Source organism: Vicinamibacterales bacterium (assembly GCA_041659285.1).
Classification (GTDB): domain Bacteria; phylum Acidobacteriota; class Vicinamibacteria; order Vicinamibacterales; family UBA2999; genus 12-FULL-67-14b.
The window spans coordinates 346,029-401,872 of the sequence record JBAZYO010000006.1 but is presented as its reverse complement, the minus strand read 5'-3'; the positions used below and the strand labels follow the sequence as shown (position 1 = coordinate 401,872).

The following is a 55,844-nucleotide window of genomic DNA, read 5'->3' as shown; positions in this document are numbered from 1 at the left end:
ACGTGAAGGGGCCAAGTTTGTTTGTCGCCGCCGCGAAGAAGACCCAAGACCCAAGACCTAAGACCTAAGACCTAAGACCTAAGACAACAGAGGAGCAGAGTGATGACAACCGCAGTGAACGCAACGCACGCTTTCGACCTGGCCAAGCAGGTCGGCCGTGAACCCTTCAAGGTCCGGGATCTGGGCCTGGCCGAATTCGGCCGCAACGAGATTCGCCTGGCCGAGCACGAGATGCCGGGGCTGATGGCCCTGCGCTCGCGCTATGCCGGCAAGACGCCGCTGGCCCGCGCCAGGATCATGGGCTCGCTGCACATGACCGTGCAGACCGCCGTGCTGATCGAGACGCTGACCGCCCTCGGCGCCGACGTGCGCTGGGTGAGCTGCAACATCTTCTCGACTCAGGACAGCGCCGCCGCCGCGATCGCGGTGGGCCGTCCCGAATCCGGCGGCACGACCGCCAACCCGCGCGGCACGCCGGTGTTCGCGTGGAAGGGCGAGACGCTCGCCGAATACTGGTGGTGCACGGTCGAGGCCCTGATGTGGCCCGACGGCAGCGGCCCGACGATGATCCTGGACGACGGCGGCGACGCGACGCTGTTCGTGCACAAGGCCCTGGAATACGAGACGGCCGGCAAGGTGCCGGCGTTCAACCCGGACCAGGATCCCGAAGAGTGGGGCGTCATTCTCGAGACGCTCAGCAAGGAACTCAAGGCCAAGCCCGGCGCGTGGTCGAAGATCGCCCTCGGCATCAAGGGCGTCAGCGAAGAGACCACCACCGGCGTGCACCGTCTCTACGAGATGACCGCCGCCAACACGCTGCTGTTCCCGGCGATCAACGTCAACGATTCGGCCACCAAGAGCAAGTTCGACAATCTCTACGGCTGCCGCCACTCGCTGATCGACGGCCTCAACCGCGCCAGCGACGTGATGTTGTCGGCGAAGGTTGCCGTGGTGTTCGGCTACGGCGACGTCGGCAAGGGCTGCGCCCAGGCGCTCAAGGGCCAGGGCTGCCGCGTGATCGTCACCGAGATCGACCCGATCTGCGCGCTGCAGGCGGCGATGGAAGGCTACCAGGTCACCACCATCGACGACGTGATCGAGACCGCCGACATCTTCATCACGGCGACGGGCAACAAGAACATCCTGACCGTTGACCTGATGAAGCGGATGAAGGACAAGGCCATCGTCGGCAACATCGGCCACTTCGACAACGAGATCGACATGGCCGGCCTCGCCAAGGGCGGCGCCAGGCGCGTGCAGATCAAGCCGCAGTACGACGAGTGGATCTTCCCGGCCGAAGGCAAGCGCCCCGAGCACAGCATCCTGGTGCTGGCGGAAGGCCGCCTGCTGAACCTCGGGTGCGCCACCGGCCACCCCTCGTTCGTGATGTCGTCATCGTTCACGAACCAGGTGCTCGCGCAGATCGACCTGCACTTCAGCGCCAACGGCCAGCCGACCCTGTCGGGCACCACTTACGACGCCAATCGCGTCTACATCCTGCCGAAGAAGCTGGACGAAGAAGTGGCGCGCCTGCACCTCGGCAAGCTCGGCGTGAAGCTGACGACGCTCTCCAAGGAGCAGGCCGACTACATCGGCGTGCCGGTGGAAGGCCCCTACAAGTCGGCGCACTACCGCTACTAGTTATTTCGAAATAAAGGTCAGGCCGGGGGGACGTCCCATAAGATTGGGACGTCCACCTCATGCGTAAGATCGTGCCTGTCCTGGCCTGCTGCGCCCTGCTCGCGGCGTGCGGTGGTTCGACGACCACCGGCCCCTCGAAAACTCCGACGTTGTCACGGACGCGGTTTCTCGCGTTTGGCGACAGCTTGACATCGGGCGAGGTCACGGTTCCGGTCGGCGTCGTTCCCGAGTGGCCGGGTGTCGGCGGCGCCGGCCAGCCGAGTACCAGGATGATCCTGGTGCCGGCGGCCTCCTACCCGACACAGTTGCTGTCGATGCTGCAGGCGCGCTACGCGCCGCAGGCCGCGGCGGTCGCGATGACCAACGCCGGCAAGCCCAACGAAACCGCACAACTGGGCCTGGTCCGGTTGCCGACGGTGTTGGCGGAGAGCCAGCCTGAGGTCTTGCTGCTGATGGAAGGGGTCAACGGGCTGTTCATCGCCGGCCCGGACCTGTCGGCCGATTTCGTGCGGGACATGGTGCAGTTGGCGAAAAGCCGGGCGCGGGTCTTCGTCGCGTCGATGTTGCCGACCATCCCGGGCCGACGGAATTCGCAGGTGGTGTTCGAGCTGGAAAAGCTCAACAGCAACCTGCGATCCATGGCGGCGGACGAGGGCGTGGTATTCATCGACCTTTACAGCCCGATGCTCCCTGAAGCCGCGACACTGATTGGGATCGACGGCCTGCATCCGACCGAAGCCGGATACAGGCGCATGGCCGACATCTTCTTCGCTTCAATCCAGGCGAACCTGGAAGTGAAGTAGCTACTTCAGCGAGACCTTCTGCACGCGCCAGTTGGCGCGCTCGCCGATCAGCAATTCCGACTCGTTGCGGCAGTCGATGGAGTTGGCGAGACCGAACTCCTTCGGCAGCTTGCCGGCGGTGCCGAACTTGCCGACCACCTTGCCATCGAGGGCCACCTTGTAGATCGCCGCATCTTCCATGCCGTCGGTGTCGCCGGCGTGCGAGATGTAGAGATGCTGTGTGGCGCCGCGCGTGATGCACATCGCGATCGGCGTGCCGACATTGCCGAACTCCGACTTGAACGTGCCGTCCGCGTCGAACACCTGGATGCGCTTGTTGCCGAGGTCGGCGGCGTAGACGTTGCCCTGCGCGTCAATCGCCAGCGCCTTGACGCCGGCGAACTGGCCGGGTTCCTTGCCGGTCGAGCCCCAGTGCTTGATGAAGCGGCCCTCTTTATCGAACTTGGCAATGCGGTTGTTGTTGCCGACGCCGTCAGCCACGTAGATGTTACCGGCGCGATCCCAGGCCACGTCGGTCGGACGGCTGAAGCTCGAACCGGGAGTGCCGGAACCCGGCGCGCGCGCGGCCTGGCCGCCGAAGCCGCCGCCTGGGCCCGCCCCGGGAGGAGGCCCACCCGGCCCCGCGCCCGGCGCGCCCGCGCCTGGTCCGCCGCCTCCGGGACCGCCACCGCCAGGACCACCGCCGCCAGGCTGATTCGGCCGCACGCCAATGGTCTCGGGCTTTCGGCCGAGCACCAGCGCGATGCGCCCATCAGTGTCGAACTTGACCACCTGGCTGGCACCCTCGTCGATCGTCCAGACGTTGTCCTGGGGATCGATGCGCAGGCCGATGGCGGCATTGAAGCCGTAGACGTCCTGGCCGAACTCGCGCACGAACTTGCCGGCCGGGTCGAACTGGAGCAGCCGCGAGCCGCCGTGATAGAAGGTGCGGTTATCCCCAAGTGTCGCGTAGGGATGCCCGGTGCGCGTATAGACGTAGATCGAGCCCTTCGAATTGGCGCCAACGCCACTGACCTCGCCGACATACAGGTCGGCCGGCGTCTTGAGCAGGTCGGTGGTGGTGAACGAAAGCTCGGGCACGCCGGCCTGCGCGATGAGCGAACCGCCCAGGGCGAGGATCGCGGCGGCCACGGTGGCGGTAAGTATGCGTGACATGCGGGCCTCCCGGAGCCTCTGCGTAATCTGTGTCATCTGTAGCCCCTACTGCTGACTCGTGGTCTTGATGGCTTGCGGCTTGAGCAGGATCTTCTGCGATCGCCAGTTGTTGATCTCGGCGGTGAAGATGACGTCGGGGTCGCGGCAGTCCATCTGGTGGATGGTGGCGAACTCGCCGGCGGCTTTTCCGGCCCGGCCGAACTTGCCGATGATGGTGCCGTCGAGCTCCATCTTGTAGACCTCGCCGGTGAACTCGGCGCCGGCGGCCGGCGCGCTGTCTTGCCACGAGTTGGAGACGTAGAGGTACTGCTTGCCCGGGTTCTTGGGGCCGGGGCCGCCCGATACGCACACCGCCCACGGATTGCCGACGTTGGGGTAGTTGGCCTTCCAGTTCAGGTCGTTGTCGAGCACCTGCACGCGGGCGTTGCCGCGGTCGCCGACGTAGACGTTGCCCTGGAAGTCGGTGGCGATCGAGTGCGGGGTGTTGAACTCGAGATTGCCTCGGCCCTGCTTGCCGACGGCCTTCACGAAGCGCCCGTTCTTGTCGTATTTCACGACGCGGGCATCGAAGTAGCCGTCCGACACGAAGATGTTGCCCTGCTGATCGAAGGCGACGTCGGTCTCGCGGCCGAAGCGGTACTTCTCGTTGCGGCCGTGGAAGCGGCCGCCGCCCGGCATGTTCGTGAGGCTGGCGACCGGGTCTTCACGACGGCCAATGGTCATCAGCACCTTGCCCTCGGGGCTGAACTTGATCAGCATGTCGGTGCCTTCGTCGACGGCCCAGATGTTGTCCTGGGCGTCAACGCGCACGGAATGCGCGAACGCGAAGCCGTAGTTGCCGCGGCCGATCTCGCGCACGAACACGCCTTGCGGGTTGTACTCGAACAACCGGGTCTCGTTGGCCCGGTGATAGATGAAGATGTTGCCCTTCGAGTTGGTGGCAATCCCCATGTTCTCGCCGGTATAGATCCCCGGCGGGTTCTTGAAGAAGTTCGGGACCGCCTCGTGCGGTATCACCGCCACGTTGGTGGCCGTTGCGCGGGTCTGGGCCGCGAGCGCGCCGCCGCCCAAAATCAGGGCAGCGATCAAGGCGTAGGTCAATCGGGTCTGCATGGAATCCTCCGGCTGGGGGAGTTTAGCGCAAGTACGCGGTGCCGCGCTTATACTCTGCCGATGCGAAACGCAGGCGGATTTGTACTGTTGTTCAGTCTTGCCCTGGGAGCGCAGTCCCCGGGCCTGGTTGCCCAATCAGTCGAGTGTTCGGTGGCCGCGATTCAAGCGAAGGCGCCGCCCGGCACCACCATCACCGCGGCGGCGATCGTGCCGGCGGACGGCAAGCGCCCGCAATACTGCCGCGTCGACGGCCACGTCGCCTCGCCGGGCAACGAGGTCAACTTCCGCCTTGGGTTGCCCGACGGCTGGAACGGCAAGTTCTTGTTCCAGGGCGTCGGCGGCCTCGGCGGCACCATCGCCAACCTCGATGGCAGCCTCGCGCGCGGTTACGCCGCCGCCTCCACCGATACCGGCCACGTCTCCAGCGATCCCACGTGGGGCTCGAATCGCGCCAAGGAGATCGACTACGGCTACCGCGGCACGCACGTGACCGCGGTGGCGGGCAAGGCGATTGCCGCGGCGTTCTACGCCAGGCCCGTGCGCCACGCCTATTTCAACGGCTGCTCGAACGGCGGCCGCCAGGCGATGATGGAAGTGCAGCGCTATCCCGGGGACTTCGACGGCGTGATCGGCGGGCATCCCGCCACCGGCACACCTATGCAGGTGGGCCGCGCGATCGTCTATCAGCACATGCTGGCGTCGCCGGACAACCTGCTGACCGCCGAGAAGGTCGAACTCGTCGATCGCGCCACGCTCGCGGCGTGCGACAAGTCCGACGGCCTCGTTGACGGTCTGGTCACGGATCCGCGCGCCTGTTCGTTCAACGTCGACACGCTCGCTTGCAGGGGCGCCGACACTCCGGATTGCCTGACCGCGGGCCAGGTGACGACCGTGAAGCTGATCTACGCCGGCGCGAAGACCGCCGACGGCAAGACCTACGCGTATGGCTTTCCGCCGGGACACGAAGGCGGCGCCACCGGCTGGCGCGCCTGGATTGCGGGTCAGGTGGCGCCGGTCAAGCAGGGTGACGGCTCGCTGGCCTATGAGGGAACGCGCCTGCCGTCAGGCTTCGGCCTGATGGAGCCGAACTTCCGCTTCCTCGCGCTCGACGCCGACGATCCGTCGTTCAGTTGGAAGGTCCTCGACCTCGACCGGGATCTGCCGCGCCTGAAGACGATGACCGAGATCCTGAGCCCGCTGGATCCGGACCTGCGGCCGTTCAAGAAGCTGGGCGGAAAACTGATCATGTACCACGGCTGGTCCGACCCCGGCATCAGCGCCGCGGGCACGGTCGCCTACTACGAACAGATGGTGCAGAAGGTCGGCGGACAGAAGGACGCCGACAGCTTCGCGCGTCTCTTCATGGTGCCCGGCATGCATCACTGCGGCGGCGGCCCCGGGCCCAACTCCTTCGACATGCTGCCGGCGCTGGAAGCGTGGGTGGAGCAGGGCGTGGCCCCGGCCAGCGTCACGGCGTCGCGCGTGGTGGACGGCCAGACGGAGCGGACCCGCCCGCTCTGTCCGCACCCGCAGGTGGCGCGCTACAGTGGGAAGGGCAGCGTGGACGACGCGGCGAGCTTCCGGTGCGAGTCGAAGCCATGATCGCGAAGGAACTCCATTTCCGCGAACGGCCGCTGCCGCCGAAACCTGAGGGGGTCGCGTGGCGCGACTACCTCATCCTGCTGCTCCATATCGCCGCCGAGCTCGAGCAGTCGTTGATGGTCCAGTACTTGTACGCCGCCTATTCGCTCGGCGGCAAACACGCCGCCGAGCAGGAGCGCAAGGTTCACGAGTGGCGCGACGCCATCCTGACCGTTGCCAAGGAAGAGATGGGGCATCTGCTGACCGTGCAGAATTGCCTCTGCCTGCTCGGTGGCCCGATCAGCTTCGAACGCGAAGACTATCCGTGGGACACGCCCTACTATCCCTTCGAATTCTGCCTCGAACCGCTCACCCTCAGGTCGCTGGCCAAGTATGTCTTCGCCGAGATGCCGGCGACGTTCACCGAGGACGACAAGCTGGAGTACGGCGCCGCGAAGGCGGCGAGGAAGTTGCTGGGCCCCAGGGCCAGGACTCCCGTCGGCGAGATCTACGACAAGATCATCGAGATCATCAGCGATCCCTCGAAGATCCCGGATGCGGACTTCAACGCGGAGACCTACGGCATCCAGGCGTCGTTCGACGATTGGGGACGGGGCTACCGGCCGGGGCCGTTCGCGCCTCACGTCGTGCCCACCGACGCGCCGCCGCCGAACCAGCGCAAGACCCGCCTGATCATCGCGCAGATGGCCAGCCGCACGGAGGCGATCGCCGCGCTCACCGACGTGGCCGGACAGGGTGAAGCGCCGCACCTGAAAGCTCAAGTGAAGGCCGAGCCGTCGCACTTCGCCAGGTTCGCCAGGATCTTCCGCGAACTGGAGGCGATCCAGGAGACCCAGAAGGACTGGTCGCCCTCTCGCCGCGTGCCGGTCAATCCGGTGGTCGCCAATTCCGCGGACGTGAACAAGGAGTCGACGGCCATCACCGCTGAACCCTCACGGACGTGGGCGGCCCTGTTCAACATCCGCTATCGCATGTTGCTGACCTATCTCACGCACACGTTCCAACTGCGCCGCGACAACCTCGACGGCCCGGACGACCGCCGCGCCGCCGTCATGTCGAAGGTGTTCGGTGAGATGTACAACCTCAAGGCCATCGCCGGCATCCTGGTGAGGCTGCCGCTGGTCAGCGCCGGCGATCCGCGCCGGGCGGGCCCGACCTTCCAGACACCGTTCACGCTCGTGCTGCCGTCGTCCGAAGCAGACGTCTGGCGGCTGCAACGGGATCTCGTTCGCGGTTCCCAGGACCTGGTCGCCACCTTGATGGACCCCAAACAGAAGAACCATCACGTGGTGCCCGCCGACGGACCGCAGTACCTCGCCGCGTTACGTGACCTCGACCTGCAGTCCATGGCCTTCATCGACCAGGTCCTGATCGGGCTGCGCCCGGCCGCGCAGAGGACACGCAAATGAGCATTCGTGAACTACGCATCCTCCCGCCGCTCGCCTTTGGCCGGCTCGGCTCGGCGCCGGAGCCGCTCGACAACTTCACGATCCTCGAGAACGACAACCATCCACTCGACTTCCGGCGCATCGTCCCGCAAGAGACGCTGAGGGTTGATCCCAAGACCGGTGCGATCTCAGGCAGCCAGACGCCGGCGGCGATCGCGTTCAAAGACGGCGAGCGCATTCGGCCGGTGGCGCCGTTCCTGGAGGTGTTCGCCCGTGTCGATCGCTCCAGGACGTGGCAGCCGCTGACGGCCGGCCTGCTGGCAAAGCACGGGCACCGCGTCCGGGACGTCTCTTGGCAGGTCACCGTCGCCAATCGCAAGGTCGAACGACGCACCGCCGACCCCAACGATGCCGTCGAGGCCACGACCGGCTGGTTCTCGAGTCACGCCCCGCAACCGCTCGAGGGCCACTGCGCCAACTTCGTCTCGAAGAGGCGCCACATCGATTTCGGCAGCGTGCGGTTCATCAAGCCGACCAGGCAATATCCGGAAATCCGCTTTCGCTTCTCGCCGGCGAAGGGTCTCATCTACGGTCCCAATCTCAGTGAGGCCGAGCTCGCGGAACTGCGGGACGCCCATCCTGAAATCTACCAGGTGCCGAAGGTGCGCCGGATCTACAACCACAAGAAGGGCGGGTGGTACCAGTTCGAGCCGCCCGCGGGCATCGACGACAACTTGCCCGGCTACGCCGGCAAGTTCGTGAGCGAAACGCTGCCGCCGTCGCTCTACGCGATCATTCCGCCCGCGCCTTGCTGGCTGAACAACAACGTCGCCATTTCCCGCGGCTATTTCGATGACGCGTGTGACGGCATCGTCGAAGTCAGGCTCATGGGCAAGAAGGGCGCCAAGCCCCTCGCGGCGGCGGCGCGCATCACCGCCGGCCCGCCGATGCTGGTGCCCGATTCCCTGTTCGTACGTCATCTCGGCGACGAGCTCGACCAGGTGATTTTTGGACCGAAGATCGAGGGCGAGTCGTACGAGGAGACGCGGGCGCGGGCCGAAGACATCATCCGTCGCGCCTTCGAGACGGTGCGCTTCTTGAACGTCGCCGTGATGAACGGCAACCCGGTCGATGCGCGCGATCCACTCGACATCGACACCATGCCTGCCGAGGAGGCGTTCGATGTGCTGCGCCCCATGCGGCCGGTGTTCAGCGCCCAGACCGCCGACACCCTCGCCATCATGCGCCTGCACCAGCAGGTGTTCGCGGCGCTGCGGGCCGGGGCGGCGCCGTGGTTCCCGGCGCTGCTGCGACAGCCGGATCAGGTGGCCGACTTCACGGATCACGGCCGCCGCAAGATGCCGGCGCTCATGTGCGGCGCCGACGGCAACTACCTGGCGCTGACGCACCGGCAGATCAACACGATCTTCCGCGCCGCCGGTCAGCCGGTCGACCTCGATGCGGCGCCGGGGCATGAGGTCCAAGCCGACCCGCCCAAGGCGGCGCTGACGGCCCGCAACCTGTCGGCGCAGCGGCACCGGGACGTCAACTTTGTCGCCCGCGGCAACCCGGTGAGCACGCGGCCGGTGAGTTCGGTCGCCAACTGCACGCCGGGTCTGGAGGTTGACTTCCGTGCCGTCTGGCGGCGGGTGTTCGAAGGCATCGTGCTGCGCGAATACGACAACCTCGTCGTTGAGGTCACCAACCCGTCGCTCGAACATCTCCGGGGCCGCCGGCTCCTGCGCATCTCGTACGAGGGCGCGAAGCCGTTCTTGACGATGGCGATCGCGATCGGTCCGTCGCCGGCCGACACGGTGAACCAGTCGGTGGTCTATGCGACCGACGCCAACCCTGCGGGCCTGGCGCCGCTCGAATGGTCCAATGCGCTCGCCAGGATGCTGCACGCGCGGGTCGGCCAGACGGTCACGTGCGACTTCACGAAGACGCCGGCGTGGTACGGGCAGGTGCCGTGGAGCGACAAGACCGACAACGACGGGAACCTTCCGTACGTCACCCACGAACTCAAGGTCCGGGAGTTCTTCGAAGCCGATACCGCGGTGATCTCGCGCGTGCTCGCCGAAGCGGGCGAGCTGACCCAGGGCCTCTGCTCGCCATGGCAGAACGACTATCGCGAATGTTCGTGTTACTACTGGGCGGCGGCCCGTCCTGACTTCATCAACGTCGTCCCCACCTCGGCGGGCGTGAGTGCCGGCGACAACTGGCTCCAGAAGGAACGCACGGGCGACTACGTTCCTGACGACTACGTGGATTCACGAATGGTGCTCTACGACGACCTGTTCACCGATTGGGAGAAGTGGCTCCGCTTCGCCGTTGGCGGCAACGACGACAACGGACGGGGCGGCCGGTGAGCCGCGCCGAGGCGCGCCGCTACATGACGGCGTCGGCGCCCCGGTCACGCGAGGTCCATCTGATTGAGACCGCTCTCGGCGGCCACGTCTTCGTCGCCGATGGCAGCCGCCTGTTCGACGCGGCGCCTGAGTTGTTCGGCCAGTTCGACGAGGCGATGGCCGCCGGACGCGTCGGCGAGTTGCTCGACGGCGCCGGCCTCGGCGGCACGCCCTACATTGACGACGTGCCGCTCAGCGCGCCGCCCGTCCACGCGCTGTCGCTCGCCATCGCGCAAAAGTGCAATCTCGGATGCAGCTATTGCTACGCGCAACAGGGCGAGTTCGGCGGCGCCGCCAAGAACATGGCCGCGGAACGGGCCAACCAGGCCGTGGACCTGCTGGTGAACGGCGCGGCTCCAGGCGCGCGCCTCAACCTCGCCTACCTCGGCGGCGAGCCACTGGTGAATCGGCCGGTGCTCCAGGCGACGACGCGACGTGCGGCAGCGCTCGCCGAAGAACGCGGCGTGACGTTGAACTTCTCGATCACGACGAACGGCACGCTGCTCACGGAGGGCGACGCGGCGTTCTTCGAGGAGTTTGGCTTCGCGGTGACCATCAGTCTCGATGGTCCGCGCGAGGCTCACGATGCGCAACGTCCATACCAGGGCGGCAAGGGCAGCTTCGACCGGATCATGGAGAACCTGAAGCCGCTGTTCGCCCGCCAGCGGAGCATGCAGGTGTCCGCACGGGTCACGGTCACGCCGGCTAACCTGACGCTGCGCCGCACGCTCGATCAGTTCGTGGCCGCCGGATTTCACAGCGTCGGCTTTTCGCCGATGCTCAGCGCGCCAACGGGACAGGGCGAGATGCAGGCCGATGATCTCGAGATCATGCTCGGCGAGATGATCGACTGCGGCCGGGAATTCGAGCGACGCTCCGTCGCCGGCGCTCGCTACCCGTTCGCCAACATGGTGAACGCGATGCGGGAGATTCAGAAGGGCACGCATCGACCCTATCCCTGCGGCGCCGGCGCCGGTTACCTCGGGGTGTCCGCCGACGGCGGCCTCGCCGCGTGTCATCGCTTCGTCGGTGATGCCGAAGGCGCCATGGGCTCCCTCGATCGCGGGATCGACGAAGCACGCCGGTCCACGTGGCTGGCGGAGCGCCATGTCCACACCCAGGAACCCTGTCGCGACTGCTGGGCGCGCTACCTGTGCGGCGGCGGCTGCCACCATGAGGTGATTCGTCGCGGCCGGCCGGCGTGCGACTACATCCGCGGCTGGCTTCACTATTGCCTCGAAGCGTATTTGCGGCTGTCGCCTTCCGGACTCGGCCAGGATCGGCGCACTCCCGCCGAGGTCGCCTAGGAGCCATGGCGCTTCTGCCCGTTGACGCGTGCGTGATTGGCGCCGGGCCGGCCGGGTGCGTGATGGCCGCGCGCCTGGCGCAGCTCGGCTTCGCGGTGTGCATTGTGGAACGGGCCTCGTTTCCGCGACCCCACCTCGGCGAGTCACTCAGCCCTGGCGTGTTGACCTTGCTCGAGGCCATCGGCGCACGGCGCGGCGTCGAATCCTCCGGGGTCACGCGCGTGCGCACGGTGTTGTCCAACTGGGAGGGGAGCTTCACCGAGCGCGTGGATCCGCGCGAGCAGGGCCTGCTGGTCGATCGCGGCCGATTCGATGCGGTGCTGCTCGAGCGCGCGCGCACACTGGGCGCAATGGTGCTGCAGCCGGCCGTGGTGCGCGAGCGCGCGCACCGTGACGACGGCTGGCACCTCGTCGTCGATGCGGGCGGGACGTCGCGCCGCCTGCGCGCGCGCTTTGTCATCGACGCCACCGGCCGCGCCGCCTGGCTTCCGGGCCGACGGCGTCGGACCGGCCCGCGCACGGTGGCGCTTCATGCCTACTGGGCGGGCGGGCGCCTGCCCACGCAGCCGCGCATTGAAGCCGGCGCGGACGCGTGGTACTGGGGGGTGCCGCTGCCTGACGGCGTTTACAACACGCTGGTGTTCGTTGACGGCGCGAGCCTGCGCGGCCGTTTCGCCTCGTCGCGTGAAGCGCGCTTTCGTGAGCTGATCGGCCGTTCCCGCTTGATGGACGGCTGCGGGCGTCCCCGCCTTGCCGGTCCGGTGCTCGCCGCGGATGCCACGCCGTACCTCGACGAAGTGAGCGTGACGCGCACGCAGATCAAGGTCGGCGACTCGGCGCTGGCCATCGACCCGCTCTCATCGAGCGGCGTCCAGAAGGCGATCCAGACGGCACTGTCGGGCGCGATCGTCGTCAACACGCTGCTGCGCAAGCCGGAGTGCAGTGACGCGGCTATTCGGTTTTATGGCGACAGCCTGGCGCAGGCGTCGGACCGCCATCGCGCATGGGCCACCGGCCACTACGCGACGGTGTCGGCGCGCGAGACCGGCAGCTTCTGGAGCGCGCGCTCCGCGCCCCTGGCGCCGCTCGCGACGCCCGTCGCACCCGCGCCGCCGGAAGAGATCGGCTCGCAGATCACCTCCAATGCGAGAGTGCAGCTGTCGGCCGATGCGGAACTGGTTGAGGTCCCGCGGCTCGGCGCGGAGTTTGTCGGACTCGGTCCGGCGCTTCGCCACCCGGCCCTTGAAACGCCCGTGGCCTACCTCGGTGGCTGGGAACTGGCGCCGCTGGTGCGTGAAGTGCGCACGGGCATGACGCCGCTCCAGGTCGTGCACTCCTGGTCGCCTCGCGTCCCATTCGAATCGGGCGTCGCCATCGCCGGGTGGATGCTCGGTCGTGGAATCCTGGTGCCATCACCTGAATCCCTGCGAGTGGAGCGGCCATGAGGATTGTGGCCCTGAGCGACCAGCACGGACATTTGCCGGAGATTCCGCCCTGCGATCTCCTGATCGTGGCCGGCGACGTTTGTCCTGACCGCATTGGGACGTCGTTCGCGGGTGACCACCCCGAACGGCAGAAGGCCTGGTTTGACGAGCATGCCCGGTCATGGCTGGCCACGGCCCCGGCGAGGCACAAGATCCTGACGTGGGGGAATCACGACTGGTGTGGGCAGGCGTGTCGCTTCGACGCCGACTCGCCGGCCGCGGCATCCACCACCGGGCTGCAGATTGTCGTGGACGAAGGCACCCTGGTGCCGGCGGCCGGAACGGCCGGGCGCTCGATCTCCGTCTGGGCGACGCCCTGGTCGCGCGAGTTCGACCGCTGGGCGTTCATGAAGTCCCCGCGCGAGTTGGCCGAGGTCTATGCCGCGATCCCGGCTCGCATCGACATCCTGGTGTCGCACCAGCCGCCCTATGGCCATGGTGACCGCTACGACCATCCCGGGTCCGGCGCCGTCGAACACCTTGGCAGCCAGGAGTTCCTGGACGCCATCGGCCGGATCAGGCCGCGGCTGGTCGTCTGCGGCCACCTGCACGGGGGCCACGGTCGTTTCGAGTACGACGGCATACCCATCTGGAACGTCAGCGTCGTCAACGACGACTACCAGCTGGTGCGGCCGCCGACGATCATCGATGTGGCGGACTGGTGATGGTGGAGAGCATGTCGGACGCAACCGGAGGCGGCGTTGCCTGATCCTGAAGCCCACCCGCTGACTTGGGAGCTGTTTCGCAAGTGCCGGCCGCTGGGGGCAGTGTCGGCATTCGCCATGCAGGAGGTATTTGCGGCGGCGGATGAGCGGACGTTCCAGCCGGGTGACGTAATGATCAAGCAGGGCGACCCTCCCGACGGCCTGCTGATCATGCTCGAGGGAACGGCTCATGCGCAGCTTTCTCGCCACGATGGCGACCACTGGCTGGGGAGCTTCAAGAGCGGCGATCTCGCCGGCGAGATGGCGCTGGTCACGCGCGAAGCGCGCAGCGCGAACGTGATCGCCGATTCACCGGTTCGCGCCCTGCTCGTCCCCACGGCAGAATTCGACCGGCTGGCGGTCCGTCATCTCGAGCTTGGCCTGGTGCTCACCAACCTCGTGGCCGATCGACTGGGACGGAGCATGCACGACGGCTTCGGCGACAAGAGAATTGAGGGGTTCCGGATTCTCCGGTGCATCGGCCGGGGCGGCATGTCGGTTGTCTACCAGGCGCAGGAGCAGTCCACCGGCGAGATTGTCGCGCTCAAGATGATGAGCTACCGGCTGATCTACGACGCCGCCGCGCTCGCGCGCTTTCACCAGGAGTCGGAACTTCACCAGAGCCTGGATCACGACAACATCGCGCGCCTCAAGCGGCTGTTTCCGGCCTACCGCACCTATTTCCTGGTGATGGAATTGTGCGAGGGCATGGATCTGCGCCGCCTCGTGTGGCTGCGGGGCCGTCTGCCGGAGGCGCAGGTCCGGGCGATCCTGGGCCAGCTTGCGTCCGCACTCGAGTACGTCCACGAACGTGGGCTCGTGCATCGGGATCTGAAACCCGCCAACGTGATGATCACCCGCGACGGTCGCGTCAAGCTCACCGACTTCGGGCTGGCGATGCCGGTCGTGCCGCTCGACGGTGGCGAGACCAGGGCGGTGGACGACTCGGTCATGGGCACGCCCGCGTTCATGGCGCCGGAACAGCTGGCGCGCGGCCCGCTCGATCGGCGGACCGATGTCTATGCGCTCGGATGCCTTGCGTATGAACTGCTCTCCGGATCGGCGCTCTTCGTCGCGACCGATCTGTTTGGACTGGTGCAGGAAAAGGCGGCGTTGCAGCTGCCGCCCGCGGCGTCGATCGGGGAGGGGGTCAGTGAGGAGCTGTACGAATTCCTGCGGGCGGCCGTGCGCGTGAATCCGAACGATCGGCCGTCTTCGACCGCGGCGCTCGTCAAGTGGGCGGCGCCGTGCGAGCCGCCACCAGTGGAAACCGTCGGCGAGCCGCCGAGCGACGATACGACCGTGTAACGTCGCCCGCGCGGCCGCCGCAGGCTGCCTACGGACGCGAAGGTGAGTTGTTGTTCCAGATGTCGCGATAGACCAACCACCCGCCGTTCTTCTGCCGCTTGTAGATCAGAATCCCTTTGACCGTGTACCGCAGGGTGGGACCCCCGGCGCGAGGGATGTCGACCGCCGAGTCGATGCCCTGGTCGAAGCCGTAGTCGCCGCCCACCCACATCGCCGTCGACTTCTTGACCCAGTGTGTCTTGGTCGTCTTGAAGTAGTCGGCCACCCATTTGCGGACCGGCCCACGACCGGTCACCAGGGGACCGTCCGGCTGCATGACCGCGATGCCCTTGTCGTACATGGCCATGACGCGATCGGTGTTGTTGGAATTGATCGCGTCGACGTAGCCCTTGTGCGCCTTGACGAGGCCCGGGTCCCACTTCGTCTTCGATCGCCGTGACGTTGGTTTCTTGCCGGTAGTCTTCTTGCTCATGCTTCAAGGCTCCTTGGAGGGGAAGGGGGCGTGCTGCGCGGGGTCATTCTCGTGCGAACGCGAGCGGCGGTCAACCGGCGGCCTCACACCGCCGATCTCAGGCGGACAGATCGTCCAGCAGCGCTTTGGCGTCGATCAAGTCCTTGGTGTCGAAACCTTCGGTGAACCAGTTGTAGACCGGCGCCAGCAGTTCGCGCGCGTCGTCACGACGGCCGCGGTGCGCGAACAGCTCCGCCAGGGTCGTGGTGCTGCGCAATTCCCAGGACCTGGCCTGCTGCCGGCGCGCGCACTCGATGGCCGCCCGCAACTGCGTCTCCGCTTCATCGTCGCGGCCCTGGCGCATCAGCATCCATCCCTTGAGGCGCAGGATCTCCGCCAGCCAGACGCGTTCCTGCCAGGCGGGCCGTTCGATCTGCGCGATGCATTCGTCGATCAGGTTCAGGGCCGCGTCCATGTCGCCCTGAAGAGCCAGCGCCTGCGCCAGCGCGGACTTCAGGTAGGGCGTGCGGACGTGCCCGCCGACGCGCGTCCAGCTCTCGATCCCCGCGCGCAACAAGGCGATGGCATCCTGTGGCCGGCCGTTCTGCAGCTGTGCCAGGCCTTCGGCCTGTGGTGCCGAGACCTGGTAGATGAAGGCGAGGCCCTGCTCGCGCGCCAGGCGGTCAACCTCGGTGAGCCGCTCGAGCAGGCGTTCCGGCTCGCGCCGGTAGGCGAAGGTGTAGGCGCCAAAGGTCAGTGCCCACACGAGGTTGAAGGCATGCCCGACGGACTGCGCCTGCGCCTGGCTTTGGCCGGCCATCCGGATCGCCCGGTCCGGGTAGCCCAGCATCCAGATCCACTGGCACGCATAGACCTCGATGAAGGTTCGCAGGTCGTGTCCGGTGAGTTGAATCCAGCGGTCGGCGTGCCGAGGATCGTAGGCGGCGAGGCCGCGCTCGGCGTGCTCGTTGGCCTCCACGAGTTGACCGAGGAGGAAATGCGTGATGGCGGCGGCGGCCTGTCCGAAGATCCGGACTTCACCGGACTCGCGGGTTTCCGCGAGCAGGCGCTGCGCCCACGGCAGGGATTCCTCGATGCGGCCCTGCGTGATGGTGTTGGTCCAGATCCACCAGAGGCCGAGCAGGAGGCTCTGCGTATTGCCCTGGCTTTCGGCCAGGCGGAGGATTGCCGCTGTATTGGCGTGAATCTCGGCGGCGGCCCAGCCGCGCAGTCCGGCCCACGCCGCGTTGAGCTGCTCACGGATCGTCAGCTCCAGCCGGTCGCGTTCGGCAGAGGGCGGCAGCTGATCGATCAGCCCCAGCCCTTTCTGGAAATGCGCAATCGCTTCCGGCAAGGCCACGCGCGCGATGGCGAGCTCGCCGGCGCGGCGCCAGAGCGGGATGGCCGCGGCCAGATCGCCCGCCTGGGTGTAGTGATGCGCCAGCCACTCGGGCTCGTGCGACACCCGATCCGCGAACTCGGTCTTGATCACGTGCGCCAGCATGGCGTGCAGGTGGTTGCGCCGGCTCTTGAGCAGCGAGTCGTAGGCGGCGTCCTGCATCAGGGCATGCTTGAAGGTGTAGCTGGCATTGGGCGGGTCGCCACGGCGGGTGACCAGCCCGGCGTCAACGAGCCGGTCGAGGCCGGCCGCGAGATGCTCGCCGCTCAGCGTCGAAACGTGGGCGAGCAGTTCGTACGGGAACTCGCGCCCGATGCACGCCCCGATTTGCGCGATCTCCTTGACCGGGGCGAGGCGGTCCAGTCGTGCCGCCAGCGAATCGCGCAGGGAGGTCGGGATGGCCAGCGTGCCGAGCGGAGCCTGCAGCGTGTACTGGTCGCCGGCTTCGCGGAGCAGTCCCGATTCGATCACCGACTTGGTCAACTCTTCGACGAACAGCGGCACCCCGTCGGTATGGGACAGGATCTCGGCGAGCACTTCCGGCGGCAGCGGCCGGCCGGCCGTCACCGTGTCCACCAACTGCGCGACTTGGAGGCGCCCGAGGCGGTTGAGCGTGAGGCTGGTCACGCCGCGGTGGCCCGCCCATGGCGGCGAATGCTCAGGCCGGTGAGTGGACACCAACAGTACAGGGAGTTCCTGCAGCTTCGGCAGCAGCACATCGAGCAACTCCTGGCTGCTGGGGTCCACCCAATGCACATCTTCGAACAGCATCAGCACCGGGCATTGGCGGGCTCGCGCCTCGACCTGGCCGGCCAGCGCCTCGAGCGTCTTCTCTTTTTGTTTCTGCGGCGAGAGCTTCAGCGACGGATAGCGGTCGGTGGGCAGTGAGAGCACGGCCGCGACCAGCGGCGCCGCGCCGGCAACCTGCGCCGCGCTGCCCACGAGCGCGGCTTCCATCTTGTCCAGTTTCTGATCGGGAGTGTCATCGCGGGAAAACCCCGCCAGGAACTCGAACTGCTCGATGAAGGGGTAGAGCGCGGAGTTGAGGTGATAGGGCGAGCACTGGTAGCGGAGCACCGCGTGAGGCTCGGCAATGCCGTCGCGCAGCGCCTGGGTCAGACGCGACTTGCCGATGCCGGGCTCGCCGCCGATCAAGACGACCTGTCCGTCGCCGTCGCGGGCCTGCTGCCAGCGGCGCCGCAGCAGCGTGATCTCTTCGTCGCGGCCGACCAGCGGCGTCAGTTGCATCCCGCCGTGCGCCGCCTCGAAGCGCCCCTTCGTGCGGTGCACCGCGTCCACGCGCCACGCCGGCACGGGCTCCGCGATCCCCTTGAGTGGTCGCGCGCCCAAATCCGTGAGTGCGAAGGCGTCACCGATCAGGCGTCGCGTGGCGGGCGCGATCACCACCTCGTGAGAGGCCGCCAGGCCCTGGAGGCGCGCCGCCAGGTTGGGGGTTTCTCCGACCGCCAGCGTCGCCTCGGTGTGGTTCCCGCGCGACGCGTCGCCCACCACGACGGGCCCGGTGGCCAGGCCGATCCGAACCGCGAGCGGCTGCGCCGCGGGAATGTCGCGGACGGCCTGCACCATTTCCAGGGCGGCGCGCACGCCGCGCTCGGGGTCGTCCTCGTGCGCGCGGGGCCAGCCGAAATAGATCATCAGCCCGTCGCCCAGGTACTGAGCGACGTGCCCGTCATAGCGGTGGGCCACGTCGCCGCAGGCCTGGCGATAGGTCTGCATCAGCTCGCGCAATTCCTCGGCGTCCATGCGCTCGGCCAGGGACGTGGAGCCGACCAGGTCGCAGAACATCACGGTGAGCTGGCGGCGCTCGGCACCCGGGGAGGCGGCGGGGGTGTCGGGCCGGGCGTCAGCGGATCCGGGGATCGTCTGAAGCGTCGCCGTCAGCGCCTGGATCGCCACCATCAGCCGGCGTCGCGGACCGGTGGGAAGAGCGAGCCGGTCGATGTCCGATTCGGTCAGATGCGGCAGGACCTCGAGCGTGATCTCGTGTTCGGCGAAGAGCGGGGCGTATTTCTCGAGGCCCGCCTGCTTCAGCCAGTCCGCGATGCCAGTCACTGCTGCTCCTTGCCCCGCTGCATTGATCGCCGCGCCGAAGTCTACTGCACGGGCCTCAACGGATTCGCTGGAAATGTGGTTGTGCTACTGTCTGGGCGCGCCCGACCGTCAGTCGTGCCGTCATCCGTTCGCTGAAGGAGACCCCCGTGAGCGCGCAGCACCAGTTTCTACTGCACGAGAGCCAGCTGCCGAAGGCCTGGTACAACATCACCGCCGACATGCCCGTGCCGCCCGAGCCGGTGCTGCACCCGGCCACCATGGAGCCGGTCACGCCGGACTTCTTGAGCGTGCTGCTGCCGATGAGCCTGATCCTGCAGGAGGTCAGCGCCGAGCGCTACATCGACATCCCCGAGCCGGTTCGCGAGATCTACAAGCTGTGGCGGCCCACCCCGCTGCTGCGTGCGGTGCGCCTGGAGCAGATGCTCGATACCCCGGCGCACATCTATTACAAGTACGAGGGCGTCTCGCCGGTGGGTTCGCACAAGCCCAACACCGCCGTGCCGCAGGCGTTCTACAACAAGGAAGCCGGCACCAAGGCGATCACGACCGAGACCGGCGCCGGACAGTGGGGCGCGGCCATGGCCATGGCGTGCAGCTTCTTCGACCTGGACCTGGAAGTGTTCATGGTGAAGATCAGCCATGCGCAGAAACCCTACCGCCGCATCATCATGGAGAACTTTGATGCGCAGGTCTATGCCAGCCCCAGCGACCGCACCCATGCCGGCCGCGCGGCGCGCGAGCAGGATCCCGATCACCCGGGCTCGCTCGGCCTGGCGATTTCGGAGGCCATGGAAACCGCCGCCACCAGCGGCGGCGCCAAGAAGTATGCGCTGGGCTCGGTGCTGGGCCACGTGCTCATGCACCAGACCGTGATCGGCCAGGAAGCCCTGCTGCAGATGGAGATGGCCGGCGAGTATCCCGACTTCGTCATTGGCTGCGCCGGCGGCGGTTCCAACTTCGCCGGCTTCGCCTACCCGTTCCTGCACCAGAACCTGACGGCGGGGAAGAAGAGCCGGATCATCGCCGCCGAGCCGTCATCGTGCCCGAGCCTGACGCGCGGCACCTACACCTTCGACTGGGGTGACCTGGCGGCCACGGCCCCCATCGTCAAGATGCACACGCTGGGCCATACCTTCATTCCGCCGGGCATCCATGCCGGCGGCCTGCGCTATCACGGCATGGCGCCCAGCGTCAGCGCGCTGGTGGAGCACGGCGACATCGAGGCGCGCGCCGTCAAGCAGCTGGAGACCTTCGCCGCCGCGGTGCAGTTCTCCAAGGCCGAGGGCATCATCCCTGCCCCCGAGAGCGCGCATGCCATCCGCGTTGCCATCGACGAAGCGCTCACCTGCAAGCGGAACGGCGAGAAGAAGGTGATCGCCTTCAACCTGTCCGGGCACGGGCACTTTGATCTGATGGCCTACGAGGCCTATCACCGCGGCCAGTTGCAGGACTACGAGTACCCGGTGGAGATGGTGGCGGAGGCGATGATGCACCTGCCGAAGGTGCCGTCGCGATGACCGCGACCCGTCTTCGAACGAGCCGTCGCCGGCCGGTCATTTGCCGCCGCCCTCGTTCGCGTTGACCCGATCACCGGCGCGGCGCCCGAGCCGCCTGGCCACCGGCTCATCCCGCTGACGGCGCTCCCAACTCTGATCCGCCCACCCGCGCCATCCGCACGCCTGGCATCGGAACGGCCGCTTCCGCGTCAGGCGGTGGCGCAGCCATTCCCACGGCCCATGCAGGTGGGACATTCGCAAGGGATACTGACGGCACCGAGGGCAACCCTCTAATATTCGATACACTAGCCGGCCCGCCGAACCGTTCGCGCTCTCAATCCAACGACCGCGCGTCAGACCAGCTTACGGTCGAGTTCCGAAGGTATGCAAGGCCTCGGCGCCGCCCAGCCGTGAGGGTCGAATACGACTACTCTTAAGGAATGAGCTCAGTGACCCATACCCGTCTGGCCATCGTCTTCGCCACGCTCGCCCTCGCCACTATCGCCGCCTGTGGCGCCACGCCGCCCGTGGCCCCTGCGTCGTCCGCGGCGCCTGCCCCTTCCGCGCCCGCCGCACCGGTCGCCGCCGTGGCTCCAGATGCGGGCACCATGACGGGCACCGTCGCCGAGACGATGAACTCGGGTGGATACACGTATGTGCGTCTGCAGACGCCCCGGCAAGACGTCTGGATCGCCGCCGACGAGTTCCCCGTCAAGACGGGCGAGCGCCTGACCGCGGCCATCAACATGCCCATGGAGAACTTCACCAGCAAGACGCTCAACCGGACCTTCCCGCTGATCTACTTTGTGACGGGTGTGGCACGCGAAGGCGAGTCGCTGCCCACGGCGTCGGCCGTGCCGGCCCTGGCCGGCAGCCACGACTCCGCCGCGGCTCCCGCGGCCGCGCAGGTCGTCGAACCTATTGCGCCCGCGCCGGGCGGACGGTCGATTGCTGATGTCTGGGCGAACCGAAAGGCGCTTGCCGGCAAGGTGGTGGTCGTCCGCGGCAAGGTGGTGAAGGCCATCCCCGAGGTCATGGGCAAGAACTGGTTCCACTTGCAGGATGGCTCGGGTTCCGCCAAGGACGGCACGAACGACCTGACGATTACGACCAGCGCCACGGTGAAAGTGGGCGACATCGTCACGGTGTCCGGCACGCTGGCGGTCGACAAGGACTTCGGCTCGGGCTACGCGTACGAGGTCATCGTGGAGAACGCCACCGTGACGGCGAGCAAGTCCGCCGGCTTACGGTTGGGTAGCGAAGGCATGCAAGGCGTCGACACCGCCCGCGAAACGCCGGAGCGCGCGTCCCAGCAGGCCCCGCTCGTCGCTGTGCGATAGGTCGACGGCTTCCATCAGCGCGTCGCTGAACACCGCGCCATCAACCGGCCGCCCCGCCGCCCGCGCGTTCATCACCGCGAGCGCGCACGCGGCGTTGAGGTACGACACCGCAATGGCGAGGTCGTCCAGCACGGGGCGATCGCCGGCTCCGAGCGACTGGATGCTCGCGCGCAGGTAGTGGTGCGCGATCGGCTGAATCTCCGGCGCGTTCACGTCCACGTGCGCGTTGATGTGGCGTCCGGCTTCAGCCGGACCGTTCTTTCGTGAGAGGGCCGCCAGGTTGACGCGTTCGAAGCCGGGCGCCAGACGGTGGAAGTGCGCGAGCAGCCGGAACATCCGCAGGCGGAGCTCGAAGTTCGACCGCTCGGCATGCTCGATTCGCATGCGCGTGGCGGCGACTACGAACAGGAAGCCCCGTTGCATGAGCCGTCCCACCCATCCCGGCGCGCGCGCCGGCACGGCGGTGTCGGCGGCCGCGGCGTAGGGCACCGTGAGCTTCACGTATTCCGCGAAGTCGGCGCCGGCCAATCGGACGACGCGCGTGCGCGTCAGGTCGTCGAGCACCAGGGCCATGCGGCGGACGTTGAGCCGCAAGTCGCGCCGCCCGCCCTCCGCGCGATTCAACATTGTCAGCAGGCCGTCGCGCAGGATGCGCAGCGAAGCCGGGTCGATGGCGCGGCCCGGGACCAACACGCGTGGCGCGGCGGCGTGGTGGCGGCCCGCGAACCACTCGCCCTTGAGCGTCTTGATGGACTCCAGCGCGGCGCCGTCGGCGATGCGCTCCCCCTGGTTCGCCAGCACGGTGGGGCAACCGAAGCTGGTGGTCACGATCACGGCGTCGGGGGCCGGATGAAAGCTGTAGGGGAACATCCGGCAGGTCAGCGGCTTGCGGCCACCGCCCAGCTCTTCGTGCAGCCGGCAGCGGTTGTCGGTCGAGAGAAAGCCACACGCGCCGTCGTCTCGCTTGCGGATGCGATGGAAACCCCGCCACCCGGGAACCGCCTCGAACGGGTCGCGCGTCGTGCCCTCGGGCGCGCCGTCGGCCTCGCGGAACCAGCGGGCGGCGTCGCGCGAGCGGAACGACTCGACCTCCGCCGGCGAGACGAGAATCTCCCAGCGGCGGCAGCAGCGGGCGCAGCTGCCGCACGTGAAGCGCTGCTCCGGATCGACCCTGAGCGGAGCCGCCTTCACGCCGGGACTACTTCGCGATCCTGACGGGGTTGATGCCGTTGACGAGCGAATAGGAAGCCCCGACGGCGCCGACCATGCACGTCTGGCGCGTCAAGCCCACCAGCTCGCGGATCCGGTAGACCGACTCGATGCCGGTGCAGTGCGCGCCGAGCAGTTGCTGGACGCCAAAGGCCTTCAGCTGCCCGGCCGTCCATGCCAGGTGCTGGTCGTCAGCGGCGAAGAGGTGCAGTCCGCCAATCACCGCTTTCACCGGCGCGGGATCGATCGTCTTGCGCGCGTGCTCCAGCGTGTTGATCACGCCGGCGTGGCCGCAGCCAAACAGGTAGACGGGGCCCTGCGCGGTCTGGAAGACCAGCGTCATGTCTTCCGGCACGGTGTCTTCGACATCACCGGCCGCGGTCCGGACCTTGCCCACCGAACTCCAATTGTGTTCGGGATGGACGCGGGGCACCGGTCCGGTGAGCCACACGCCAGGCAGAATCTCCGTGGGCCTGGTCACCTCGACGATGGCGCCGCCGGTGGCTTCGTAGTCGCGCCTGACGCCGGCCATGCGATCGCTCACCGCGCCGCCGGCGCTGATGCGCGGCCAGAAGATGCCGCGGCCGGCATAGACCTTACTGAGTGCCTTGGGTGACTTCGCCGCGAACTGGCGGCGCAGCGTCAGCAGGCCCGTGGTGTGGTCGTCGTGATTGTGGCTGAGGATGACCACCTCGACGTCCGACAGGTCAAGCTTCATCGCCTTGAGGTTGCGCTGCACCGTGTCTTCGTGCGCGCCGGTGTCGAACAGGATCTTGCGGCCGTCCACCTCGACGAGCGCGGCGAATCCCCACTCCCCAAAGCCCTCGTCGGCCAGCATCGTCGAGAGGATCTTGATCTCGAGGCTGGCGACCTTGTGGCCTGATGGCGCTTGCGCCGCGGCGGGCGCGGGCGCGAATACCAGGGAGAGCAGCGCGAGGCCGGCGAGCAAGGCGGCACGACGAACGAGTGACCTCATCATGAAGCGGCTTCTGGGTGGCGGCGCCACGGGGTAGCGCCGACGGGTCAGCATACCCTACGTGCCACGAGGTGACCGCCGTGCAGTATATTGACGCGGACGTCGGACGGGACGACACCGCTTGTCGGGAGGGAATCACTTGTCGGGAGGACACAGCTTGTCGGGAAAATACCTGCCGGTTATCGCTGTCGCACTGTTGCTTGTCGCCACGCCGGCCTTTTCGCAGGTTAAGGGCGGGGAAGACGAGACCGGCGCCTATCAGGTGGCTGAAGGCTGGCCGCAGCCGTGGTCGAAGGCCGGCTTCATCTGGGGCTCGCAGCCCGCGGTGTGCGCCCAGTCGCCCGACCGCATCTTCATCGGCATGCGTGGCGAGCTGAAGGTGCCAGACCCGCTGCCGCGCGGTTTCAACGGCAGTTGGGGATCCACCGGCCAACGCGCCACCGAGCCCAAGGCCGAACTCCGCAATTCCATCATCGTGGTCGATCGCACCGGCAAGATGATCGAGGCGTGGACGCAGTGGGACCAGCTCTTCGAAGGCAGCAGCCCGCACAAGATCCGCATCAGCCCCTACGATCCCCAGAAGCACGTGTGGGTCGTCAACGACGGCAGGCACCAGATCCACAAGTTCACCAACGACGGCAAGCAGCTGGTGATGACGCTCGGCGAAGCCGGCGTGGCCGGTGATGACGCCACCCACTTCGGCATGCCACAGGATCTGGCGTTCCTCCCGGACGGGTCGATCCTGGTCGCCGACGGCCTGCGCAACGCGCGCATCGCCAAGTTCGACAAGGACGGGAAGTTCGTGTCGTCGTTCGGCACGCGCGGCAACGCGCCCGGCCAGGTGAGCGGCGTGCACGGCATCGCGGTGGGGAAAGACGGCCGCATCTACGTGGCCGATCGCTCCAACCGGCGCATCCAGGTATTCGACGCCGCCGGCAAGTCGATCGACATCTGGCCGAATCTCCGTCAACCCAACGACGTGTTCGTCAGCGACGACGACACGGTGTGGGTGGTGGATGGCACCAACGCGCGGCTGCTGCAGTTCGACAAGAACGGCAAGCGGCTCTACTTCTGGGGCACTTACGGCATGCAGCCTGGGCAATTCTGGGAGCCGCACCAGATCTCGGTGGATTCCGAGGGCAACCTTTACATCGCCGACAGCTTCGGCGGGCGCACGCAGAAGTACGCGCCGTCGCAGGCCGGAGATCGCGCCAGGCTGCTGGTGCCGGTGAAGTAGCCCCGGCTATTTGACCTTGCCGTCGAGGATCTCGTACGCCCGGCGCATGCCGTGGTTCGGCGTGATGCCGGCCGCGCGGATCGCCGGGTAGTTCACCGCGTTGCCGCGCAGGTCCACCAGCTTCGCCGCTTCTTCCCACGGCGTGCCCGCCTTGTGGAACTTCTGCGCCTGCTCCCAGAAGTCGCGGAGGTAGGCCTGCCAGTGATCCATCCTGGCCTTGCCCTTGAAGGCGTTTCCGTGTCCGGGCAACACCGTCTCGACATCCAGTTGCTTCAGCGCCTCGATGGTCTGGATCCATTCCGTGAAGAACGCATCGCCCATGTACGACGTGCCCTCGACCAGCAAGTCGCCGGTGGCGACGATCCGCTCCTTGGGCAGGTAGACGACGACGTCGCCGGCGGTGTGGCCGCGGCCGAGGAACAGCACGCGGATCTCGCGCGACCCGCGATGCAGCGTCAAGGTCTGGGTCAGCGTCATGGTCGGGGGCGTCGGCTTGACGGCGTTGGTCCCTTCCAGGTGATTGCGCTGGATGTCGAGCTGCGCCTGAATGCTGCTGCGCGTCTTGTCGTCGGTGGCCGCTGCCAGCCGCTGCTCGAGGCCCTTGATCGCGGCGGGCACGCCGCCGACGTAGAACTCGCGGGCCGGTGAGTCTTGCGACTTGCCGGCGAGGATCTGCTGCCGCGCGAACTCGTGACCGATGATCTCCACCTCGGGGCCGTAGATCTGGTTGCCGTGGGAGTGATCGAAGTGATAGTGCGAGTTCACGACCCAGCGGATGGGCTTGCTGGTGATGGTTTTCAGCTCTTCGCGCAGCGCCCAGGCGCCGCCGGGCGACACGTGGGAGTCCACGACCAGCACGTCGCGGTCGCCTTCGATGATGGTCGCGTTCGACATCACCACCAGGCTGCCGGTGCCCACGGCGTGATACACGCCGTCCGCGATCCTGTTGAACGTGAAGGCCGCCCCCTTGTAGGTGGTCCCTGGCGGGCGGGCGCCTGACGGCGCACCTTGCTGGGCCGTGACCGGCCCCAAGGCCATTGCGGCGGCGCCGAAGATCAGAATTGTCAGGAGGAGCAAGGGCCGCTGGCGTGTCATGGTGCCGGGGATTCTAGCGCAATCTGCGTGCTAGCATTCGCCTCCATGAAGCCATTCCTTGGTCTCGCGCTCCTGGCCGGGCTCGCCGTGCCCGGCTCGCTCGAAGTGACCGCCGCCGGCGGACCCACGCGCATGCTGCGGTCGCCGACGATCAGCGCCACGCACGTGGCCTTTGGCTACGCCAACAACATCTGGGTGGTCGAGCGCGCGGGCGGCAATGCCCGCCGGCTCACCAGCTTCCAGGGCCAGACCACCAACCCGAAGTTCTCGCCCGACGGCAGCACCATTGCCTTCAGCGGCGACTACGGCGGCAACGTCGATGTCTACACGGTCCCGGTCGACGGCGGGGACCCGAAGCGGCTGACGTGGCATCCCGGTGCCGACCAGGTGCAAGGGTGGACCGCCGATGGTACCGGCGTGCTCTTCGCGTCGGCGAGGGCGACCGCCGCGCCCAATGCCACGCCGCGGTTCTGGACCGTGCCGGCCAACGGCGGCATCGAAGCGCCGCTGCCGCTGCCGCGCGGCTACCAGGGGAAGATCTCGCCCGACGGCAGGCGCATCGCCTATCGCATGAACAACTCGTGGGATGAAGAGCGGCGCAACTACCGCGGCGGCCAGAACCGTCCCGTGTGGATTGTCGATCTCAAGACGTTCGACCTGGTGTCACCACCCTGGACCGACTCGAAGGACGTCGATCCGGTGTGGGTGAGTGACACGGTGTTCTTCATCTCGGATCGCGACGGCATTGCCAACGTGTGGTCCTACGACACCGGCACCAAGGCCCTTATGCAGCGGACCAGGTTCATCGACTACGACGTGAAGACGCTTGACGCCGGCGCCGGCACGGTGGTGTTCGAGCAGGCGGGATGGCTGCACACGCTCGACCCGAAGACCGGCAAGACCACGCAGCTCACCATTACGGCGGCGGGCGACTTCCCGTGGATGATGCCGCGCTTCGAAGACGTCACCAGCCGCATGACCAACCTCGGCCTGTCGGCGACCGGCAAGCGCGTGGTGGTCGAGGCGCGCGGCGAGATCTTCACCATCCCGGCGGAGAAGGGCGACACCCGCAACATCACCAACTCCAGCGGGTCGGCGGAACGGCAGCCCGCCTGGTCGCCGGACGGCAAGTGGATCTCGTACTTCAGCGACAGGTCCGGCGAATACCAGCTGGTGATCGAATCGCAGGACGGCATCGCGCCGCCGCGGGAGATCGCGTTCCAGAAGCCGGCGTTCTACTACACGCCGACGTGGTCGCCCGATTCGAAGAAGCTGCTCTATACCGACACCAACCTCAACGTGTGGGTGATGGACGTGGCGAGCGGCCAGGCCAAGATCGTCGGCAACGATCCGTGGATGGTGCCGCAGCGCACGCTGGCGCCGGCGTGGAGCCCGGATTCGAAGTGGGTGGCGTTCGCCTCGCGCCTCAACACGCTCTATCGCGCGATTGTGGTCGCCAACGCCGAGACCGGCGAGAAGACGCAGGTCACCGACGGCCTGGCCGACGCGATGTATCCGGTGTGGGATGCGAGCGGTAAATATCTCTGGTTCCTCGCCTCCACGGATTTCGGCCTCGGGTCGCAGTGGCTCGACATGACCTCCTACGACCGCGAAGAGACCTTCGCCCTGTACCTGGCCGTGCTGAAGAAGTCGGATCCGAGTCCGCTCCTTCCAGAGAGTGACGAAGACCCGGGCACGACCGCCGCGGCGCCCGAAAAAGAAGAGGCCAGGCCGGTTCCCGCGGTGCAGATCGACTTCGCCGGCCTGCAGCAGCGCATTCTCTCGGTCGCGGGTGTGCCCTCGCGCCAGTATTCGCAGCTCAAGGCCGGCACTGCCGGCAGCGTGTTCTTTCTCGAGGCGGCTCAGGGGCAGGGCGGACGCAGCACGCTGCATCGATTCCGTCTCAGCGACCGCAAGGCGGATGTGTTTCAGCCAGGCGTCGCCGAATACGCGGTGAGCGCCGACGGGAAGAAGCTGGTGTATCGAACGCCGGCTCCGCCGGCCGCGCCGGGCGCGGCGCCCGCAGCCAATGCCAATCAGCGTCCCGCCTTGTTCCTGGTAGACGCCACCAAGGACGCCCCGAAGGCCGGTGACGGGCGGCTCGACGTGACTTTGCGGATGCACCTGGACCCGAGGGCCGAGTTCGCGCAAATCTTCAACGAGGGCTGGCGGCTGCAGCGCGACTACCTCTACGTGCCCAACATGCAAGGTGCCAACTGGCCGCGCATGAAGGAGATGTACGGCACCATGCTGCCGCACATCGCGCACCGCGCCGACCTCAACTACCTGCTCGACAACATGGGCGCGGAAATCGCCATCGGCCACTCCTACGTGCGGGGTGGTGCGATGCCCGACGTGCCCACATCACCTGGCGGCTTGTTGGGCGCCGACTTCGTGATCGAGAACGGCCGCTACAAGATCGCCAGGATCTACGACGGCGAAAGCTGGAATCCTGACCTGCGCGCGCCGCTCGCGGGACCGGGCATCAACGTGGCGGCGGGGGACTTCATCCTGGCCATCAACGGCGTCGATCTGGTGGCGCCCGACAACATCTACCGCCTGCTCGACGGCTCGGCGAATCGCCAGACGGTGTTGACGGTGAATGCGCAGCCGGCCGCGCCGGGCGCGCGGCAGGTCACGGTAGTACCCGTGCCCAACGATCAGGGCCTGCGCACGCGCGCGTGGGTCGAGGAGAATCGCCGCTTCGTCGAGAAGCGATCCAACGGCCAGCTCGCCTATGTCTATGTGCCGAACACCGGGCAGGGCGGCTACGAGAGCTTCAACCGCTACTACTTCGCGCAGCAGGACAAGCAGGGCGCCGTGATCGACGAGCGCTACAACGGCGGCGGCTCGGCGGCCGACTACATCATCGACGTGCTGCAGCGCGACTTCGATGGCTACTTCAACAACGTCGCCGGTGACCGCCGGCCGTTCACCAGCCCCTCGGCCGGCATCTGGGGGCCGAAGGTGATGATCGTCAACGAGATGGCCGGGTCGGGCGGCGACCTCATGCCGTGGATGTTCCGTTACCGCAAGATCGGCCCTCTGGTCGGCAAGCGCACGTGGGGTGGCCTCGTGCACACCGCCGACACGCCCGGCTTCATCGACGGCGGCACCATGATCGCGCCGCGCGGCGGCTTCTTCACGCGCGACGGCAAGTGGGCGGTGGAGAACGAAGGCACCGCGCCCGACATCGACGTGGAGAACTGGCCGAAGGATGTGATCGCCGGCCGCGATTCGCAACTCGAGCGCGCCGTGGATGAGGCGTTGCGCCTGCTCAAGGAGAAGCCGGTCGACCGCCGGACCACGGAGCCGGCGCCGCCGACTTGGGGACGAAGGCCGGGAGGACACTAAGGTGCGTACCGTGCGTACGGTGCTTGGTGCCAGTGCCCTGGCGTTCGTGCTGATGAACACCGGTGCCGGTGCGAAGGGCAGTCAGATGTCGACAGACGAGACCAGCATTCGCGCCGCGAGGGCCCGGTCGAATGAGGCCATCGCCAAACACGATGTCGCGGGGATTGCCGCGCATTGGATGCCCGACGTCCACATCGTGACCTCGACGAGCGCTCAACGGGCGGGCAAAGAGGCTAACGCGAAGGCGATGTCAGAAACGTTCGCGCGGCGGCCCGACACTGTCTACGTCCGTACGCCGGCGACCGTCGACGTGCTCGCCCCGTGGGCGGTGGCGTCCGAACGGGGAGAGTGGACTGGGCGCTGGACCGAGCCTGATGGCGTCGTCGAGATTGGCGGCACCTACCTGGCACAGTGGCGCAAGGTGGATGGCGTGTGGCTGATCCAGGCCGAGCTGTTCGTGCCCACTCACTGCCGTGGCTCTGCGTATTGCGCCAAGCGGCCGTAGGTTGAGACCGCCAATACGTTCAGCATCTCCCGCCACACGATTCATCGTCCTGTCTGCCTTACTGATGCTCGGAGCCAGCCCGCCGGCTAGCGACCTCGGGCTATTATGGCCGTGCGGACCATGCTCGACGAGTGTTCCGTTCTCACCCTCGTTACGTCGCGACTCGAAGATGCCGGTATCGCCTACATGGTGACCGGCTCGGTCGCCGTCAGTCTCTACGCCGAGCCGCCGACCTCATCGCCGTGGCTGCAGCGAGCCCACCCGATCGGCGAGCCCATGGCGTCGGCGGCGATTCGCGTGGCGCCCTCGACTGCGTGCCCTGGATGGCGCGCTCGCGTTCCACCTGGTGCGCCGGGATCTTCAGTGCCTGGGTTGAGGATGGTGCTATCTCAGGGCCGACCCTTGATGCCGTGCGGCAGCTTACCTCCCGGACGGTCGTCGTGCACACGTGTGAGACAGGGAAACACGGGTACAATGCCCCTATCACCATGGGTCGCCGCGAGGAGCGAATGGCCGGCAGCGCACGCCTGTTGCGTCAACCAGACGACGGGAGCTTCGACCGCGAGTTCTGGCGGTCAATCCCGCCGCATCGCCGCGTCGAGTTGATGTGGGACATGGTAGTTGAGTCGCGGGCCTGGAGGGGCGTGACCGATGGTGAACCCCGACTTCAGAGATCTGTTTGCCGCGTTGAACGCGGCCCAGGCTAACTACCTCGTCGTTGGGGCCCACGCGGTGGCGTTCTACGCCGAGCCGCGCTTCACGAAGGATCTCGATGTCTGGGTTGAGGCCTCGCCGGCCAATGCGCCGCGCGTTATGGCCGCCTTGCACGCCTTCGGCGCGCCGCTGGCTGGGGTCACCGAAGCCGACTTCCAGGTGTCTGGCGCCGTGCTCCAGATCGGCGTGGCCCCCAACCGCATCGACCTCACCACCCATATCGACGGCGTCGCATTCGAGGCGGCGTGGCCGAACCGGCTGTCGACAGTGTTTGGCGACCAGTCGATCTGGATTATCGGCCGCGCGGACTTGGTGCAGAACAAGGCGGCCGTCGCCCGGCCGCAGGACCTGCTCGATCTGGCGATGCTCGAGAAGCATGGCTGAGGAATCCGTAGCCGGGCATTCGTCGAACGCCGCCGCCGTTACCTCTTGTTCAGCATCGGCATCCAGTTGAGGATGGCACTGCGGCGCGCTCTCGACGACTGCGGACACCGCAGATTCGGCGCAGATGGCTGTTCCAGCCGCAGATTTGACGCAGATTGCTCTCCCAAGGTGTGGCTTCGCCCGGTCGGGTTCAACCGATGTCGAATCTGCTGTCCTGATCGAGTTGGTATTGAATCTGCGGCTGTCCTGATCGGGTTGGTGTCCAATCTGGGGCCGTCCTGATCCGCTTGGTTTCCAGTCGGCGGCTGTAATCAATTTGCGGCACATGATTGCGGCCCTGACCCATCTGTAGCCGAAGGGCAGTGCTATCCTGCGCGCCAGAGGTGGGTATGCGCGAGTCGAGCATTCGAGTTGTGGCGGTTCTGGCGATCATTGTGATGGCGGTCGCTGACGGCGCCGTCCACGCGCAATCCGTTGCGCAAGGCCCTCCCCCTAACGCCGCCGCGCCCGCGGTGCGGGCGGTCTACGAGGCGGCCCTTCGCGATCTGCCCTTTGCCGATCAGCAGGACTTCGCCGACGCGCGACGAGGGTTCATCGCGACGCTGCCGGCAGGGCAGGACCCTCGCCGCTATGGCTTCCTGAACGACGAGAAGGTTCCCGACACGGTGCATCCGAGCCTGTGGCGACTGGCGCGCCTCAACGCCATCAACGGCTTGTTCGAAGTGGTGCCCGGCGTGTATCAAGTCCGCGGGCTCGCGCTTGCGAACGCCACGTTTGTCGAAGGCACGACCGGCGTCATTATCGTGGATCCGCTGGGGTCAGTGGGCGCGGCCAGGGCGTCGCTCGATCTCTATTTCGCGCATCGGCCGAAGCGCCCAGTCGTGGCCGTGATCTACACGCACAGCCATAGTGATCACTACGGCGGCGTTCGCGGCGTCGCGGACGACGCCGAAGTCACGGCGGGCCGCACGGCAATCATCGGGCCGGCGGGCTTCATGAACGCGGTGATTGCCGAAAGCGTGGTCGCCGGCAACGCCATGGGCCGGCGGGCGACCTATCAGTTCGGCACGTCATTGCCGCGCGGTGAGCGCGGATCAGTGGATGCGGGATTGGGCAAGATCGATGGCGTCGGTGCGCCGGGCCGGTCCGTGATGGCGCCGACGATGACCATTACGCAGCCATTCGAGATGCACACGATCGACGGTGTGCCGATCGTGTTCCAGCTGACGCCGGCGACCGAGGCGCCCGCCGAGATGCACCTGTTCCTGCCGAAGCAGCGCGTGCTGAACCTGGCCGAGAACGCCACGAAGACCATGCACAACCTGCTGCCGTTTCGTGGCACCGAGGTCCGCGATTCCAGCGCCTGGTCAAAGTACCTGGGCGCTGCGCTCGAGCGGTTCGGTCCCGACACGGACGTCCTGATCGCGCAACATCACTGGCCGACGTGGGGAAGGGAGCGCGTCGCGCGCGCTCTGGCGAACCAGCGTGACCTCTACAAGTACATCCACGACCAGAGCGTGAGGCTGATGAATCACGGCTACACGCCCGCCGAGATCGCCGAGGAGCTCGTGCTGCCGCCGGGCCTGGCGAATGATTGGGCCGCGCGCGGCTATTACGGCACGCTGTCTCACAACGCCAAGGCGGTGTATCAGAAGTACTTGGGTTGGTACGACGCCAACCCGGCCAACTTGAATCCATTGCCGGAGCGAGAGGCGTCGAGGAAGTACGTCGAGTACTTCGGCGGTGCCGCGGCCGTGATCGCCAAGGCGCGGGCTGACTTTGCTGAGGGAGAGTATCGCTGGGTTGCTGAAGTCATGCGTCACGTGGTGTACGCCGATCCCTTGAACACCGAGGCGCGCCGGCTGGCGGCTGACGCGTTCGAACAGTTGGGCTATGCCTCGGAAGCCGCGACCTGGCGAAACGCGTACCTGGTCGGCGCGCAGGAACTGCGACAGGGGCCACTCGCGCCGCGGCCCGCGGCACTGGATCCCGAGATGGTGCGGGCGATGCGGGCCACCGACGTCTTCGATGTGCTCGGCACGCATGTGAACGGCCCGCGGGCCTGGTCGCGTGAGGTGGTCGTCAACTGGACGCTGACCGGCCGGTCGGAGCAGGTCGCCGTCACACTGCGAAACGGGGCGCTCACCTACGTGGCGGGTGCGCGAGCGGCGAATGCCGGTGCCTCGGTGACCTTGGCCCGCGCCACGTTCGACGCGATCGTCCTCGGGCGGCAATCACTGGCCGAGGCCGTGAAGCAGGGCGCGGCCACGCTGGAGGGCGACCTGTCGGCGGCCATGCAGCTGTTCGACGTAATCGACCGCTTCGACGCCGGGTTTGCGATTGTCGAGCCACGTCGGCCGTAGGGATCAGGGATCGATCCCTGGTCCCTGGTCCCTGAACCCTGCTATACTGCTCCTGTCACTGCGCTGCCGTCCTCAGATCTCCTCGGGACTACCACCCTTCGGTACAGTTAGCTCAGATGCGCGGCACCCCTAGAGGGCGCCTGACGCAATGCGCCAATCCGGCGCGACAATCGTGGATTATTCGGCCTGCTGTGTGCGGTTAGGGAACGCTCAGGCAACATCTGGAGTGCTTCGCTATGCCGTTCGTGTCTCTCGGGCTCACGCCCTCACTTTGTAATCCGCTCGCCAAACTGGGCTACACCACGCCCACGCCGGTGCAGCTCAAGTCCATTCCGATCGTCCTCACGGGCCGCGACCTGCTGGCCCGCGCCCAGACCGGCACCGGCAAGACCGCCGCGTTCGGCCTGCCGATGATCCAGCGGCTGCAGATCGTTGGCGGCGCTGCGGCTGGGACGCGCAAGCCGCGCGCGCTCGTGCTGGTGCCGACGCGAGAGCTCGCGCTCCAGGTGCACAAGTCACTGACCACTTACGGTGTGCCCGCGAACCTGCGCGTCACCGCCATCTTCGGCGGCGTCTCGATCATCCCGCAGAAGCGAGACCTTCAGCGCGGCACCGACATCATCGTCGCCACGCCGGGCCGCCTGCTCGATCACATGGAGCAGCGCACGGTTGACCTCTCGGGCGTGGAGATTCTCACGCTGGACGAGGCGGACCGCATGCTCGACATGGGCTTCATGCCGCCGCTGCGTCGCATCCTGAAGGTGCTGCCGCGCGAGCGCCAGACGCTGCTGTTCTCGGCGACCATTTCCCAGGACGTGGTCCGGCTGTCGGCCGACTTCACGCGCGACCCGATGCGGGTTGACGTGTCCGAGGGCCAGGTGATGGCACAGACGGTGACGCACCAGGTGCATCCGGTATCGGATCAGCGCAAGGGCGACCTGCTGACGCACATCCTGCTGCAGAAGCCGGCGGGGCAGGCCCTGGTGTTCTGCAAGACCAAGCACGGCTCGAACCGCGTCGGCCAGTACCTCGAAGGCGCCGGCATCAAGGCGGCCGTGATTCACGGCAACAAGAGCCAGGGCGCGCGCACCAAGGCGCTGGGCGACTTCAAGGCCGGGCATGTCAACGTGCTCGTCGCCACCGACATCGCCGCACGCGGGCTCGACATCGTCCAGTTGCCGCTGGTGGTGAACTTCGATCTGCCGCTGGTGGCCGAGGACTACATCCACCGCGCGGGACGCACCGGCCGCGCCGGCCTCGCCGGTCGCGCGGTGTCGCTGGTATCGCCGGCGGATCGCGATCTGCTGCGGGACATCCAGCGCCTGTTGCCGTCGCCGGTCGAGCACGTGGTGATCGAAGGCTTCCCGACCACGGCGGGGTCGCACGAGGCGTTGCCGGAAGCGGGCCGCCGTCACCAGGGCGGCAGGAACAGTCGTGGGTCCAGTGGACCCCGATCGGGCGCGCGTCAGGGGTCCGGTGGACCCGGACGCCGTCCGGCATCGCGGTCGGGACGCTTCGGCGCGCGTTCCTAGCCGATCGAGCAGGCAGGTTCTCCAACGCCCGGATCGTCCATCTGACGATTCGGGCGTCGTGTCGTACGGCACACCCCTCGCGGAGGTCTTCGCCCCGCTAATACCTGGCCGTGGCTAACGCCTCGTAAAACGGACAGTGGCGGACGAATCCCAGCGCTTCGTACAGCCGCAGCGCCGGCTCGTTGTCGGCACGGACGTTAAGGCCAACCGTTTGGATGCCGGCAAGTGACGCGACCACTGCGCTGGTGACCAGGCGGCCCAATCCGCGGCCCCGGCAATCCCGGCGGGTATAGACGTTGCCGATCGCCGCCGCGCCTTCTTCCCTCGACAACAAGTGCGTGCCGGCGGCCGCCGCCAGGGCGCCGTCTTCGTAGATGCCGCGAAACGCGCCCGCCGTCACCATTGACGGAAAGAAGAAGTCAGGCGCCTCGCCGGTGGCGTCGCCGTCGGCATAGAGCCGCTGCAGCGCCGGCACATCGTCCGCGCCGAGGCGCACGGCGTGTCCAGGGTTGATGTGGCATCCGCGGTCGGGTGGACCCTGCCAGCCCATGCGCCACATCGGGCGCTCGCTCTCCACGTGGGCGTGGCGTGCAATCTCATCCAGCGCGTCGCGCTGCACTTGCAGGTGCACGGGCCAGGTGACGTGATCGAGCGCCTCGCGGACGCTGCCAGGTCCGGTCGCGAAGAGGATGCTGGTGCCGAAATCGCGCAGCACGAGCGTGAGGTCCGGGGTGAACCACAGGGTCTTGGCGAACATCGCGGGCGCGAGATCCCCAAGCGCATAGACACCCCACACCGGGTCGCGGCGCAGGATCGCGCGGATGTCGTGCTGGTCGGTCAGGCGAGGCATGAAGGAGGCGGCTTCAAGTATAAAGGAGCCACCATGGTGCCACTCCGAATGCTCACGTTCACCGTTGCGGCCCTCGCTGTCTTCCCGGCCTTCGCCCAACAGGGGAGCCAGCCCCGCAACGACCTGCCACAGCCGTACACCACGACCCGCGATTGGGGAGAGCTGCCGCCCGGCGTGAAGTGGGCGGCGGTGACCGCGATTGAGCCCGCGCCAGACGGCACCATCTACGTGGTCCATCGCTGCTTCGAGAACTCGTGCGCCGGCCGGCCCGAGGCGCCCATCCTGAAATACAGCGCCGGCGGCAAGCTCCTCGCCGCCTTCGGACAGGGCATGCTGATCTTTCCGCACGGCGGCGCCGTCGATCGTGACGGCAACCTGTGGATGACCGACGCCGGCAATGCGCCAGGCAAGGGGCACCAGGCCATCAAGTTCAGTCCCGAGGGCAAGGTGCTGATGACGCTCGGCCGGGCCGGTGTCAGCGGTTCGGGTCCCAGCCTCTTCGACCAACCCACCGACGTCGTCATCGCTCCGAACGGCGATCTGTTCATCACCGATAGTCACCGCAACGGCAAGAACAACCGCGTGATGCACTTCAGCGAGGACGGCAAGTTCATCAAGGAATGGGGCCGCAAGGGCTCCGGTCGCGGCGAGCTGAGCGAGCCGCACACCCTGGCCATGGACTCGCGCGGCCGGCTGTTCGTCGGCGACCGCGAGAACAACCGCATCGTGATCTACAGCCAGGACGGCCAGGTGCTGGACGAGTGGCGCCAGTTCGGCCGGCCCAGTGGCATCGTCATCACCGGCGACGACACGATGTATGTGGCTGATTCGGAGTCGTGGGGGACCGACACCGGCGCCCATGAACTGCCGGGCATCAAGAAGGGCATCCGCATCGGCAGCGCCCGCGGCGGGCGCGTCACCGCCTTCATCGAGGACCAGGAATCAACCGCGGCGGATCACGCCGGCGCCGAAGGCATTGGCGTGGACGCCCAGGGCAACGTCTACGGCGGTGTGGTCCGCCGCCGCATGCTGGAACGGCACGTCAAGAAGTAGGGCCGCACGATCACAGCCGCAGATTGGACGCAGATTCAAGATTCTCACGGCTGGCAGCCGCAGATTAAACAGCAGATTCAAGATTCTCACGGCTGACAGCCGCAGATTAAACGCAGATTCAAAATCCTCACGGCTGGCAGCCGCAGATTAGACGCCGATTCGAGCTCCCGCTATATGCGGCGGCCGATCCGTTTCATGGTTCGCTCATCGCGAACCGGCGATACTCCAGCGATGGCCGGCCGAAGTTGACCAGCAGGGCGATCTCGTGGCCGCTGACGGCAAGGTAGTTCAGAACTTGCGCGTAATCGGCGGGCACGGTGGCCGAACTGGCCTTGACCTCGACAATCACGTTGTCGAAGCAGACGAAGTCCAGCTTGTAAGAGCCGTGAAGCCGTTGCCCCTTGTACTCCACCGAGCACGGCAACTGCGTCGTGAAGGGGATGTCGCGCAGCGTGAACTCGTGAGCCAGCGCTTCGTAGTAGATCGCCTCGAGAAAGCCCCTGCGCAGGACCCGATGGACCTCCATGGCGGCGCCGATGATCGCGAACGTTCTCTCGTCTCGTCCGGGCTGTGGCATGTTCATGCGGCCCAGAACATCCAATTGACGTGCCGCAGGCCCGATCATCCCGCCATCGCTGTAAGTGGTTGAGGCGACAGGAGCGGGCCCGGACGGGGATGCACGGGCCGAGCGACCACATCGGAGAAACTGCAACATGGGCGCCTTTCGGCTGCGGCAATTCTTGCCTCGTCAGGCGTGAGTGAGCATCGTTGGCTGGCGTGAATCTGCGGCTGCATTGGTGAGGCCCGAAACCTGCGTCTGAGTCTGCGGCCGTGATCGTGAAGGCCCGAAGTCGGCGTCCAATCTGTCGCTGTGATTCGTGAGAATCAGAAATCGGCGTCCAATCTGCGGCTGTGATTCGTGAGGACCAGAAATCGGCGTCCAATCTGCGGCTGTGATTCGTGAGGACCAGAAATCGGCGTCCAATCTGCGGCTGTGATCGTGAAGACCAGAAATCGGCCTCCAATCGGCGGCGTTGATTGTGAAGACCAGAAATCGGCGTCCAATCTGCGGCTGTGATTCGTGAGGACCGAATCTGCGTCCAAATCTGCGGCTGTCGTCTGTGACCTATCTTGCGGCCCAGTCATAATGAGCCAGCGCCCGCTGGATCGCGGCGGGCACGTCCTCGGCCAGCAGGAACCCCTCTTCGACCAACGCCACGGCGGCCAGCGAGATGCGGCCGAGGTAGTCTTCGCGGCTCGCGTAGCGTTCCGCGATCGACCTGCGGCTGTCGCCGGTGCGTTCGCGGTCTGCGCGGGTGCGCGGCAGCGGCAAGTATGATCCAATCTCGCTCGCCAGCCGGTCGGGCGCGCCGATCGACGCGCGGCGGTAATTCCACCCGGTGTGCGTGGCCAGCGGCACGGCAATCTCCGGCAGCCGGATGCCGGCGCGATCGTTGCCGGCTTCATCCACGGCCGGCACGCGGCCAATGAACGGCTTGCCGATGTCTGGCGGCTCCTTCGTGACGATGCCCTTCGCCCACTCGGGCCCGAAATCCAGGCGGTAGGTTGTCATCGGCGAGTGTGGCCGCGCGTAGCCGGGAATGGCCGGCCAGCCAGACGCCTCCACGGTCGTGAGCGTGCCGTTGGCCAGCTGGGGATAGCGGCTCGCTGGCGGCTCCACGCCTTCCGCCACCCAGCGATCGAGCGCGCGGAACAGGGCGCGAATCACCGGCGTGTAGACCAGCGTGTTCATGTCGGCGCGGCCGACGAAGTCCGGATCCGCGTACGGCGCAGGAGGAAAGGCCCCGACGATGTGCGGAGCAGAGGCGATGAAGTAGATGCGGCTGGTCGGCGGTGGCGCGATGTCGCGCGTGCCGGTGACATCGGTGTGCACCAGCGAGCCGGCCCGGTTGAAGTACTCGGAGTCGGTCAGCACGTGGAAGAACTTCGGAACCGTGTTGCTCCGGGTCGCCTGGCGCAAGACGCCGTCGGTAACGCCGGTCTCCGGATCCGTCTGGTCCACGTCCGTGAAGGGGAACATGTCCACGGGATAGAGAATGTTGAAGTGCTGGAGCTGGTCGCGTGACTGCTGCCCGAAGCGGTGGTTGAACGATCCGCGGCCGGCGCCGCCGACCTGGTCGAACACCCCGTCGAACACGATCTGTCCGCCCTCGTCTTCGTTGAACCCCTCGTAGACGAAATGGCGCAGGAAGCGGCCGGTCTGCGACACGCCCCAGCCCAAGGCGAGCGTGATGCCCGGAAGCGGATTGCCCGCCGCGGCCGTCGCGTGCTTGAAGAAGCTGATGATGTCGCGCGTCCCGGCCAGGCCCACTCCAATCACGCGGGGGTCGCGGGCGCGATAGACCACGTCGTAGATGAGGCCGGGCTCGAAGCTGCGATCCAGGGTCACCGCGCCCGGGCCGGTGAAGCGCCATGTGGCCCGCGCGATCTCCCTCGGAGCATCGGTGGGCAGCCGCCGGACGAGCAGCTTGTTCTCGGGACTCGTGGGATCGGCAACCGGGTAGGCGAGATGTCCGCGGTCAGCCACCGAGGCGGTGTTCGCGTTGGGGCCGGGAATGAAGTTGCCGCGCACCAGTCCGGTGATCGGCCGGCCGTTCTCGGTGGCGATGGGAATCTCCATCCGCATCCGGCCTTCGGGCACGTCCCATTGCCATCCCATCCACAGCAGCGAGAAGCCTTGTCGCATCAGCGCACCATTGCCAAACTCCGCGGCCGTCGTCGGATCGGGTGAATTGGCGGCGTCCTGGAAGACGGGAAGGATGCGCTTGGTGCCGCGATTGCCGGCCTCGTAGAACAAGCGGCCGTTGCCGCGGGTGGGATCAACCGGCTTCAGCAGATAGAAATCGGCGGAGAACTCGACGAGGCCCTGCGCGTTGCGCGGCGCCAGCTTCAGATCGACGATACCCTGGTTCTGTGGAAGAGACGGGTCGAGGGCGAAGTCGACCTTGCCGACCAGTTTCTCGTACGGACCGGCGGCGCCGAACGGCTTGCCCGCGAGCACCGTCTCGCGGCGCTCGATGCGCAGCCGCGTGACGCCTGCTTCAGCGATGCCGGTAAGGGCCTGACTGACAAGGAGGGCCACGAGCAAGAATCTGATCATGGCGGGATTATACGGCCGGGCATTCAGCGGGGATGTAGCGTCCGGCTATACCCGGACCGTCGTCTCCGGCCTGTTACAGGCCGAGCCAGTTTCTCAGCGCATCTTCCACGGCATGCGATGCGGCCTCGTCACAGCGCCCGACTTCACGCACGATGCTGGCGCGCGGCACGCTCACGATCTTGTCCACCATCACCTGGGATGCCGACTTCAGGCCGGTGCGCTCACCCGGCGGCACGTTGACCCGGAAGAGCGGCGCATCGATGCACGCCGTTGTGATCGGACAGATGGTCACGCTGGCATGCGTGGGATTGAACGAGTCGTTCTGGACGACGAGTGCGGGCCTGGGCTCACCGGTTGTAGGCACCGCGGGCCGAGACAATGACGACGGCGCCGCGGGTTATTTCCCCCCGCGGGGATCCCCGGCGTGCTCGATGAAGTCGAGGGTGGCACGGTCGGCGTCCTGTGCGCTGGCCAGCAGCGATTGACGCCGTGCCTCTATGTGCGGATCGACGACCGGGCCCGCGAGGTGGGCTTCGAGGATCGCGCGCGCGACCTCGCTCCGGCTGCGCCGCAATCGGCGGGCCTCCCGCGCGAGCCGGCGCTCCAGCTCAGGAGTCAGCCTGATCGTAACGACCGCGGACACGTTGGTGGTTTCCGGCACGATGTATACAGTTACACGACTCCATGGCCCGCCGCTGGTCATCGGGAAGCGAGCCACGCCGCGGCTTCAGAAGGGGTGAGCACCCGTACGGGCGAGCCCTTGAAGTCGCTGGGATTTCGCGTAACCAGGGCATCACACTTCGCGCGCTTGGCGGCCGCCGCCGTGACCGCGTCCTCGAAATCGGTCCAATTCAAGGCTAGAGCTGCGTTCAGCACGGCACCGTCCACGCTGGCTACCGCAAAAACCGAGAGCAACGCGTCGGTGGTTTCCCTTGCCATCCGAACGCCAACCGCCTTTGCGTTCAAATAGTGCAGGGTCGTGACGGCATGGGCCGAAAGCAACCCCTCGGCCTGTCCCTGCTCAACCGCCGCCCAGATGGCCGACGAGGCATCCGCAAATGGCGCGCGATCCAGCAGCACATCGAGCACGACATTGACGTCGAGCAGCACGCGCTTCATCGGTACTTGCGTGCGAGATACCGGTGGTAGTCCGCAGATGAGCCGCGTTTGAGTGAGCCGCGGAGCTTGCTGAGAACGGCTGGTGCGTCGCCGGTCTTGCCGGTCGGGGTGGCCACCAGGTCGAGCAGCTTTTCGACCAGCCCGGAGACCGAGGTCCCTTGCGCCAGGGCATAAGCCTTGGCACGCTCGACGATGCGCTCATCCACGCTGAGGGTGAGTTTGGCCATACGTATGATTATAGCGCCATCATACGTATTCCGAGGCTGTCCGCGGGTCTAGCGTGTGCCGAGCCGAACGGTGTGGTTGCTACGGTCGGCTACGTAGATGCGACCGGCAGCATCAGCGGCAACGCCCTTCGGATTGAAGAACCGCGCTGCCGTGCCGACACCGTCGGTTGATCCCGGGCTGCCCGAACCGCCCACCGTCGTCACCTCGCCTGACGGGGTGACCTGCCGAATCAGGTGGTTGTCGGTATCGGCGACGAACACGTTCCCCTCGCGATCAACCGCCACTCCAGATGGATACCGAAACCGGCTCGCGGCGCCGGTTCCGTCCGCGGATCCGGCGCTACCCGCCGTTCCGGCCAGCGTCGAGACGACGCCCTCCGCGGTGACGCGGCGAATCGTGTGGTTGCCGTGGTCCACGACGAACACCGTGCCCGCCGTGTCCACCGCGATGCCGTAGGGCACCGTGAACCTGGCGCTCGTGCCCGTGCCATCCGCGCTGCCGGCCGAGCCGCCCTGTCCCGCCAGTGTAGACACCACGCCAGCGGCCGTTATCTTGCGGATGGTGTTGGCCGTGGCATCAGAGACGTAGACGGTGCCGTTGCCATCCGCCGCGATGCCGAACGGCTGATCGAATCGCGCGGCCGCGCCGGTGCCGTCAGTGTGGCCCCGGGACCGCGCGGCGCCGGCCAGCGTCGTCACGATGCCGCCGGGCGCGATCTTGCGGACCGTGCTGTTGAAGCTGTCGGCCACGTAGAGGTTGCCGGCTCGATCCGCCGCGACGCCGAACGGCGAGTAGAAGCGCGCGGCGGCGCCCGTGCCGTCGGCGCTGCCGTACGATCCGGGCGTGCCGGCGTAGGTGGTCACCGTCCCATCCGGCGTGATGCGCCGGATGACGTGCGCGGCGCTGTCGGCGATGAAGACGACGCCATCGGCGTCAACCGCGGCCGAAAACGGATCTTCGAAGCGGGCGGCAGCGCCTTGTCCATCGACGCTGCTGGTGCGGCCGGCCTGTCCTGCAATGGTGGCGACGACCGCACCGGACGCGATCGCGCGAATGGCGTCGTTCTCTGTATCGGCGACGTAAATCACACCAGCGTTGGTCGCCGCGATGCTGGAAGGGAAGTGGAACCGCGCCGCGGATCCGGTCGCATCCGTCGTCCCGGGATTAGAGAGTGCGCCCGCGAGGGTCGTTACCGCGCCGTTCGCGGCGATCGAGCGAATGGTGTGCGAGCCGTAGTCGGCGATGGTGATGACGCCCGCGGCATCCACCGCGATCCCGCGTGGTTCGCTCAGCGACGAACCGGTCAACGCCAGCGTCGTCACAGTGCCAGCGGTGGTGATGCGGCGGACGGCGCGATTGCCGGTGTCGGCGACGTAGACGATGCCCGTGGCGTCCACGGCAATGCCCATGGGGCCGCGGAATGAAGCGGCAGTGCCAATGCCATCAGCGTTACCCGGCTGGTCCGCGCGTCCGGCCAGCGTGGTGACGACACCGGCCGGCGAGACTTTGCGGATCAGGTGGTTGTCGTAGTCGGAGACGTAGAGCGTGCCGTTGACGTCGAGCGCCACGCCTCGGGGCTCATCCAGCCGCGCGGCCGTGCCGGTGCCGTCGGTCGAACCCGCGCCACCACCGCCGGCGACGGTCGAGACCACGCCGTCGGCCGTAATCTTGCGAATCGCGTTGTTGGAGGCGTCGGCTACGTAGACAGTGCCCGCGTCGCCCACGGCGAGGCCGAACGGTTCGTTGAAACGCGCGGCCGCTCCGGCGCCGTTGACCAGGCCTTCGAGGCCCGGCGTGCCGGCGAGGGTCGTGACCTCGCCTGAGGGCGAGACTTTGCGAACGGTGTTGTTCCGGGTGTCGGCCACGTAGATGTTGCCCGCTCGATCGACGGCCACCCCGCGCGGTGCGTCAAACTGCGCGGAAGTGCCCACGCCGTCCTGGCTGTTGACGACGGAGCCGGGCGTGCCGGCAAGCGTTGAAAAGGTGAAGGTGGCGGCGGCCAGGGCCGCGAGCAAGAGCGCCGAACCGATCATGGATGATTAGACCGAAGAGGAGGCCGGAAGTTACCCGGTCTTCCGCGTCCTCGCCAGGAACTCGAACAGCCGGGTGTCGTAATCAGGCTCGCCGGCGCCGAACCCGCCGTGTGCGCCCCCGGGCACGATCCAGGTCGTGACGCGGCTTGGGTTGGCCTGGCCCAGCATCCGGGCATGCCGTGCGGGGGCGTTGTCGTCCAACTCGCCGTGAATCACCAGAACCGGCGCGCCCGGTCGCGACACCGCGGCCAGTGCCGATGCCGCTCCGAGGTCCACTCCGTATCGGACACGAGCGTAGAGCAACCCAGCCTCGATCCCGGGCCTAAGGACGCTCCGGCCCACCCAGGCGCCGGTCCGCAGTTGCTGGCCGACGCGATCGAACGCAATCTCGCGCATGTTCGCAAACGCGGATTGCGCGATCACACCGCACACCCCTGGCGCGTCCGCGGACTGCAGCGCGACCGCCGCGCCGAGCGAATCGCCGAGCAGGAAGACGCAGCCGTTGGTTGCGCGCTGGCGCACCCAGGCAATCCAGCCGCGCATGTCGCCGGACTCCAGCGCACCGAACGTCACGAGATCGCCGCCGCTGTCGCCGTGGCCGCGTCCGTCGAGGGCCAGCGCGCGGTAGCCCCGTTCCAGGAGCGCCCTGGCCCTCGGCAGCATGCCGGCGCGATTGCTGGTGATGCCATGCAGGAGCATCACCGTGTCGCCGTTCGAATTCCCTGGTGTGAAGAGCCAGCCTTGCAGCGTCGCGCCATCGCCGGCCGTCACCGACACCGTCTCGAGCACCGCGCCAAGCGAGGTGGCGAGGTCCGCGGCGCGCGCGTGGTTGTCTGCCGTGAGCGCGGTCCGGGGGCGATGGATGGCGCGGTCAACAAGGCAGGCGCCGGCGCCAACCGCAACGGCCAGGCAGGCGGCGATCAGGGAGAGGAGTCGCTTCAACTAGGTGCGCGGATCGGCGCACATCTCGCACACGCGGTTCACGGCATCGAAGCCGAGCATCTCAACCTGCGGCGTGAGGTACCCGGGCTTCACGGGTTCGGAGCGCAGCAGGTCGGTGCTCAAGTACTTCTTGTTGCTGTCGCTCAACACGGTGACGACGACCGACTCCGGTCCGAGCTCCTGCTGGACGCGGAGCGCGCCAATCACGTTGGCGCCAGAGGAGATGCCCACCGCGAGCCCGTGCTGCGCCAGCAACTGCGCCATCAGGATGGCGTCGCCGTCGTTGGCCTGCACCACGGCGTCCAGCTCGTCGAAGTGGATGATCGGCGGCACGAATTCGTCGGAGATGCCCTGGATGCGGTGGTGCCCGATCTTGTGTCCGGCCGACAGCGTCGGCGACTCGGCCGGCTCGAGCGGATGCACCCTGACCGAGGGGTTCTTCGATTTCAGGTAGCGGCCCACGCCCATCACCGTGCCGCCGGTGCCGACGCCCGCGACGAAGGCGGCAGGGGTCAGGCCCTGTCCCTGCAGTTGCAGCCAGATCTCAGGGCCGGTGCCGGTGAAGTGGGCATCGACGTTGGCCTCATTGGAAAACTGGTGGGGCAGGAAGGTGCGCGGGTCGGCGGCCTTCATGGCGTCGGCACGGGCAATGGAGCCGAGGAACCCGCCGTCGGCCTTGCTCACCAGCACCACGGAGGCGCCGAAGCTCGCGATCAGCGCGATGCGCTCGCTGCTCATCCAGTCGGGCATGAACACGGTGACCGGATGCCCGAGCGCGCGGCCGATGGCGGCAAACGAAATGCCGGTATTGCCGCTGGTCGCCTCGGCGATTGGATCGCCCGGCGCGATCAGGCCCGTTTCGTAGGCGCGCTGCAGGATGTGCAGCGCCATGCGGTCCTTGATGCTGCCGGTGAGGTTGAGGGGCTCGTACTTGGCGTGGATGGTGCGCGGCTCCCCGCCCACGCGCAGGGCGAGGGCGAGGAGCGGCGTGTTGCCGATCAGCCGGCGCATCGAGCGGAAGCGCCGGGCGAGGTTGGCGTCGAGGGCCGTGTTACTTCCCGCCCTTCGCGGCGATCGCCTTATTGATCGCCTCGACGGTCTTGGTGGCCCGGAACTCGACGATCTGCTTCGCCTGGGCGGTCGCCTTGGCGCGGTCGGCGATCGAGTGGCCGTTGATGCTGGCCTTGCCCGCCTTCACGCGCCCGTCATAACGGACCGAGTTCGGGTCGTCGATGAACATGTTGAGCGTGATGATCGGGTCGTCGTGCATGCCGTCGCTCTTGCCCTCGCCGATGCCCTGGCCTTCCATGTGCTTCGCCACGCTGGCGTAGTCGTAGTACTCGGGGATGTGCAGCGCCAGCGCCTTGCCGGCCCACTTCGCCGTCAGCGCTTCGGCCACGGCCTTCTGGCCGGCCTGGTTGCCGCCGCTGTCGCCGATGAAGATGACGTTCTTGAAGCCGTGGGCCTGCAGGCTCTCCGCCGCATCGGTGAGCACCGCGCGGAACGTCTCCTCACGCATTGTCATGGTGCCGGGCGACAGCATGTGCCCGGTCTTGGGCTCGATGCCGCCCTCGGGCACCAGCTTGATGATCGGCGCACACAACGCGTTGCCCAGCTTGCGCGCAATCGCCTCGCAGTTGGCGTGCAGCACGTAGTTGTGCTTGCCCGTCACCAGCCACGGACCGTTCGGCTCGATGCCCCCGGTAGAGACGATGATGCTGGTCTTGCCCGCCTTCAAGGCGTCGCGGACGTCCATCCACGTCATCTCTTCCAGCCACACCGAGGTGGCGGGCGGCAGGGGATTGACCGCGTCGTTGCAGTTGTAGGGGTTGTCGCGGCAGTCGCCGCCACCCATCGACCGCGGATCGGGCGGCCGACGCTGGCCCTGCTGGGCCGCCGCGAAAGTACCGGCCAGGACGACGATGCTCAGTGCTGCAAGCGCGATCTTTTTCATAGGTCCTCGATAATCAAACGGCGGCACTGAAGTGCCGCCCTCCTGGTGCTAGATTCCGGGCTTGATGCGGAAGGTGCCGTCTTCCATGCGTTCGCGGTACTTGCCGTGGCAGCTGGCGCAGGTCGCTCCGAGCGGCGTGATCGACGTCTTGGCGGCGTCGAAGTTGGTGTTGGCCACGTTCATCAGCACCGAGTCGGCGTGCCGCTTGCCGTCGGTCGCCCACTTGGTGGCCTCCTCGTTGCCCTTGGTCTTGAAGAACGTTTCGATCTCGGTGAACGCGGTCTTGAGAATCGTCGCCTGTTCCTTGGTGAGGTCGGCCGACGAGCCGTCGAGCGCCTTGCGCAGCGCCGCCTGGGCGGGGGGCAGCTTGGTCATGATCTTCTGCAGCGCCAGTTCGTCGGTTGACATCGGCGGAATCGGCTTCTTGGCAATGTCCACACCCGCGGTGTTGATCACCGCCGTGGCCAGCACCACCGGCTTGCCCTTGAACTTCGCCTGGTCTTCCGGCGACAGGTCGAGCTTGTAGTCCTTCAGCTTGGTCGCGATCTCGGCGGCGTCGAACTTGATCAACTGGCCGATGACCGTGACATAGCCGTTGGCGTCGGCCGGCTTCTGCAGCGTGGGCGCGAGCACCAGCACGTCCTTGCCGGTGGACTTGGTCTTGTCCTGATCCACCGAGAAGGCGGTCTTCGTGAGGTTGGCTTCAACCGCACCGGTCATCGTGACGTATTCGCCGATGTACGGATCGGGGTTGGCGGCGACCGAGCTGGCCGCGACGGGCACGAGCGGCTTGGGCGGCGTGTTGGCGGCCGGCGGCGGCGCCTGCCCGCCCTGCGCGGAGGTGAGCGCGGAATAGGAGATGAAGAATGAGGCGAGCGCGATGCCGGCCATGGTAACTGTCGATTTCGTCGATCGCTGCATGTTTGAACTCCTGGCGGTGCACCGGGCCATTGCGGTCCCGTCCGGGCCCCGAACTGGCACATTGTAACGCACGGTGTTCCCCTGGTCTGAGGGGGCATCGTCTTCATTTGTAATCGTGGCGGCGCCCGGTTGGTGGTGTAACCTCATCGGCGTTGGAGGCTTCCGCATGTTGACGAAATCATCCTTGGGTCTCGCGTTCGTGCTCATCACATCCCTGGCGGCTTACGCCCAGGCTCCCGCCGCGCCGCCGGGCGACCGGCGCGTGGCGTCCGTCAACACGCAGCCGCGCGTGGATGTGACCAACATGCCCCGGCCCATCGACATGCACGACAGCGTGTGGATTGAAGACCTCACCATGCTCGAGGTCCGCGACCTCATCAAGGCCGGCAAGACCACCGCGCTGATCCTGGCGGGAGGCATCGAGGAGAACGGGCCGTTCCTCACCACCGGCAAGCACAACAACGTGCTCAAGGGCACCGGCGAATCGATTGCGCGCGCGCTCGGCAACGCCCTGGTGGCGCCGATTGTCACGCTCGAACCGGGTAACCCGCTGCGGCCCAACCTGTCGCCGGGCACCGTGGTGTTGTCGCAGGCCACCTATCGCGCCGTGCTCACCGATATGTCCAACAGCTTGCGCGGCCAGGGCTTCACCAACATCGTGTTGCTGGGCGACAGCGGCGGCAACCTGAACGGCATGAAGGACGTTGCCGCCACGCTCAACGCGGAATGGAAGGGGCAGGGCGCCGTCCACTTCATCCCCGAGTACTACAACTACGCCGACGTCGAGCAGTTCCAGGAGAAGGTGCTCGGCATCCACGAGAAGCTCGAGGGCTACCACGACGATTACTACATCTCCGCCATCATCGCCACGGTCAGCACCGACGCCATCCGGATGCCGGAGCGCGTCAAGGCCGGCAAGTTCGCGATTAACGGCGTGCCGCTGGCGCCGATCGAGAAGACCATCGCGAACGGCAGGAAGATGATCGCGTTCCGCACCGAAGCCACGGTGGCGGCGATCAAGAAGTCGATGGGGAAGTAGCGCCGGGCCATGAAACCAATTGGGGCGGCGTGCGCGTGCTGGATCCTGGCCGCGGGACTTGTGCTGGCCCAGTCGGGCTTCCCCAAGCCTGACGGCTACGTGAGCGATTTCGCCGGCGTGCTTGACCAGCCGGCCGAAGACGCGCTCGAGGCGCGGCTCGCCGAGGTCGAGCGCAAGTCGTCTTCCGAGATCGCGGTCGCGATCGTGAAGTCCCTCGACGGCATGTCGGTCGAGGAGTACGCGAATCGCATGTTCAAGGAGTGGGGCGTCGGCCAGGCCAAGACCGACAACGGTGTGCTGGTGGTGGTGGCGCCGGGCGAGCGCGAGATGCGCATCGAGGTGGGCTACGGCCTCGAAGGCGTGCTCCCCGACGGCCTCGCCGGCGAGATTCGCGACGCGCAGTTCCTGCCGCGCTTCCGCGAAGACGACTACGCCGGCGGGATCACCGCCGGCGTCAACCGCCTCGCCGACATCGTCGAACGCAACCAGGTGCTCACGCCCGAGGAGCTGGCGCGGTTCAACCAGTCATCGGACGAACCGCCGGTGTTCGTCCTCGTGCCCTTCCTCGGCATTTTCGTCGCCATCGGATCGTTCATGATCGGCCTGGGCTTCCGAACCAAGGCCGTGTTCCCGATCTTGTTCGGCGGCTTCTTTGCCGGCCTGCCGATGCTGATGGCCCTGCTCGTCATCTTCACCGCGGCCCTGTTCACACTGGTACCCCTCGCGCTGGCGATGGCGGTGGTCGGGTTCCGGCTCGGCGGACGGGCGTCGTGGCGTGACTCGTTCCGGCCGCCAAAGGGTAAGGGCGGCGGGAAGAGCAGCGGCGGTGGATGGGTGATGGGCGGCGGCTCGAGCGGCTCTGGCTCGAGCTCGGGCGGCTCGTCGAGCAGCGGCAGCAGCTTCGGCGGCGGATCGTCCGGCGGTGGAGGTGCGAGCGGCCGGTGGTAGCCGCCTCGCTCGGGCGGCGACCGGCGGGACTCCTGGTGCTGTGCCTGACCACTGGTTGCGTGGCGGCGGGCACGCGCGAACAGCAATTCGTGCAGGGGCACATGGAAGGCCTGCCCGCCATCGAGTTCGTCCGCGTCTCGTGCGGGGGCGGATTCTTTGCCGGCTCCCACGTCTGCGCGACGGTCGCCATGGCCGAGGGCATGACGCTGCAGTTCCTCAACCTCGGGTATCAATCGTTCGGATCGGCGCCCTCTCGCGTCCGCGTCGCGGCGGCCGGCGGCCGCGCGCCGCTGGTCGTGTCCTGCGCCGGGCAGTCGGGCTTTGCCGACGTCGATCGCGCCGGGCTGTTCGGTCATCACTTCTCACCGGCGATCGACCGGGTGGCCGACGCCATTCGCCGCCGCCGCGACGTGATCGAGGAGCTGGAGTTCTGGCCGCAGTGTCCGCAGTTCTGGGAGGTGCAGGAGAACGACGGAACTGCCTATCGCTATTGCGCGCACGCGGCAGGCCAGGTGGGCGTGCCGCCGCCGAGACCCTGCGGCTAAACACAGGCCGCAGAATACACAGCCGCAGATTACATAAGCCGCAGAATACACAGCCGCAGACTGCACAGCCGCAGATTAGACACAGATGTCCCCGGGCAGTTCTGAGGCGGGCGTGTTAGAAAGTTTCTGTGCGAGGCGTGCGTTAATCTCGCCTTCAAGGTGACAGCGAGCAGGCGCGTTCATTCTACGATGCCGCGCCGGCAAAGCGATCAGCATGCGCACGGACGATCGAGAATCTCGGACGGAATGGGCGTCGGGGGCGACTCGGGCGCGAGGCTCCGGGCCGCGGTCTGGTCCGCAATAATCTGCGGCTGTGGATGTGCTCTACGATAATCTGCGGCTGTTGATTTCGTGTCGATGCTCTGCGGCTGTTGATGTCGTGTCGAGGATCTGCGGCCCTAGTCGCTCGACAGCACGAAGTAGAGCAGCACCGGCGCAATCACGATGCACGCCGCCGCGGCGAGGGCGACGAGCACCGTCTGCCGCACGACGCCGGCCACCGGCCCCGACCCCGCGCCGCTCGCCAGCAGCGGCACGACCGACTCGCGCGCCCACTCCACGCCGCCGGCAATCGACGGCCACGCCATGCCGATGGCGGCCAGCATGATGCCGATGGTGATGGCCGCGGTGATGCCGTGCAGCCAGGTCATGGGCCTGGTTGACGCCTGCGCCGACTCGAGGCGGGCGCGGACCGCGGACCGCCACCACACCTGGCCGGCGACCGGCACCTGGACCTCACGACGCGCCTGGTCGTGATCCAGGCGGAGCGCCACCGCCACGTCGGCCACCTCGCCGCAGATCGCGCACTGTGCCGCGTGGGCGACCAGTTCATGGTCGGCGTCAGGCCACCGGCCAGACAGCACGGCGTTGACGACGCGATCTTCGTGGACACATTCGTAACGGGTCACGACCGGCCTCCGGGGATCTTCAACAACACGGCAAGGCGATGGCGGGCGCGGAAGAGCATGGCCTTCAGGCTCGCGGTCTTCACGCCGAGGGCCACGGCGATTTCTTCGTGCGACCACCCCTGCGCGTAGGCCAGCCAGAGCAGGCTGCGTTCGCGTGGTTTCAGCTGCTCCATGGCGCGCGACAGGTCGATGCGGGCCGCGGCGCGATCGGCGCTGTGCGCATCGGCCGGCGCGGCCACCGATTCTTGCGCCGCGGTGGTGGCCGCCACTTCCACGCGGGGCCGCCGGCGGTGGTCCTGCACCAGGTTGGTGGCGATGCGGAACAGGTAGTTACGCCGGTGGTCATCGCTGTCGAACGCCGCGTTCGATCGCAGGAACCGGTAATAGGCCTCCTGCAGCAGGTCATCGGCGAGGCGGTCATCGCCCGTCATGCGCGACAGATACACGCGCACCGGCCGCGCCGTCAGCTCGTAGAAGACGCGGAAGGCTTCCTCGGTCATCTGGAACGTTCGTTCGGCTTCGTCAAAGGCGCCGAGGCGTTCCATGTCGGTCAGTGCGAGATCACGCATTACCGGAACTCGGGTCGTGGGCGGCGGCCGGCGCCGGGAACAGGCCAAGCCGCGACGAGACGAGGTAGGCCATGGTGGCCGCGAGGACGAAGCCCGCGCCCAGTGTCATCAGGATCACGCCGACCACGATAAAGGCCTGCTGCGCTTCGTTGGTCACCGACTGCGCCGCCAGCCGGAAGCCGACGCCGACCGTCGCGAGCACGATACCGGCCATCATCGACCAGATGATCGGCCCGACCGGCGCCCCCTGGCGGGGCGCGTCCGCTTCCTGCTGAATCGGCGCCGACTCCAGGAACCGCCGTCCGGCCGGGCTCTGAATGTAGGCGAGCAGCTCTTCGTTGGTGGTCATGCGGTCCATCAGTTTCACGTGCACGTCCGATTGCACCTGTGACAGCCGCAACCAGCGCCGATGCTGAATGACGGCCCGGATGATCCAGGCCAGCACGCCGACGAAGACGCCGACGCCGAGGATCCCGGCCATGCCGCCCAGCAGCACGCCGAGGGCTTCCATCTCCGGCGACATCGGCTGGCGCCGTTCATAGTAGTCATAGCCGCCGAAGTAGAACGAGGGGTTCCGCATGACCTCCGGATGCTGCTGCAGGAACGCGACCAGCTGCGGATACGGGGCCACGTAGTCGGCGCGGTCAAGCAGCGTGGGGTCGCGCCTCAGAGTCTCGCCGACCGCGGGTGGATACTGCCGCAGGATGTCCTGGACCTGTTCCCGCGTGGTGTGCGCATCGACAGGGGCCTGGTAGAGCGGCACCGCGGCGCCGGGCGGCGTCGGCGGCGTGGGCGGTTGGGCCGGCGCCGGCTGGGCCGCCGACGGCGCGGCCGTGGCCAGCAGGGTCAGGGCGGCGAAGGCGGCGGCAAGAACGCGTTGTGTCATACCCCTAAATACGGATTGGCCCGGGAAAGGTTAACGGCGACGCGGTTTGATAGGCTGGGGGCATGACGGACCCTCGCCGGCGCATGTCGATGCTGCGGTCGTTCACGTGGGCCGATCTGCTGACCATTGCCAACGCCGCGTGCGGCACCATCTCGATCTTCCTCTGCCTCGACTACATCGCCACCGACAACCGCCGGTTCTTCTGGGCGGCCTTCTTCCTGCTGCCGGGGGCCCTGGTGTTCGACGTGCTCGACGGCTACGTGGCGCGTCTCGATACGCGGCGGCAGTCCTTCCTGGGCGCCGATCTCGACTCTCTGGCCGACGTGATCTCGTTTGGCGTCGCCCCGGCCGTGCTTGGTTTTACCCTCGGCCTGCGCGGCGGCTGGGACATGACCATCCTCACCTACTTCGTGGTCTGCGGCGTCAGTCGTCTTGCGCGCTTCAACGCCACCGCCGCGGAGCTCACTGATGCCGGCACCGGGAAGGTGAAGTACTTCGAAGGCACACCGATCCCGACCAGCGTGCTCCTGGTCCTGTTGTTGGGGCTGGCGTTCTACCTTGGCTACGTTGACGAGCGTCTCTGGTTCGGCGTGTACAAGGTGGGCCCCGCCTTGCTGCACCCCCTCGCGTTGATCTTCGCCGCCAGTGGCAGCGCCATGGTCAGCGCGACCTTGCGGATCCCCAAACCCTGAACGCCGGCCGCGGGCTGGTATATTGCGCGTCATGCGGAACGTGATGCTCGGTGTGTGCGTGCTGGTCGCGGCTGCGGTCATGGGGCTGCGCGGGCAGGCGCCGGCGCCGGCGCCGGCCCCGGCCGTCCGCGCCGAGGGCCCGGTCCTTTACGAAAACGCCCGCCTCATTCCCGGCGACGGCGGTCCCGTCATTGAGCGCTCGGCCATCCTCGTTGAGCAGCGCGCGTTTGCGCGGGTCGGCCGCGCCGGTGAGATTCGCGCCGCGGCGTCGGTGCCGCGCGTCGATCTTTCCGGCAAGACCGTGATGCCGGTGTTGATCGGCACGCACGTGCATCCGGGGTTTCAGCAGGGCCTGACCTACTCGGCCGCCAACTACACGCGCGAGACGGTCGTCAGCGACCTGGCGCGCGCGCTCTACTTCGGTGTCGGCGTGGTCCAGTCCCAGGGCATCGAGACCGGCGAACTCTTCTATCAACTGCGCGCGGAACAGTCGCGCGGCCGCCCCGGCGGCGCCCTGTTGCAGGTCGCCGGCCGCGGCATCGGCGCGCCGAACGCCGGCCCCGGCGGCGCGACTTACGCCGGCATTGCCTACGAGGTGACAACCGCGGCCGATGGCCGGCGCGCGGTGGCGGAGCTGGCGTCGCGCCAGGTGGACATGGTCAAGATCTGGGTGGACGACCGGAACGGCCGCGCGCCCAAGCTGAGCGCCCCGGTCTACCGCGCCATCATCGACGAGGCGCACCGGCGCCGCTTGCGCGTGATCGCCCACGTCTTCTATCACCGCGACGCCGTCGATCTGGTGGACGCCGGCGTCGACGCCTTCGCGCACCTCGTCCGCGACACCGAAATGGACGAGGCGCTGGCGGCGGCGATTGTGAAGAAGAACGTCTACGTGATGGGCAACCTCACCACGCCACTCAAGCCGACCTACGCCGCCACGCCTCCCTGGCTGACGGCGGGTGATCCGATGATGACGTTGCTGGGCGCCGCCGTGCAGACGCCGGTCCTTGAACGCATGCGGGCCTATTACGCGAAGCGCGACCCCAAGGCCGTGGACGGCGCGCGGCAGCGGTACGGCATTCTGCAGCGCAGCCTCGCCAGGCTGAACGCCGCCGGCGCCCGGATCGTGCTCGGCGCCGACACCGGGCTCGAAGACCATCACTTCGGCTTCGCCGAACAACTGGAGTTGCAGGCGATGGTGGAGGCCGGCATGACGCCGGCCCAGGCGATTGTCGCGGCGACCAGCCGCGCCGCGCAGTTCCTGCAGCGCACCGACACCGGCGTCATCGCCACGGGCAAGCGCGCCGACTTTCTCGTGCTCGACGCCAACCCGCTTGATGACATCACCAATACCAGGCGGATCTCGCGAGTCGTGATTGGGAACAGCGAGGTCGATCGTCGCGCGCTGATCGCGCTGATGCGGTAGCGGAGACGGACTCCAGCCACCGAGGACGCAGGGGACACAGGGTGTCTGTGGCTATCGTACGTACGGGGCGTTAAGATTGTTGAATGCCTCTCCCGGCCGATGCCCACATCGGGACCGTCAGCCTGACCGTCAGCGATCTGGATCGGTCGCTGCCGTTCTATCGCGACATCCTGGGGTTCCAGGAGATCTCGCGGGCCGGGCGGACGTCGTCGCTGTCGGCCGGCGGTGGTCGCCCGTTGATCGAACTGCACGAGCGCCGCGACGCCGTGCCCCGTCCGCGGCGCAGCACCGGCCTGTTCCACTTCGCCATCCTGGTGCCGTCGCGTGCCGCGCTCGGCCGCTCGCTGCGGCGGCTCGCCGATCGGCAATGGCCGCTCAGCGGCGCCGCCGATCACCTGGTCAGCGAGGCGTTATACCTCGATGACCCGGATGGCCTGGGGATCGAGATCTACCGCGACCGTCCGCGCGAGACCTGGCGGCGCGCCAACGGTGAACTGGCCATGGCCACCGATCCGCTGGACGTGCAGGGCGTGGCCAGCGAGGCCGGTGCGGACGAGCCGTGGCAGGGGCTGGACGCGGACACGGTGATTGGCCACATGCACCTTCACGTCTCCCGGCTGGACGAGGGCGAGGCGTTCTATTGCGGCGAGATCGGCTTCGCGCCGATGGTCCGTTCGTATCCCGGTGCGTTGTTCGTGTCGGCCGGCGGCTACCATCACCACCTGGGGATGAACACCTGGGCCGGCGTGGGCGCCCCGGCGCCGCCGGAAAACGCCGTCGGTCTGCGGTCGTTCAGTATCGAAGGAAACGGTCTCGACCGTCGTGACGTGGAAGACGCCGCCGCCCGGGTCGTGGTGACGCTGGTTGGAGGCTGACGAGGCATGCGCGCCCTGCTGATCGCGTCCGTGATGCTGACGCTCGCGCAAGACGTGGACCTCGAGATCCAGCGCGTCGCCATGGAAGGGTGGGTCGCCGCCCGCGCCCTGGCGCCGAAGGGCGGTGCCCTGGAGCTGCTCGGTCCCGTGAACGTCCGGTTGAAGATGCTGGACGGCCTGCCGGGAACGGCGGCGCGATACGCCGACGTCGCCATTCGCGCCGCCGTCAGTGCGGCGCAGGAGGAGCGCGATGAGCTGGATGTGTTCCTGGCCCACGCCCGCGACCTCTCCAACACGATGGCGTTGACCGGCGCGACGGCGCAGTGGCCGCTGCCGATCGACGAACTGGAAGGGGAGTTATGGCTGGAGGTGGACCGCTACACCGACGCCCGTGACGCCTACCAGCGAGCGACCAGGACGAAACCCACCGCCAACGCCTGGATCGGCCTGGCGCGCGCCAGCGATCGCTTGGGCGACGTCGTCAGCGCCTGCGCGGCCTACACCCGGGCCAAATCCACAGCGGGCCTGCCGCCGTCGGTGGAAATTGAAATCTCGGTCTACGCGCTGAAATGCGGCCGGTGATGTGGCGTCCGGCTCTACCCGAGCTTGGGATGTGGCGTCCGGCTTTAGCCGGACCACAGTTGTAACCATGCCAGGCACCTATCGCCCCGAAGTGATTGACGAATTGGCGAGG

49 protein-coding genes (1 of these 49 only partly in view) are annotated in these 55,844 nt (G+C 67.3%); 26 read left to right on the top strand and 23 right to left on the bottom strand.

All coding sequences use genetic code 11. From position 1 onward, the window contains the following. The first annotated feature begins 102 nt into the window (after positions 1-102). Positions 103-1,641: an adenosylhomocysteinase gene (gene ahcY / locus WC815_12665; protein MFA5909625.1), complete on the top strand. Its 1,539-nt coding sequence runs from the start codon at positions 103-105 to the stop codon at positions 1,639-1,641. A gap of 59 nt (positions 1,642-1,700) precedes the next feature. Further along, on the top strand, positions 1,701-2,444 hold the full coding sequence (locus WC815_12660; protein MFA5909624.1) for an SGNH/GDSL hydrolase family protein: 744 nt from the start codon (positions 1,701-1,703) through the stop codon (positions 2,442-2,444). On the opposite strand, the gene WC815_12655 is transcribed toward WC815_12660, so the two are convergent. Both WC815_12655 and WC815_12650 read right to left on the bottom strand, forming a co-directional pair. Then, complete coding sequence (locus WC815_12655) at positions 2,445-3,599, bottom strand: 6-bladed beta-propeller (GenBank protein ID MFA5909623.1); 1,155 nt, start codon at positions 3,597-3,599, stop codon at positions 2,445-2,447. A gap of 45 nt (positions 3,600-3,644) precedes the next feature. Continuing rightward, positions 3,645-4,712, bottom strand: a complete 1,068-nt coding sequence (locus WC815_12650) for a hypothetical protein (GenBank protein ID MFA5909622.1) — start codon at positions 4,710-4,712, stop codon at positions 3,645-3,647. Positions 4,713-4,862: 150 nt separating this feature from the next. Between WC815_12650 and WC815_12645 the strand changes: the two genes are divergently transcribed. From WC815_12645 to WC815_12615, 7 genes are read left to right on the top strand one after another with little or no spacing between them, the layout of a single operon-like run. Beyond that, the gene (locus WC815_12645; GenBank protein MFA5909621.1) at positions 4,863-6,314 is read left to right on the top strand and encodes a tannase/feruloyl esterase family alpha/beta hydrolase; all 1,452 of its coding nucleotides are present in this window, start codon (positions 4,863-4,865) and stop codon (positions 6,312-6,314) included. Next, complete coding sequence (locus WC815_12640) at positions 6,311-7,723, top strand: ferritin-like domain-containing protein (protein ID MFA5909620.1); 1,413 nt, start codon at positions 6,311-6,313, stop codon at positions 7,721-7,723. The genes WC815_12645 and WC815_12640 overlap by 4 nt, the downstream gene beginning before the upstream one ends. Next, positions 7,720-10,071, top strand: coding sequence for a hypothetical protein (locus WC815_12635; GenBank protein MFA5909619.1), 2,352 nt, complete (start codon positions 7,720-7,722; stop codon positions 10,069-10,071). The genes WC815_12640 and WC815_12635 overlap by 4 nt, the downstream gene beginning before the upstream one ends. Continuing rightward, entirely contained in the window at positions 10,068-11,417 is a 1,350-nt protein-coding gene (locus WC815_12630) for a radical SAM protein (GenBank protein ID MFA5909618.1), read from the top strand. Before WC815_12635 ends, WC815_12630 begins: the two co-directional genes overlap by 4 nt. A 5-nt stretch (positions 11,418-11,422) precedes the next feature. Further along, positions 11,423-12,862, top strand: coding sequence for an NAD(P)/FAD-dependent oxidoreductase (locus WC815_12625; GenBank protein ID MFA5909617.1), 1,440 nt, complete (start codon positions 11,423-11,425; stop codon positions 12,860-12,862). Beyond that, on the top strand, positions 12,859-13,566 hold the full coding sequence (locus tag WC815_12620; GenBank protein ID MFA5909616.1) for a metallophosphoesterase: 708 nt from the start codon (positions 12,859-12,861) through the stop codon (positions 13,564-13,566). Before WC815_12625 ends, WC815_12620 begins: the two co-directional genes overlap by 4 nt. 36 nt (positions 13,567-13,602) lie before the next feature. Further along, positions 13,603-14,913 carry a protein kinase gene (locus WC815_12615; protein ID MFA5909615.1) on the top strand — a complete coding sequence of 437 codons (1,311 nt, stop codon included), beginning with the start codon at positions 13,603-13,605 and terminating at the stop codon, positions 14,911-14,913. A 28-nt stretch (positions 14,914-14,941) separates the two neighbouring features. Here the strand turns inward: WC815_12615 and WC815_12610 are convergent, their stop codons facing one another. Together WC815_12610 and WC815_12605 are read right to left on the bottom strand one after the other, a co-directional pair. After that, positions 14,942-15,385: a hypothetical protein gene (locus WC815_12610; protein MFA5909614.1), complete on the bottom strand. Its 444-nt coding sequence runs from the start codon at positions 15,383-15,385 to the stop codon at positions 14,942-14,944. Positions 15,386-15,482: 97 nt separating this feature from the next. Further along, complete coding sequence (locus tag WC815_12605; GenBank protein MFA5909613.1) at positions 15,483-18,836, bottom strand: AAA family ATPase; 3,354 nt, start codon at positions 18,834-18,836, stop codon at positions 15,483-15,485. Positions 18,837-18,982: 146 nt separating this feature from the next. Here WC815_12605 and WC815_12600 point away from each other — a divergent pair, with 146 nt between their 5' ends. After that, positions 18,983-20,353, top strand: a complete 1,371-nt coding sequence (locus WC815_12600; protein ID MFA5909612.1) for a TrpB-like pyridoxal phosphate-dependent enzyme — start codon at positions 18,983-18,985, stop codon at positions 20,351-20,353. 36 nt (positions 20,354-20,389) lie between these two features. Here the strand turns inward: WC815_12600 and WC815_12595 are convergent, their stop codons facing one another. Then, the gene (locus tag WC815_12595; GenBank protein ID MFA5909611.1) at positions 20,390-20,587 is read right to left on the bottom strand and encodes a hypothetical protein; all 198 of its coding nucleotides are present in this window, start codon (positions 20,585-20,587) and stop codon (positions 20,390-20,392) included. 194 nt (positions 20,588-20,781) lie between these two features. Between WC815_12595 and WC815_12590 the strand changes: the two genes are divergently transcribed. Next, positions 20,782-21,672 (top strand): hypothetical protein, encoded by an 891-nt coding sequence (locus WC815_12590; protein MFA5909610.1) that lies wholly within the window; start codon positions 20,782-20,784, stop codon positions 21,670-21,672. Here WC815_12590 and WC815_12585 read toward each other — a convergent pair. Continuing rightward, positions 21,577-22,863 (bottom strand): YkgJ family cysteine cluster protein, encoded by a 1,287-nt coding sequence (locus WC815_12585; GenBank protein ID MFA5909609.1) that lies wholly within the window; start codon positions 22,861-22,863, stop codon positions 21,577-21,579. The two genes, WC815_12590 and WC815_12585, sit on opposite strands and share 96 nt — an antisense overlap. 7 nt (positions 22,864-22,870) lie before the next feature. Further along, positions 22,871-23,860, bottom strand: a complete 990-nt coding sequence (locus WC815_12580) for an MBL fold metallo-hydrolase (protein MFA5909608.1) — start codon at positions 23,858-23,860, stop codon at positions 22,871-22,873. Positions 23,861-24,053: 193 nt separating this feature from the next. Here WC815_12580 and WC815_12575 point away from each other — a divergent pair, with 193 nt between their 5' ends. Continuing rightward, complete coding sequence (locus WC815_12575) at positions 24,054-25,094, top strand: peptidyl-alpha-hydroxyglycine alpha-amidating lyase family protein (GenBank protein ID MFA5909607.1); 1,041 nt, start codon at positions 24,054-24,056, stop codon at positions 25,092-25,094. Positions 25,095-25,100: 6 nt separating this feature from the next. Here the strand turns inward: WC815_12575 and WC815_12570 are convergent, their stop codons facing one another. After that, positions 25,101-26,189, bottom strand: a complete 1,089-nt coding sequence (locus tag WC815_12570; GenBank protein MFA5909606.1) for an MBL fold metallo-hydrolase — start codon at positions 26,187-26,189, stop codon at positions 25,101-25,103. A gap of 45 nt (positions 26,190-26,234) precedes the next feature. Here WC815_12570 and WC815_12565 point away from each other — a divergent pair, with 45 nt between their 5' ends. The 5 genes from WC815_12565 (at position 26,235) to WC815_12545 (ending at position 35,041) form a co-directional block, all read left to right on the top strand. Beyond that, positions 26,235-29,543: a PDZ domain-containing protein gene (locus WC815_12565; GenBank protein ID MFA5909605.1), complete on the top strand. Its 3,309-nt coding sequence runs from the start codon at positions 26,235-26,237 to the stop codon at positions 29,541-29,543. A gap of 10 nt (positions 29,544-29,553) precedes the next feature. Beyond that, positions 29,554-30,048 carry a nuclear transport factor 2 family protein gene (locus tag WC815_12560; protein ID MFA5909604.1) on the top strand — a complete coding sequence of 165 codons (495 nt, stop codon included), beginning with the start codon at positions 29,554-29,556 and terminating at the stop codon, positions 30,046-30,048. A gap of 651 nt (positions 30,049-30,699) precedes the next feature. Beyond that, the gene (locus tag WC815_12555; GenBank protein ID MFA5909603.1) at positions 30,700-31,146 is read left to right on the top strand and encodes a hypothetical protein; all 447 of its coding nucleotides are present in this window, start codon (positions 30,700-30,702) and stop codon (positions 31,144-31,146) included. Positions 31,147-31,583: 437 nt separating this feature from the next. Further along, entirely contained in the window at positions 31,584-33,509 is a 1,926-nt protein-coding gene (locus WC815_12550; GenBank protein ID MFA5909602.1) for an alkyl sulfatase dimerization domain-containing protein, read from the top strand. Positions 33,510-33,745: 236 nt separating this feature from the next. After that, positions 33,746-35,041: a DEAD/DEAH box helicase gene (locus tag WC815_12545; GenBank protein ID MFA5909601.1), complete on the top strand. Its 1,296-nt coding sequence runs from the start codon at positions 33,746-33,748 to the stop codon at positions 35,039-35,041. 97 nt (positions 35,042-35,138) lie between these two features. On the opposite strand, the gene WC815_12540 is transcribed toward WC815_12545, so the two are convergent. Continuing rightward, the gene (locus WC815_12540; GenBank protein ID MFA5909600.1) at positions 35,139-35,891 is read right to left on the bottom strand and encodes a GNAT family N-acetyltransferase; all 753 of its coding nucleotides are present in this window, start codon (positions 35,889-35,891) and stop codon (positions 35,139-35,141) included. Between the two features lie 33 nt (positions 35,892-35,924). Here WC815_12540 and WC815_12535 point away from each other — a divergent pair, with 33 nt between their 5' ends. Next, positions 35,925-36,944, top strand: a complete 1,020-nt coding sequence (locus WC815_12535) for a peptidyl-alpha-hydroxyglycine alpha-amidating lyase family protein (protein MFA5909599.1) — start codon at positions 35,925-35,927, stop codon at positions 36,942-36,944. A 193-nt stretch (positions 36,945-37,137) separates the two neighbouring features. Here WC815_12535 and WC815_12530 read toward each other — a convergent pair whose 3' ends face one another. The 11 genes from WC815_12530 to WC815_12480 form a co-directional block, all read right to left on the bottom strand. Next, positions 37,138-37,527: a GxxExxY protein gene (locus tag WC815_12530; protein ID MFA5909598.1), complete on the bottom strand. Its 390-nt coding sequence runs from the start codon at positions 37,525-37,527 to the stop codon at positions 37,138-37,140. A gap of 543 nt (positions 37,528-38,070) precedes the next feature. Beyond that, positions 38,071-40,065 carry an alpha/beta hydrolase domain-containing protein gene (locus WC815_12525; GenBank protein MFA5909597.1) on the bottom strand — a complete coding sequence of 665 codons (1,995 nt, stop codon included), beginning with the start codon at positions 40,063-40,065 and terminating at the stop codon, positions 38,071-38,073. A gap of 73 nt (positions 40,066-40,138) precedes the next feature. Then, positions 40,139-40,429: a type II toxin-antitoxin system PemK/MazF family toxin gene (locus tag WC815_12520; GenBank protein ID MFA5909596.1), complete on the bottom strand. Its 291-nt coding sequence runs from the start codon at positions 40,427-40,429 to the stop codon at positions 40,139-40,141. A gap of 33 nt (positions 40,430-40,462) precedes the next feature. Next, positions 40,463-40,726: a hypothetical protein gene (locus WC815_12515; GenBank protein MFA5909595.1), complete on the bottom strand. Its 264-nt coding sequence runs from the start codon at positions 40,724-40,726 to the stop codon at positions 40,463-40,465. A 38-nt stretch (positions 40,727-40,764) separates the two neighbouring features. Then, positions 40,765-41,184 carry a PIN domain-containing protein gene (locus WC815_12510; protein MFA5909594.1) on the bottom strand — a complete coding sequence of 140 codons (420 nt, stop codon included), beginning with the start codon at positions 41,182-41,184 and terminating at the stop codon, positions 40,765-40,767. Next, positions 41,181-41,411 carry a DUF6364 family protein gene (locus WC815_12505; GenBank protein MFA5909593.1) on the bottom strand — a complete coding sequence of 77 codons (231 nt, stop codon included), beginning with the start codon at positions 41,409-41,411 and terminating at the stop codon, positions 41,181-41,183. Before WC815_12505 ends, WC815_12510 begins: the two co-directional genes overlap by 4 nt. A gap of 48 nt (positions 41,412-41,459) precedes the next feature. Beyond that, complete coding sequence (locus WC815_12500; protein MFA5909592.1) at positions 41,460-43,445, bottom strand: NHL repeat-containing protein; 1,986 nt, start codon at positions 43,443-43,445, stop codon at positions 41,460-41,462. A 30-nt stretch (positions 43,446-43,475) separates the two neighbouring features. Further along, positions 43,476-44,387: an alpha/beta fold hydrolase gene (locus tag WC815_12495; protein ID MFA5909591.1), complete on the bottom strand. Its 912-nt coding sequence runs from the start codon at positions 44,385-44,387 to the stop codon at positions 43,476-43,478. Beyond that, positions 44,388-45,398 carry a cysteine synthase family protein gene (locus WC815_12490; protein MFA5909590.1) on the bottom strand — a complete coding sequence of 337 codons (1,011 nt, stop codon included), beginning with the start codon at positions 45,396-45,398 and terminating at the stop codon, positions 44,388-44,390. 40 nt (positions 45,399-45,438) lie between these two features. Continuing rightward, the gene (locus tag WC815_12485; GenBank protein MFA5909589.1) at positions 45,439-46,341 is read right to left on the bottom strand and encodes a creatininase family protein; all 903 of its coding nucleotides are present in this window, start codon (positions 46,339-46,341) and stop codon (positions 45,439-45,441) included. A gap of 48 nt (positions 46,342-46,389) precedes the next feature. Beyond that, on the bottom strand, positions 46,390-47,262 hold the full coding sequence (locus WC815_12480) for a hypothetical protein (protein ID MFA5909588.1): 873 nt from the start codon (positions 47,260-47,262) through the stop codon (positions 46,390-46,392). 199 nt (positions 47,263-47,461) lie between these two features. Between WC815_12480 and WC815_12475 the strand changes: the two genes are divergently transcribed. The 3 genes from WC815_12475 to WC815_12465 are packed head-to-tail and all read left to right on the top strand — an operon-like array spanning position 47,462 to position 49,794. Continuing rightward, positions 47,462-48,301 carry a creatininase family protein gene (locus WC815_12475; protein MFA5909587.1) on the top strand — a complete coding sequence of 280 codons (840 nt, stop codon included), beginning with the start codon at positions 47,462-47,464 and terminating at the stop codon, positions 48,299-48,301. A 9-nt stretch (positions 48,302-48,310) separates the two neighbouring features. Further along, complete coding sequence (locus WC815_12470; GenBank protein ID MFA5909586.1) at positions 48,311-49,249, top strand: TPM domain-containing protein; 939 nt, start codon at positions 48,311-48,313, stop codon at positions 49,247-49,249. After that, complete coding sequence (locus WC815_12465) at positions 49,243-49,794, top strand: hypothetical protein (protein MFA5909585.1); 552 nt, start codon at positions 49,243-49,245, stop codon at positions 49,792-49,794. Before WC815_12470 ends, WC815_12465 begins: the two co-directional genes overlap by 7 nt. A 398-nt stretch (positions 49,795-50,192) precedes the next feature. Here WC815_12465 and WC815_12460 read toward each other — a convergent pair whose 3' ends face one another. From WC815_12460 to WC815_12450, 3 genes are read right to left on the bottom strand one after another with little or no spacing between them, the layout of a single operon-like run. Next, positions 50,193-50,702, bottom strand: a complete 510-nt coding sequence (locus tag WC815_12460; protein MFA5909584.1) for a hypothetical protein — start codon at positions 50,700-50,702, stop codon at positions 50,193-50,195. Continuing rightward, positions 50,699-51,271, bottom strand: a complete 573-nt coding sequence (locus WC815_12455) for an RNA polymerase sigma factor (protein ID MFA5909583.1) — start codon at positions 51,269-51,271, stop codon at positions 50,699-50,701. Before WC815_12455 ends, WC815_12460 begins: the two co-directional genes overlap by 4 nt. Beyond that, the gene (locus WC815_12450; GenBank protein ID MFA5909582.1) at positions 51,264-52,157 is read right to left on the bottom strand and encodes a hypothetical protein; all 894 of its coding nucleotides are present in this window, start codon (positions 52,155-52,157) and stop codon (positions 51,264-51,266) included. Before WC815_12450 ends, WC815_12455 begins: the two co-directional genes overlap by 8 nt. A 62-nt stretch (positions 52,158-52,219) precedes the next feature. Between WC815_12450 and WC815_12445 the strand changes: the two genes are divergently transcribed. The 5 genes from WC815_12445 to WC815_12425 form a co-directional block, all read left to right on the top strand. After that, on the top strand, positions 52,220-52,849 hold the full coding sequence (locus tag WC815_12445; protein ID MFA5909581.1) for a CDP-alcohol phosphatidyltransferase family protein: 630 nt from the start codon (positions 52,220-52,222) through the stop codon (positions 52,847-52,849). 31 nt (positions 52,850-52,880) lie between these two features. Next, on the top strand, positions 52,881-54,275 hold the full coding sequence (locus WC815_12440; GenBank protein ID MFA5909580.1) for an amidohydrolase family protein: 1,395 nt from the start codon (positions 52,881-52,883) through the stop codon (positions 54,273-54,275). An 83-nt stretch (positions 54,276-54,358) separates the two neighbouring features. Then, positions 54,359-55,150, top strand: a complete 792-nt coding sequence (locus WC815_12435) for a VOC family protein (GenBank protein MFA5909579.1) — start codon at positions 54,359-54,361, stop codon at positions 55,148-55,150. 6 nt (positions 55,151-55,156) lie between these two features. Next, the gene (locus WC815_12430; GenBank protein ID MFA5909578.1) at positions 55,157-55,732 is read left to right on the top strand and encodes a hypothetical protein; all 576 of its coding nucleotides are present in this window, start codon (positions 55,157-55,159) and stop codon (positions 55,730-55,732) included. 67 nt (positions 55,733-55,799) lie between these two features. Then, positions 55,800-55,844, top strand: partial view of a hypothetical protein gene (locus tag WC815_12425; GenBank protein ID MFA5909577.1) — the beginning only. It continues 207 nt past the right edge of the window; the window shows 45 of its 252 coding nt (coding positions 1-45); it begins with the start codon at positions 55,800-55,802; its stop codon lies beyond the right edge, outside the window.

Coding starts and splice junctions, on each gene's coding strand:
- WC815_12545 (MFA5909601.1), top strand. CDS start 33,746: ATGCCGTTCGTGTCTCTCGGGCTCACGCCCTCACTTTGTAATCCGCTC.
- WC815_12650 (MFA5909622.1), bottom strand. CDS start 4,712: ATGCAGACCCGATTGACCTACGCCTTGATCGCTGCCCTGATTTTGGGC.
- WC815_12660 (MFA5909624.1), top strand. CDS start 1,701: ATGCGTAAGATCGTGCCTGTCCTGGCCTGCTGCGCCCTGCTCGCGGCG.
- WC815_12455 (MFA5909583.1), bottom strand. CDS start 51,271: ATGCGTGATCTCGCACTGACCGACATGGAACGCCTCGGCGCCTTTGAC.
- WC815_12555 (MFA5909603.1), top strand. CDS start 30,700: ATGGTGAACCCCGACTTCAGAGATCTGTTTGCCGCGTTGAACGCGGCC.
- WC815_12470 (MFA5909586.1), top strand. CDS start 48,311: ATGAAACCAATTGGGGCGGCGTGCGCGTGCTGGATCCTGGCCGCGGGA.
- WC815_12530 (MFA5909598.1), bottom strand. CDS start 37,527: ATGAACATGCCACAGCCCGGACGAGACGAGAGAACGTTCGCGATCATC.
- WC815_12435 (MFA5909579.1), top strand. CDS start 54,359: ATGCCTCTCCCGGCCGATGCCCACATCGGGACCGTCAGCCTGACCGTC.
- WC815_12595 (MFA5909611.1), bottom strand. CDS start 20,587: ATGTCCCACCTGCATGGGCCGTGGGAATGGCTGCGCCACCGCCTGACG.
- WC815_12580 (MFA5909608.1), bottom strand. CDS start 23,860: ATGATGAGGTCACTCGTTCGTCGTGCCGCCTTGCTCGCCGGCCTCGCG.
- WC815_12490 (MFA5909590.1), bottom strand. CDS start 45,398: ATGCGCCGGCTGATCGGCAACACGCCGCTCCTCGCCCTCGCCCTGCGC.
- WC815_12635 (MFA5909619.1), top strand. CDS start 7,720: ATGAGCATTCGTGAACTACGCATCCTCCCGCCGCTCGCCTTTGGCCGG.
- WC815_12610 (MFA5909614.1), bottom strand. CDS start 15,385: ATGAGCAAGAAGACTACCGGCAAGAAACCAACGTCACGGCGATCGAAG.
- WC815_12525 (MFA5909597.1), bottom strand. CDS start 40,065: ATGATCAGATTCTTGCTCGTGGCCCTCCTTGTCAGTCAGGCCCTTACC.
- WC815_12485 (MFA5909589.1), bottom strand. CDS start 46,341: ATGAAAAAGATCGCGCTTGCAGCACTGAGCATCGTCGTCCTGGCCGGT.
- WC815_12430 (MFA5909578.1), top strand. CDS start 55,157: ATGCGCGCCCTGCTGATCGCGTCCGTGATGCTGACGCTCGCGCAAGAC.
- WC815_12505 (MFA5909593.1), bottom strand. CDS start 41,411: ATGGCCAAACTCACCCTCAGCGTGGATGAGCGCATCGTCGAGCGTGCC.
- ahcY (MFA5909625.1), top strand. CDS start 103: ATGACAACCGCAGTGAACGCAACGCACGCTTTCGACCTGGCCAAGCAG.
- WC815_12570 (MFA5909606.1), bottom strand. CDS start 26,189: ATGACACGCCAGCGGCCCTTGCTCCTCCTGACAATTCTGATCTTCGGC.
- WC815_12625 (MFA5909617.1), top strand. CDS start 11,423: ATGGCGCTTCTGCCCGTTGACGCGTGCGTGATTGGCGCCGGGCCGGCC.
- WC815_12640 (MFA5909620.1), top strand. CDS start 6,311: ATGATCGCGAAGGAACTCCATTTCCGCGAACGGCCGCTGCCGCCGAAA.
- WC815_12540 (MFA5909600.1), bottom strand. CDS start 35,891: ATGCCTCGCCTGACCGACCAGCACGACATCCGCGCGATCCTGCGCCGC.
- WC815_12500 (MFA5909592.1), bottom strand. CDS start 43,445: ATGATCGGTTCGGCGCTCTTGCTCGCGGCCCTGGCCGCCGCCACCTTC.
- WC815_12655 (MFA5909623.1), bottom strand. CDS start 3,599: ATGTCACGCATACTTACCGCCACCGTGGCCGCCGCGATCCTCGCCCTG.
- WC815_12550 (MFA5909602.1), top strand. CDS start 31,584: ATGGCGGTCGCTGACGGCGCCGTCCACGCGCAATCCGTTGCGCAAGGC.
- WC815_12440 (MFA5909580.1), top strand. CDS start 52,881: ATGCGGAACGTGATGCTCGGTGTGTGCGTGCTGGTCGCGGCTGCGGTC.
- WC815_12620 (MFA5909616.1), top strand. CDS start 12,859: ATGAGGATTGTGGCCCTGAGCGACCAGCACGGACATTTGCCGGAGATT.
- WC815_12535 (MFA5909599.1), top strand. CDS start 35,925: ATGGTGCCACTCCGAATGCTCACGTTCACCGTTGCGGCCCTCGCTGTC.
- WC815_12445 (MFA5909581.1), top strand. CDS start 52,220: ATGACGGACCCTCGCCGGCGCATGTCGATGCTGCGGTCGTTCACGTGG.
- WC815_12480 (MFA5909588.1), bottom strand. CDS start 47,262: ATGCAGCGATCGACGAAATCGACAGTTACCATGGCCGGCATCGCGCTC.
- WC815_12510 (MFA5909594.1), bottom strand. CDS start 41,184: ATGAAGCGCGTGCTGCTCGACGTCAATGTCGTGCTCGATGTGCTGCTG.
- WC815_12565 (MFA5909605.1), top strand. CDS start 26,235: ATGAAGCCATTCCTTGGTCTCGCGCTCCTGGCCGGGCTCGCCGTGCCC.
- WC815_12450 (MFA5909582.1), bottom strand. CDS start 52,157: ATGACACAACGCGTTCTTGCCGCCGCCTTCGCCGCCCTGACCCTGCTG.